This window comes from Tamlana sp. s12 (assembly GCF_016767215.1).
Lineage (GTDB): Bacteria > Bacteroidota > Bacteroidia > Flavobacteriales > Flavobacteriaceae > Pseudotamlana > Pseudotamlana agarivorans.
The window spans coordinates 807,400-865,070 of record NZ_CP068547.1; the positions used below are offsets into that span (position 1 = coordinate 807,400).

The window sequence follows — 57,671 nt, forward strand, 5'->3', positions numbered from 1 at the left end:
CAAAATTAAAAAGTTTACTTTCTTAACTCCTTAACTTCATATAAATTCATCTCTTCTGAACCCCAACCTAAACATCATCAAAATCAACGGCAATAGTTGCAGTCGTAGGGTGTGCTTGGCAGGTTAAAATTAAGCCTTCCGCAACTTCACTTTCTGTTAGAATATTGTTTTGTCTCATAGTAGCTTCACCTTCAGTAATTCGTGCTAAACAGCTGCTACAAATACCGCCTTGACAAGAGTATGGTGCGTCTAAATCTTCATCTAAAGCCGCTTCTAAAATGGTTTGTTTTTGAGACATCTCGAAGGTGGTTGTTTCATCATCAACCGTTACCGAAATTTTTGAAGTACCACTAGCAACGTCTTCAGTTTTAACTTCAACAGGTTTAGCCGCTTTAAAAAGCTCGTAATGGATACGAGAAGCTTCTGTGTTATGCTCGGTTAAAACATCTTTTACAGTATGAATCATGGCTTCTGGACCACATAGGTAATACGCATCGACATCGATGTGTTTGTGCTCATTTTTCATCACATAGTTCACCGTGCTTTTTTCTATACGACCAAAAATAGCATCTTCTTCGTCTTGTTGACTGAAAACAAATTGAATAGAAAAACGATCTTTATAAGCATGTTGTAACTCTAAAAGTTCGTTTAAAAACATAGTGTCTTTAGTTGTTTTGTTACCGTAAACCAGAATAACTTTACTTTGAACTTCTTCTTCTAAAGCACATTTTATAATGCTTAAAATAGGTGTAATACCACTTCCTGCGGCAAAAGCTGCGATATTCTTTGTTTTAGAGTCGTTTGGTTCAAAAACAAAACGACCTTTTGGAGGTGCCACTTCTAAAGTATCTCCAACTTTTAAAGTTGAATTTGCATAAGCCGAAAAGGTGCCGTCTTGAACTTCTTTAATGGCTACTTTTAATTCGCCACTTTTAGGCGATACACACAACGAGTAGTCACGACGTACTTCATTCCCATCAATTTCAGTTTTTAAAGTGATGTATTGTCCCGCTTTAAATTGAAAAGTTTCTTTAAGGTTTTCAGGGATATTAAAAGAAATACTTATAGCTTTTGAAGTTTCTCTTGTTATATTTTTTACTGAAAGTTTATGGAATGATGACATGTGCATTATTTTTTAGCAAAAATAGTGAAGCCTTTAAAATTTAAGATGTTTTTTAAGAAAATAATATGTAAGAATATTGTGTATATTTGATTGATTCGTAATTTAAATCTTAAATCGTATTGTAACATATATTAAAATACAAAAACCTAATAAATAACTGATATTAATTTAATCCCTTAACAAAATGAAAAATTTCCTTTTAGCATCCCTTTTACTTGTTGTGAGTTTTGTAAATGCTCAAACTAATGAAGAATTTAAAAATGAAGCCATTGAGTTTATGAAACTTACAGGCGCAACATCGGCTTTTGATGCTGCCATAGATCAATTAGGTACTTCGGTGCCTGCTGACAAAAAGGAGGCCTATACTATAGAAGCTCAAGAGACCTTAACGGGGCTATACAATCAGATGGCCGATTTGTACATGAGTGAATTTACTCATAAAGAAATAAAAGACTTAATAGCTTTTTATAATTCGCCATTAGGTAAAAAATTAGTCTCAAAACAATTATCAATAACTCAAAAAGCCATGAATCTTGGACAAAATTGGGCTGTAGAGGTGCGTGATGTAGCCAATAAGTACCAGTAATATGCTCAAACTTTTTTTAGGTTTAGAGTGGAAGTCTTTTTTTAGATCGGCAAGTTTTGGTAAAACCTTAGGGTTGAAAATAATAATGGGCTTTTTTGCATTATATTTTATTGTAATGTTTTTAAGCCTTGGTATTTCAGCTTTTTTTATTTTAAAAGAAACTTACCCTAACCAAGAGCCACTATTTGTTGTAAATAGCTATTTGTTTTACTGGTTTTTGGGCGATTTGGTTATGCGCTTCTTTTTTCAGAAACTTCCGGTTATGTCTGTGAAGCCTTTACTCACGGTGCCTATAAAACGCAATAAAATCGTTAATTATGTTTTATGGAAGTCAACCGTAGCATTTTTTAACTTTTTGCCTTTATTTGCCGTAATTCCGTTCGGACTGACTTTAATTTTTAACGGTTATCCAACTGGGAATGTCATCATCTGGATGTTAGCATTGCTGCTACTCACCTTAATAGTTAACTTATTAAATTTTATTATCGAAAGTCTTAGTGCTCAAAATGAACTGTCGGCCTTGCCTATAGTTGTCATTTGTTCTGTGTTATTTGGCTTAGATTATTTTCAAATTTTATCTATTTCAAACCTTTTCGGACAAGCGTTTTATGCGATTTATGAAAGCCCAATATTTATAGTAGTTCCTATTTTGGTTTTAGGGGTTTTATATCGGTTAAATTTTAAGATGCTTCGCCAAAAATTATACTTAGATAGTGGATTGAAAACCAGGGTCGAAGAGGTGAAGTCATCCAATTTAGAATGGACTAATTATTTTGGAGATATGGCGCCATTTATGCGGCTGGATTTAAAATTAATCTGGCGTAATAAACGCACAAAATCTTCCGTTTGGATGCTACTTCTAGGGTTATTTTATGGGTTGTTTTTTTATACGAATGAAAAGTATATTAATGCACCATGGATGTATATCTTTATAGGCGTTTTTTCTACAGGGAGTTTTTTAATCAATTTCGGACAATTCATTCCTGCTTGGGATAGCACGTATTACAAGCTTTTAATGAGTCAGAATATTAAATATGAAAAGTATTTAAAATCGAAATTTACCTTAATGGCACTTAGCGTGATTATCCTTTTCGTTTTAGGTATTCCTTACGTGTATTTTGGGTGGAAAATTCTATTGGCTCATTTTGCCTCAGCCATTTATAATGTTGGGGTGAATACCCATGTGATGCTTTATGGTGGTTCATATAATCGAAAAAAGATAGATCTTAACCAAAAGGCAGCTTTTAACTATCAAGGTACAGGCGCTATGCAGTGGTTAATAGGTATACCATTGCTTGTGGTACCTATGGTTATTTTCGGGCTACTTTATTACTTTTTAAATTTTGAGTATGCCTGTGCAATTATTGCTGGCTTAGGGGTTATTGGAATTGTTTTACACGACAAGTTATTGGGGATAATAACCTCGAAATATTTAAAATCAAAATACGAAATGATTCATGCTTTCGAGCAAGATAACTAATTGAAAATATGATTACGACTTCTAATTTAACTAAAAAATATGGAGGCACTCAGGTTTTAAGCATTGCGTCTCTAGAAATTCCTAAAGGTCAAAGTTTTGGCTTGGTAGGAAATAACGGCGCTGGAAAAACCACATATTTTAGTTTGTTACTCGATCTAATTAAGCCTTCAACAGGGTTTATAAATTCTAATGGCGTTCAAGTTAGTACGAGTGAAGACTGGAAGTCTTTTACGTCATCCTTTATAGATGAAAGTTTCTTAATCGGATATCTTACTCCCGAAGAATACTTTTATTTCGTAGGGGAATTGCGAGGGCAAAATAAAGCTGATGTAAATAAGGTTTTGCTTGAGTTTAAAGATTTTTTTCATGATGAAATATTAGGGAAAAGAAAATATTTACGTGATTTAAGTAAAGGCAATCAGAAGAAAGTAGGTATTGTAGCAGCTTTAATAGGGAGTCCTGAAGTGGTTATTTTAGATGAACCCTTTGCTAATTTAGATCCAACAACGCTAATTCGTTTAAAGTCTATAATCAAAGATATCGCCGAAAAACAAGGGGTTACCGTGCTTATTTCAAGTCATGACTTATTGCATATTACCGATGTTTGTGAGCGTATTGTTGTTCTAGAAAAAGGAGAAATTATAATGGATTTAGAAACCAATACAGAGACTTTAAAGGAATTGGAAGCGCATTTTGCAAATTAGTTTCCTTTTTAAAAGTGATTACATTATTTAGGTTAATTCAAAAAGATGCTTATTTTTACCCCTATATATAATAATTACAAGCCTTTGTAGTTATTATTAAGACTAAAAAAACCAGCGTTGAAAACATTTTTTAAAGTCTTAGTAACCTGTGTATTTTGTGCTTTATTCGCCTTAAGTTGCTCCAGGAAAAAAGACAAATTTATTAGTAGAAATTATCATGCCGTTACAGCCGAATACAATGTGCTTTTTAACGGTTATAATGCTTTAGAGGCTGGTAAATCTACTTTAAATGCTTCTTATTTTGATAATTATTGGGAGGTTCTCCCCGTAGAGCGCATGCAGATTTCTGAGGAAATTTTACTTCCTGGTCAATCTCGAAACGAAAATTTTACCATCGCTGAAGACAAAGCGGCAAAAGCCATTCAAAAGCATAGTATGCATATTGATGGTAAAGAAAAAAATCCGCAAATGGATGAGGCATACCTGTTATTAGGTAAGGCACGATATTTCGATCAGCGTTTTATTCCGGCTTTAGAAGCTTTCAATTACATTCTTTACAAATACGCGGCTAGCGATAAAATTAATCAGGCGAAAATTTGGCGTGAAAAAACCAATATGCGTCTCGATAATAATGAATTGGCTATTGAAAATCTAAAACGTTTATTACGATATGCCGATATTGAAGATCAAGATTTAGCCGATGCCAGCTCAACTTTAGCTCAGGCATACATTAATACCCAAGTTATAGACACTGCCATAACAAAATTAGGCGTCGCGGCGCAGGCTACTAAAAGTCATGATGAACGTGGTCGTTATCTTTTTATTCAGGGGCAGTTGTATAATGAATTGGGGAAAAAGGATAGTGCTAATATGGCTTTCGATAAGGTTATTGCTCTCAAACGTAAAACGCCAAGAGTATATTGGGTAGTAGCACATCTTGAGAAAATTAATAATTTCGATTTTGAAAATGGCGACAAACTTGCCATGAGCGAAATGCTTACCGAACTTGAGGAAAACAGAGAGAATCGTCCATATTTAGATAAGATCTACCATCAAATTGCAGTGTATCACTTAAGAAATGGTTCCGAGTCCATAGCTACTCGCTATTTCAATAAATCTTTGCGAACCAATACCCAGGACACTTATTTAAAGGCTAAAAACTACGAAATTCTAGGTGATATGAATTTTGATAATTCTGTTTATGCTAAAGCGGGACAGTATTACGATAGTACCATGATGAATATGACCGAAAATTCTAAACCTTTTCGCGTCATGAAAAGGAAGCGGGATAATTTAGCGGATGTCATATTGTATGAAGGTATTGCAAAGGTTGATGATAGCATTATTGGCTTAGTAAACATGTCAGAGGCCGATCGTCAACAGTATTTTACTGAATATGTTACCGAGCTAAAACTTAAAGACGAAGCACTTAAAGCTCAAGAGGAATCAGCGAAGCGTAATAGTGGACTAGTAACTGTGAACAATCCGGTTGGTGGGGTGCGTACGGGAAGTCCAGATCAGGCACCTTTGTTTTATTTTTATAACCCCACAACGGTCGCTTACGGAAAAAACGAGTTTGTTAAAGTTTGGGGCGATAGGGTTGTTGAAGATGATTGGCGTTTGTCGAGCAAAGGCATTGCGGTAGGTCCAACCGTTGCAGAACCTGTTGCTGTTGCAGAAACGGCTTCCGATGAAGAGCGATTTGATCCGGAATTCTATATTTCAAAAATTCCTTCAGATAAAAAGGTTATTGATAGCATTTCTAAAGAGCGCAATTATGCCTATTATCAGTTGGGATTAATCTATAAGGAGAAGTTTAAAGAATACGAATTGTCTAAAGATAAATTTCAGGATTTATTAGAAAGCGATCCAGAAGAGCGCTTAGTGTTGCCTTCAAAATATCATTTATATAAAATTTATGAATTGCTAGGCGAAACCGATGAAGCTGAAATTGCAAAAAAAGAGATCATTTCAAAGTATCCCGATTCTCGTTATGCTCATATTTTAGAACATCCGGAGTTGGTAACTGATGCAGATGAAAATAGTCCGCAGTATATTTATGAAAAATTATACGAACAATATGAAAATCAGCAATTCCAAACGGTAATTTCAAAATGTGAAGAGTATATTAACCGTTTTGATGGGGATCCCATTGTACCAAAACTTGAATTGTTAAAAGCATCGGCCTCAGGACGACTAAATGGGTTTGAAGCCTATAGTGAAGGTGTCAATCGAGTAGCTGTAGAATATGCCAATACCGAAGAAGGTAAACAAGCCAAGCACATCGCATCAAAAGTTTTGCCAAAACTGGCATCGAGGGAATTTGTTGCCGATGTAGATGGCGTTCCAGAACACTATAAAGTTGTTTTTAGTTTCACTGATGAGTCTGACGAAACCATTTCAAAATTTAAAACCACTTTAGATGAGGTGTTAAAAAACATCAGTAATTATTACGTGTTAAAATCCTCTATAGATGTTTACAATGCGAATACGTCATTTGTGGTCGTTCACGGTTTAAATACCAAACAACTTGCAGAAACATTTCACCAAATCCTACTTAGTAAAGATAAGAGTAAAATTAATGTCCCCTATTTTGTAGCATCGTCTACAAACTATCAAATTATTCAAATTCATAAAAATTTGGATGATTATATGAATCTCTACAATAAATAACTTAACCAGATTATGTTTTCAGATAATAAAAAAGAAAAAACCATGGCAGAAGGCGGATCAAGTCAGAATTTAATAGCACAAGGCACAAAAATAGTTGGTGATTTAGCCAGTGAAGGTGATTTTAGAATCGATGGTACGATTGAAGGTAATATAAAAACGACAGGAAAAGTAGTCGTTGGTAAATCAGGATTAATAAAAGGAACTCTAGATGGTACCGATGCGTACTTTGAAGGGAGCTTCTCAGGGAAATTAACCTTATCTGGTACATTAACACTAAAGTCTTCAGCACGTATTGATGGTGAAGTGGTTTCAGGAAAGTTAGCTGTCGAACCAGGCGCTACATTTAATGTAACGTGTTCTATGAACGGCACAGGAATAGCATCTCAACATGGACAACAAAAATCAAAAGCCGAAAAATCAGCTTAATAAATACGTTAGGTTTACTTCCATAGCATTACAAATGGGGTTAACCATATATTTAGGTAGTCTGTTAGGTGGTTGGGTCGATTCTAAATTAGGAAACACCAATCAATTGTATTATAAAATCATAACATTGCTAGCTGTTTTTCTAGCAATGTTTTCTGTTATTAGGCAAGTCCTTAATATCACAAATAACGATAAGAATGATTAAAAGAATTCTCGTTTTTGCATTATGTATACTGTTGCTTTTTGCGATTTCATTAAGTGTGCATAGTTACTTTATAACCCAACCGATGGCTTTTGAGCTTTGGGAGGTGTATCTATATCATGCCGTAGCGGCTTTTATAGTGTATGTGTGTATTGAGGGTGTGTCGCATACGTTACCTAATCAGGCAGGTTATGCTTACTTGGCTTTAATGCTTTTTAAAATCGGAATTTTTGTGTTTGTTTTTAAAAACTCGGTATTCGAAAATGAGGCTTTAACGCGTCCAGAACGCTTGGCTTTAGTGGTGCCGTTATTCCTTTTTTTAATAGCCGAAGCCATTGGTGTTGCACGATTGTTAAATAACCAAAAATAAGCACAATAAAGCTTAAAGTTGCTAATTCTAGATAACTATAAATACTAATTATAAAAAACCCCTTGCCTTTTTAAATTATTATGTACATTTGCACAAAATTTTAGAAAGCGTAATTTTTCATTAGTTTATAAAAATATGATGCTAGTAAAACAAACTACCAAGTTTATTGCAATTTTAGTTTTATTGATGACTTCAGTTTCGAGCTTTGCAAATACTCAAGAGCATGGCAATCAACATCATGAGCAGGGGGATAAAGTAGATTCTCCAGAAGAAATTAAAGATTATATTGCGCATCACTTAAAAGATTCACACGATTTTCATTTGTATACCAATAATGAAACGGGAAAACACGTTGGTTTTCCGTTGCCAGTTATTGTTTGGACTAGTGAAGGGTTAAAAACTTTTATGTCTTCAGAATTTCATCACGATGATAACGGTCAAGTTATCGTAGAAAAAGGTGGTGTTAAATTAACAAAAATTCACAGTAAAATATACGAGTTGGAAGCTGGGGCAGAAGCTGTAGCTTTTGATGATCATCATCATGCTGAAAATGCACATAAGGTTTTAGATTTTTCTATTACTAAAAGTGTCTTCGGGATGTTGTTAACAGGGGTGTTAATGCTTCTAATGTTTGTGTCTCTTGCTAGAGCATACAAAAAAGGACCTATACCAACTGGTGTTTCTAGAGCTTTAGAACCGTTGGTAATTTATGTGCGTGACGAAATTGCACGTCCGAATATTGGTGAGAAGAAATACAGAAAGTTTATGTCCTTTTTGTTAACCGTATTCTTTTTTATCTGGATATTGAATTTACTAGGCTTAACGCCATTTGGATTTAACGTAACAGGTCAAATTGCTGTAACAGCATGTTTAGCGATCTTTACCTTAGTTATATATATGTTTAGTGGTAGTAAAGATTTCTGGGCACACACCTTATGGATGCCAGGAGTACCAGTAATATTACGTCCGATATTAGCGGTAATAGAGCTTGTTGGTTTTATATTAATTAAACCATTCTCGCTTCTAGTACGTTTATTTGCCAACATTACAGCAGGACACTTCGTAGTTATGAGCTTAATTGCTTTAATGATTACGATGAAGCAAGCCTTTGGCCCTGTAGCTTCTACAGGAATGTCGTTGGTATTATCATTATTTATTATGGTCATTGAAATTTTAGTGGCCTTTTTACAAGCGTTTATTTTTACGATGTTATCATCGTTATTTATAGGTATGGCTGTTGAAGAACATGACCATCATTAATAAGAATTTGTTTAATTAATATTTTAAAAATCAATTAGTATGTACAATTTAATTGGAGCAGGTTTAATCGTTATCGGAGGTGGTATCGGTTTAGGTCAAATTGGTGGAAAAGCAATGGAAGGTATTGCTCGTCAACCAGAAGCAGCTGGAAAAATCCAAACTGCAATGATCATTATTGGAGCTTTATTAGAAGGTTTAGCATTTGGTGCGTTAATCTTAGGTAAATAATCCTGCAAGAAACAAAGTAGAAGCAGCATTCTGTAACGGTTGGTTACAGAAGCTGTTTTTAAAATTAAACAAAAAAAGAAGTTAAACTTATTATATAGTTACACATGGATCAGTTGTTAAATGATTTTTCTCCAGGATTGTTTTTTATGCAAGCCATCATCTTATTAATCTTAATTGTATTAATGAGAAAGTTTGCCTGGAAACCTATTTTAGATTCTTTACAAACTAGAGAAGACGGAATCAAAGATGCTTTAGATGCCGCTCAAAATGCAAAATTAGAATTAGAAAATCTTCAAGCCGATAACGAAAAGTTATTACAAGAGGCCAGAGTAGAGCGTGAAACTTTATTAAAAGATGCACGTGATATTAAAACTAAAATGATTGAAGACGCTAAAGGTGAAGCTGAATCTCAAGCTAACAAAATGATAGAGCAAGCGCAAGCTGCTATTGAAAGCGAAAAGAAAACTGCTATGGTAGAGCTTAAAAAGCAAGTAGCCGATTTATCTTTAGAAATCGCTGAAAAAATGGTGCGTAAAGAATTATCTAGCAATGACAAGCAATTAGAATTGGTGGAAACCATGCTGTCTGAAAAATCATTAAACTAATAGCATAATGGCAGGAGCAAGAGCAGCAATACGATATGCTAAAGCAGTATTAAATGTGGCATCAAATCAAGGTACAGCCGAGGTTGTAAATAATGATATGAAGCTTATCACTAATACGATTGCAGAAAGTAAAGACTTAAGAGACATGCTTCAAAGTCCTGTAGTACCGTCTTCAGTAAAAAAATCGGTTTTATTAGAAGTATTTAATACAGCAAGTAAAGATGTATTAAGCTTAATCGATGTTTTAATCAAAAATAACCGAATCAATATTTTCGATCAAGTGGCTTTAAAATACAGCCAGTTATTTGATGAATTAAACGGTATAGAACACGCTACAGTAACTACTGCAGTAGCTTTAACAGCAGATTTAGAACAGCAAGTTTTAGCAAAAGCTAAAGCGCTTTCTGGAAAAAATGTTGAAATTAAAAATATTATCGATGAAAGCATTATTGGTGGTTTCATCTTACGTGTAGGTGATTTGCAGTATAACGCAAGTATCGCAAATCAGTTAAACAAATTAAAAAGAGAATTTACATTAAATTAAAAAGTTTTTAGATACGTGGTAGACAACATCACCTATCTAAAGTCTAATACTAAATAACGATGGCAGAAGTAAAACCAGCTGAAATATCAGCAATCTTAGAAAAACAACTTTCAGGCTTTGAGGCAGGTGCTTCATTGGATGAAGTAGGAACTGTATTAACTGTAGGTGATGGTATTGTACGTGCTTACGGATTGTCTAACGCACAATATGGTGAGTTAGTTGAATTCGAAGGCGGATTAGAAGGTATCGTACTTAACCTTGAAGAAGATAACGTTGGTATTGTATTATTAGGAGGATCTGTAGGTGTTAAAGAAGGTTCTACTGTAAAACGTACAGGACGTATCGCTTCTATTAATGTAGGTGAAGGTATTGTTGGTCGTGTTGTTGATACTTTAGGTACTCCAATTGACGGTAAAGGTCCTATCTCTGGTCAAACTTACGAAATGCCTTTAGAGCGTAAAGCTCCTGGTGTTATTTATCGTGAGCCTGTTACCGAGCCATTACAAACTGGTATTAAATCTATCGATGCCATGATTCCTGTAGGACGTGGACAACGTGAGTTAGTTATTGGTGACCGTCAAACTGGTAAAACAACAGTTTGTATCGATACTATCTTAAATCAAAAAGAATTCTACGATGCAGGTGAGCCTGTTTATTGTATCTATGTTGCTGTAGGACAAAAAGCTTCTACAGTTGCAAATATTGCTAAAGTTTTAGAAGAAAAAGGAGCCCTTGCTTATACAACTATTGTGGCGGCAAATGCTTCCGATCCTGCTCCAATGCAAGTTTACGCGCCAATGGCGGGTGCTGCAATTGGTGAGTATTTTAGAGATACTGGTCGTCCAGCTTTAATTATCTATGATGATTTATCTAAACAAGCGGTAGCTTACCGTGAGGTATCTTTATTATTACGTCGTCCACCAGGACGTGAGGCGTATCCAGGTGACGTTTTCTACTTACACTCTCGTTTATTAGAGCGTGCGGCTAAAGTAATCAATAACGATGAAATCGCTAAAGATATGAACGATCTTCCAGATACCTTAAAACCTATCGTGAAAGGTGGTGGATCTTTAACAGCTTTACCAATTATTGAAACACAAGCTGGTGACGTATCAGCTTATATTCCAACAAACGTAATTTCGATTACCGACGGACAAATTTTCTTAGATGGTGATTTATTTAACTCTGGTGTACGTCCAGCGATTAACGTAGGTATTTCGGTATCTCGTGTTGGTGGTAACGCTCAGATTAAATCAATGAAAAAAGTATCAGGTACTTTAAAATTAGATCAAGCACAATTCCGTGAGTTAGAAGCTTTCGCGAAATTTGGTTCTGATTTAGATGCTGTAACTTTAAATGTAATTGAAAAAGGTAAACGTAACGTTGAAATCTTAAAACAAGCACAAAACGATCCGTTTACTGTAGAAGATCAAATTGCAATCATCTACGCAGGTTCTAAAAACCTGTTAAGAGATGTGCCAGTTGAAAAAGTTAAAGAATTTGAAAGAAACTTTTTAGAGTTATTACGTTCTAAGCACAGTGGTGTTTTAGCAACTTTAAAATCTGGAAAATTAACTGATGAAGTTACAGATACTTTAACAGCTGTAGCAAAAGATTTATCAGCACAATATAAAAAGTAATTCAGGATTTAGAATTCAGAATTATGAGTTTTAAGCCTACAGGTAACACTATAGGATATAAAAAATTCATAATTCATAATTCATCATTCATAATTTGACAAATGGCAAATTTAAAAGAAATACGTAACAGAATATCTTCAGTATCTTCAACCATGCAAATTACCAGTGCCATGAAAATGGTATCGGCTGCAAAGTTAAAGAAGGCTCAAGATGCTATTACTGGAATGCGTCCTTATTCAGATAAGCTAACTGAACTTTTACAAGGTTTAAGTGCGACTTTAGACGCTGATTCTGAAAGCAAATATTCTGAACAACGTGAGTTAAAAAAAGTGCTTATTGTAGCGATTACTTCTAACAGAGGTTTAGCAGGTGCTTTCAATTCAAATATTATTAAAGAGGTTAACCTTTTAACTTCTGAAAAATATGCGAACCAAGAAGTATCTTATGTTGCTGTTGGAAAGAAGGCGAATGACGCTTTCAAAAAAACCAATCGTGTTATAGCTAACGAAAGTGATGTTTACGACGATTTAACTTTCGAAAATGTAGCTGTTATAGCAGAGTCTTTAATGGAGAAATTTGTTGAAGGTGAGTTTGATAGAATTGAAATCGTTTATAACAAGTTTAAAAATGCCGCGACTCAAATCGTAACTACCGAACAATTTTTGCCAATTGTTCCTGTTGAAGGCGAAGTTGATAATGATACTTTTTACATTTTTGAACCTTCAAAAGAAGAGATCATTGAGCAATTAATACCAAAGTCTTTAAAAACTCAGTTATACGGAGGTATTAGAGATTCATTTGCTAGTGAGCACGGTGCTCGTATGACGGCTATGCATAAAGCAACCGACAATGCTACCGAGTTAAGAGATCAGCTTAAATTGACTTACAACAAAGCACGTCAGGCAGCAATTACTAACGAGATCCTTGAGATTGTTGGTGGTGCCGAAGCTTTAAATAACTAAATTCTAGAAACTAACATTAGTTTCAAATATATATTAAAAAACCTCACATTTTGTGAGGTTTTTTTGTTTTTGGTGTTACGAGTTATCTATTATTGAATCTTTAAAGCGTTTCAAAATTGTTTTTAAATCTGCTTAGCGTTTCAAACTAAAATGCCCAGTATAGGTGGTGTTGTTCACGATGATAACATACCAGTAATCATCAGAATGCATTAATTCTCCGTTATAAGTACCATCCCACGAAAATGAATCGCTTTTGCTGTGCTTTAAGAGTTTCCCAAAGCGATCAAAAATAGAGACTTCATTAATAAGGATATTGGTGCTACTTTTTAATTCGAAATTGTCATTATATCCATCGTTGTTAGGAGTAAAAAATTTGGGAATTTCAAAGTGTACATGTTCAAATGAACTAGTGGTATCGCAGGTATCATTTTTAACCACAATATTATAAACTCCAGAAGGCATGTTGTAAAAAATGTTTTGGCTTTGATAACTATGTCCGCCGTCTATGGAGTATAAATAATTGCCTGAATTAGACATGTAAATAGCAATATCACTTTTTTGCGACTCCACCTTATCAATTACAGGTGGATCGATTTTATTTACTGTAAAAGTAGCTTTTCTAGACAAGCATCCGCTTTCAGATATATCAACGCTATATTGGCCTTCTTGATTTACAGTGATGCTTTCTGTGGTTTCACCGGTACTCCATAAAAAGCTTGAACCACTTGCGTTGTTGTTTGTTGTTAAAATAACAGATTCGTTAATACATAAATCGAAGTCATAAGTTTCTGTTACGATAGTGCTTTCTATATCCCACGAACAAGTCGTGTTATTGAAAGTAGCCGTTTCCCAGCATTCTAGATTAGTAGGTTGTGCAGGTTGCGTACCAGTAACCTCCCATGCACAAGTAGTATTATTAAAGGTTGCCGTTTCCCAACATTCTAAATTAGTAGGTTGTGCAGGTTGCGTACCAGTAACATCCCACGCACATGTTGAGTTATTGAAAGTAGCCGTTTCCCAGCATTCTAAATTATTAGGTTGTGCAGGTTGCGTACCAGTAACCTCCCATGCACAAGTCGTGTTATTGAAAGTAGCCGTTTCCCAACATTCTAGGTTAGAAGGTTGCGTTGGTTTGGTTCCAGTAACGTCCCACGCACATGTTGAGTTATTGAAAGTAGCCGTTTCCCAACATTCTAAATTAGAAGGTTGCGTTGGTTTGGTTCCAGTAACGTCCCACGCACATGTTGAGTTATTGAAAGTAGCCGTTTCCCAACATTCTAAATTAGTAGGTTGCGCAGGTTGCGTTCCAGAAACGTCCCAAGAACATGTTGTATTATTGAAAGTAGCTGTTTCCCAACATTCTAAATTAGTAGGTTGCGCAGGATGAATACCTGTAACCTCCCACGCACAAGTAGCGTTATTGAAAGTAGCCGTTTCCCAGCATTCTAGGTTAGTGGGTTGCGCAGGCTGTGTTCCAGAAACCTCCCACGCACAAGTAGTTTTATTAAAGGTTGTCGTTTCCCAACATTCTAGGTTAGTAGGTTGCGCAGGTTGCGTTCCAGAAACATCCCACGAACAAGTAGTGTTATTGAAAGTAGCTGTTTCCCAACATTCTAAATTAGTAGGTTGAGCAGGCTGTGTTCCAGAAACCTCCCACGCACAAGTAGTTTTATTAAAGGTTGTCGTTTCCCAACATTCTAGGTTAGTAGGCTGTGCAGGTTGCGTTCCAGTAATCACCCATGTACATGTTGCTGGGTCAAGTGTGGCCGTTTCCCAACATTCTAATCCTGTAGGCGGTGTTGTGGTTTGTATGTTTATTTGAAAGGTGTCAGAATACGAAATACAATTTGAATTGTTTAAATTGTTAGCGTATTCTGCAACTTTGGCGCGGTAATACATAGCGGTAGTTATACCCGATACATTTAAATCTTCAGAGGTTGCGCCTGAGATATCTGTCCAGTTTGTACCATCATTACTTTCTTCCCATTGATAGAAATGAGTGTTGAAAACGGTATGATCTGGAACAGCTGTAATGGTGGTGCTATAAGGTAGATTAGCAGGGCATACATCGACTTGATCGCTTGTTCCATCGGTAATACTAATAGAATCCCCGCAACTTCTAAATACGATATCATCAATAGCTAAATCGTTTCCATAGCCTCCAATACCGTTGTTTACCATCTTTAAAACCACTTCGGTTTGTCCGGCTTGAGTTTGGAAAACGAGACCATATTGTTCCCATTTGCCAGGTTCTCCCAATAAGCTTCCATAAAAGTCCCCGGTATCTCCTGATTTAATTATGGTAGTTTCTGTACTATCCCATATTTCAAAACTAACGTTACAAGGGTTTGGATAGCTCCCTCCGTGCAAGTCATCACGTGGCGTTAAGTTAAGAACCCATGAGGAAAACTCGTAGGTGGTATTCTCACAAAGCCCAGTTACCCGTAAATTAAAAAATTCACCCTTTACAAAATCTGCATTTACGAGCAGCATGCGGCCATTGGTGTCCCCCGCTGTATGGTCTTCGGTATTAAACCAATTAAATTGTTGATAGTTCATATTAGTAACGGTATATTTCCCATCACCAAACGGAGTAGGTGGGTTACCTAAAAAGGTGTAATTGGTGGTTCCAGGAGGGGGTAAAGGAATGTGTTGTGTGGCAGATGATGGTGCTGTACCGAAATCTTCAATAAAAATTGGAGCGCCAGAGTTTCCTCCACAGAAGCCTAGTTGGGCATGTAAACTTAATATACTTATAAAAAAGAATAAAGAAGAACATAATGTTTTTCTCATTTTTAGAATTTGGGGCATGTCTAAATGTTTTAAAAAACGATATTAATTAAAAGCCTTAAAGGCAGCTGACTAAAATCTAACCTATACAGGTTTAATATTACCTTATTGATAAAATTTTGGTGAAAATTTTAAGACTTAATTAAGTAATCCGTCAAATTAATGGATAATTATAGATTTAATGAGGTTTCTCAACTAGACAAAAACTAACAGTTGGAAGAAAATTCGTTAATATGGTTTAAAAACCGCTTTTTTAATGAATGTATTTAAATGACGTATGCAGGATGAAAAACCATTTACCATCATGACTTTTTCCGCTTACATAATTCCTCAGAATTGATGATTTTGATTTAATTTGTGTACTTTTAGCCATCTAAATATAATCTGTTTGGGAGGACTCAAAAATTTATTCAAACAAACATTCATTTATGGTTTAGCTACGGTTTTACCTCGAATGCTCAGCTTTTTATTAGTGCCTTTATACACCACTAAGGGGGTGCTATCTTCTGTTGCCGAGTATGGTGAAGTATCGGTTATATTTTCATATTTCGTACTTTTTAATGTGGTTTTAGCTTATGGGATGGAAACCGCTTTCTTTAGGTTTTTTAATAAAGACCTCGATAAGTCTATCGTTACTAGTACCGTTTCCATATCACTCATACTTTCTTCATTCGGATTTTTCGCTATAGCGTTTCTATTCAAAGGTTATATTGCCGAATTTATAGAGATCAAGGAGCGCTATGTATCCTATGTGTTTTGGATTTTACTTTTAGATGCCCTAGTGATTATTCCATTCGCTTGGCTTAGAGCAAACGAGCAGCCTACCCGCTATGCTTTAATTAAGATTTTTAATGTGATTGTGAATATTGGATTGAATATATTCTTCTTATTGGCTTTAAAAAACTTGGCTGCTAAAGGTGTTATATTTAAAAGTTTATACATCCCTAATTTTGGCGTGAGCTATATTCTAATTGCTAACGTTATAGCAAGCGGCATCACCCTTTTAATCATGTTGCCTTTTTATGTACGGTTAAAATATAAATTCGATCTTACTTTATGGAAAAGTATGATGAAATATGCCGTCCCTGTATTAATTGCCGGTGTTGCTTTTTCGATTAATGAAACTTTCGATCGTATTTTATTAAATCATCTTTTGCCAGCCGATATCGCAAAAACTCAAATCGGACTGTATTCAGCATGTTATAAATTAGCCTTGTTTATGACTTTATTTGCTACGGCATATAGGTTGGGTATTGAGCCTTTTTTCTTTAGTCATGCAAAAGCCAAAAATCCGCAAAAAAATTATGCGCTCATTTTAGAGTTTTTTGTCATTTTTGGTTCTATCATTCTTTTAGGAGCTATTGTTTTTGTGGACCTTTTAAAAGTAATTATCGTTCGTGGCCAAGGTTACTGGGAAGCCATGTGGATTGTACCCTTAATACTCATTGCAAACTTTTGTTTAGGGATATACCATAACCTTTCGGTGTGGTACAAAATTACAGACCGTACCCGTTTTGGAGCTTATATTTCCATTTTCGGAGCTTTAGTGACTTTAATTTTAAATTTTTGGCTCATTCCTATTATTGGTTATCGCGGGTCGGCAATAGCCACATTAGCAGCCTATACTTCTATGATGTTTTTATCGTTTTACTTCGGAAGAAAATATTATCCCATACCGTATAATCTTAAAAAAATAGGTTTATATATGGGTAGTTCCATCGTTTTGTCACTATTATCGTTCTATGAATTTAGAGGTAATTATGTGATCGGAGTTTCAATGTTAATTGTATTTTTGGGTGTCGTATATTATTCAGAACAAAAAGTAATCAAGCAACTTTTAATAAGAAAGCATGAAGATTAAAATTATAAACAAATCCAATCATGAGATGCCAAACTACGAAACCTTGGCTTCCGCAGGGATGGATTTACGAGCAAATTTATCAGAATCAAGAGTTTTAAAACCTCTAGAGCGTAGTATTGTAGGAACCGGCTTATTTATTGAATTACCAGTAGGTTATGAAGCACAAGTGCGCCCAAGAAGTGGTTTAGCCGCTAAAAAAGGGGTTACCGTTTTAAATGCGCCAGGAACCATTGATGCCGATTACCGAGGTGAAATAGGGGTGATTTTAGTTAATCTTTCTCATGAAAATTTTACCATTCAAAATGGCGAGCGTATCGCACAATTAGTTATCGCGAAACACGAGCGTGCCGAATGGGAAGTTGTAGAAGCACTTACCGAAACCGATCGTGGTGAAGGTGGTTTTGGAAGTACCGGGGTGAAGTGATAAATTCCTGCGAAGGCAGGAATCTCATGATTTAAAAAAAATAGTCAATTCGCAAGAGCAGTATTTAATAGAAACGTATATTATTAGAAAATGCCATTTTGGTACGTATACATTATGACGAACAAACCCAACGGGGTATTATATATTGGAGTAACAAACAATATTGAAGAACGCGTAAAAGAACATCAATTAAAAATATATCCAAAGTCATTTACAGCAAGGTATAATTGTGATAAATTGGTTTATTTTGAAGAGTTTGAAGATGGAGCTGAAGCCGAAAAAAGAGAAAGACAATTCAAAAAATGGAAGCGGCAATGGAAAGTAGAGTTAATAGAAGATATGAATCCGAGTTGGACTGATATAAGTGTCAACTGGAATTTAAATTATAATACGTTAAGATCGTGAATACCTGCGAAGGCCGGATTATTAAAAATTAAAAAGTAGATTTTCAGGTCGTAACGATAAAAGAATATTAATATAATAAGATTCCTGCCTGCGCAGGAATATGTTTAACATTAAAAAGATACCCGCCTGCGCGGGCATTCGTATGAAAATAATAGTACCAATGGCGGGACGCGGATCTCGTTTAAGACCACACAGTTTAACCGTACCAAAACCATTAATTCCAGTTGCAGGACAACCTATTGTTCACCGGTTGGTAAAAGACATCGCTAAAGTTTTAAAACAACCCATAGAAGAAATTGCCTTTGTTTTAGGTGATCCAGCTTGGTTTGGTGACGATGTGGTGTCTAGTTTAGAAGATTTAGCTAAAAGTCTAGGAGCTAAAGCATCCATTTATCGTCAGGACAAACCCTTAGGAACGGGCCACGCTATTATGTGTGCTAAACCATCGCTTTCAGGGCCAGCCGTTATTGCTTATGCCGATACGTTGATTCGTGCGCAATTTGATTTAGATCCTAGTGCCGATAGTGTGATTTGGACTAAGCAAGTAGATAATCCAGAAGCTTATGGTGTCGTTAAATTAAACGACAATCAGGAAATCGTTGAATTGGTTGAAAAGCCAGAAACTTTTGTTAGCGATCAAGCGGTTATAGGAATTTATTATTTTAAGGATGTAGCTGTTTTAAAAGATAAATTACAAGAAATCCTAGATGAGAACGTTATGAACGGAGGCGAATACCAAATTAATGATGGTATTAAACGTATGATGGCCGATGGGAAAATTTTTAAAACAGGAACCGTTGATGAGTGGATGGACTGCGGAAATAAAGCCATTACCGTTGAAACGAATCAGCGTATGTTAGGATTTTTAAAAGCTGATGGTGACGAACAGTTAGTTGCTACTTCAGCCAAATTAGAAAATGCTAATATCATAGAGCCTTGTTTTATCGGTGAAAATGTTGTTATTAAAGATGCTACTGTTGGTCCGTTTGTATCTATTGGAAACGATAGTGTTATTGAAAACGCAACTATTAAAAACAGCTTAATACAAAGTCATACAAGTATTAAAAACGCGACTTTAGATGAGGCTATGATTGGTAATCATGTAAAATATAACGGGGAATTTACAAGCATTAGTATTGGTGATTATTCTGTTCTAGAATAATTCCTGCGAACGCAGGAATCTTATAGTGCTGAGTTGTGAATATCAATTTACCCCAAAAGTCTTGCTGAGCTTATTGACGCATCACTTTAAAAGGAATTAATTATTTACGCTATATGTATATTGTTATTTATAGGTTTAAAGTCAAACAAAATCTAGATCAAGATTTTATTAAATCCTGGAAAGGACTTACCGATTTAATCTATAAATATGAAGGCAGCCTTGGATCAAGGTTACATAAGGAGAAACCTAATCATTATATCGCCTATGCCCAATGGCCAAGTAAAACGGTGTTTGAAAACTCAGGCGGAAAATTACCAATTGAAGCGAATAAATATAGAGATTCCATGCGATTAGCATGTGACAAGATTGAAGTTAGTAACAAACTTGAAGTTGTGGAAGATTTACTAATGGATAAAATACATGTTGAAAAATAGCTTAAAGATATATTGAAACTAACTAATTTTGCCTTACTTATTGAAGCATCATAAAAAATGAAAAATAAAATCTACATCCTTTGTTTGCTTTTCGGAATGCTATGGTTTCCGCAGGTAAACTATGCCCAAGTAGATTTTAATAAAAAACCAGATGACGATTTAGGTAATAAGGAAGATGAATTTCAAGAACTCTTTTTTGAAGGTCTAAAGCAAAAGGGCATTGAAAACTACGATAAGGCTGCTGAAGCTTTTGAAAAATGTATTAAAATCGATAAATCGGTTCCTGTGATTTACTTTGAATTGGGTAAATGCTATAATCATCTTAAAAATTTTGGTGCCGCCGAAGATGCTTTAAAAAAGGCCGTCGATAAAGATCCTGATAATGAATGGTATTTAGATGAGTTGTACGGCTATTACGCTGCGCAAAACGAACATGATAAAGCCATTAAAACCGTTAAACAGCTGGTTAAATACCATCCCGATTATAAGGAAGATTTAGCTGCTCTTTATGCGCGAACAGAAAAATATGATGATGCTTTAGAAATATTGGATGAATTGGATGCCGAATTTGGCATTTCGATGAGTCGGGATATCATGCGAAATCGTATTTATGAAGCTTCAGGTAGAAAAAAGGATCAGATAGAAAATTTAGAAGCCCGTGTTGAAAATAACCCTGAAAAGGAATCCAATTATTTGGCTTTAATTTTCCGATACAGTGAAAGTAACGAAAAAGAAAAGGCCTTTGAAACGGCTAAGGAATTGTTGAAAATAAATCCGAATTCGCAATTAGTGCATTTGGCTTTATATAAATTTTATCTGGATGATAATGAAACAGATAAGGCGGTAGAGTCGATGAAAATTGTGGTTCAGAGCAATGAAATTAAACCCGATGCCAAAATGAAGGTGCTTACCGATTTTATGGCCTTTGTGCAAAATAATCCGGAGTATGAACCCGATTTAATTGAAGCGACTGCCTTGGTTAGCGATTCAAACAGCAGTAAAACGGTTATGGAATTGGGACAGTATTATTTGTCTAAAAATGAAAAAGAAAAGGCTTTAACGTATTTTGAAACTGCACTGCGTTTAGAACCTAATAATTTTAATACCCTACGTCATGTGATGCTTTTATATATCGATTTAAAAAAGTATGATTTGGCTAAGGAAAAAAGTGAGGAATCTTTACAAAAATACCCCGCACAACCCTTATTTTATTTGATAAATGGCGTGTCTTTAAATGCTTTAAATCAACCTAAAAAAGCCTTGTCGTCATTAGAAATGGGGCTGGATTTTATTATAGAAGATTCTCAAATGGAAATCGATTTTTATTCAGAAATGAGTAAAGCCTACACCATGTTAAACAATACAGCCAAAGCGAAAATATATAGTGATAAAGCCAAACAAATTCAATCCTCAAATTAATGCGTAAATCTGTATATATCAGTTTAAGTTTCATGCTTTTATTACTGTTTAATTGCAAGTCGGTAAAATCTATAAAACCGGGAGAAGAAAACTTAAAACTATCCACGAAGCAATTAATAAAAGTAAATAACGATCAGGAGGCTCAGTTTAAAACCTTGCAGTCCAAACTTCGAATTGGCTTTACCCAACAAGGAAAATCACAAACCTATACGGTGACATTACGCGCTAAAAAAGATGAAGTGATTTGGATCAATGCGCCTTTTTCGGTGATTAGAGCTATGATTACCCCCGACAGACTCAGTTTTTACAATAAATTAGATAACACGTATTTTGATGGTGATTATCAATATATCAGTAAGTTGTTGGGTACTGACTTTGATTTTCAGAAGGTTCAAAATCTGTTGTTTGGAGAAACGATTTTTGATTTAACCACCAATGATTATACAGCTTCTGTTGCCGATGGAGCTTACGTGGTTCAACCTAAACAGCAGCAAGCTTTGTTTGAGATTTTCTTTTTATTAAGTCCGAAAACCTTCAAAGTGACCTCACAACAAATTTCACAACCATCAGAATTTCGTCATTTGCAGGTCGATTACGAAGCTTATCAGTTGGTTGAAAATCAAAATCTTCCGCAGCGCATTAAGGTAATGGCTGTCGAGGCTAATGAAGAAACGATTATTGACTTAGAATTTAAAAATGTGACTTTAAATGAAGATTTTAGATTTCCGTTTAAAATACCTTCAGGATTTAAAAAAATTGAGCTATAAATGCTAAGATTACCTGCCACATATAAAACCCTTTTTCTAGGCCTTGTTTTGCTTTGCAATCTTGTTGGTTTTGCTCAAAATAATAAGCAGAAACAGTTGGAATCGCGTAGGCAAGAATTACGCCGAGAAATTCAGAAAATTAACGAATTGCGCATCGAGCATAAATCTAAGGAAAAATCGGAGCTATCGTTAATTGAAGATTTCAATTATAAAATCAATGTGCTTTCTAACCTGATTAAAGTCACCAATCAGCAGGCCAATTTGTTGTCTAGAGAAATTAATAACAATCAGAAACATATTTCCGAATTACGAGACGAATTAAAGCAGCTTAAAGCAGACTACGCTGCTATGATAGTGAAATCTTATAAAAGTAAAAATCAGCAAAGCCGTATCATGTTTTTATTGTCTTCGGAAGACTTTAAACAGGCTTATAAGCGTATTCAATATATTGAGCAATACTCGAATTACCAGAAGAAGCAGGGCGAGCTGATAAAAGATAAAACAAACGAACTTCAAGAAACGAATATGAAGTTGCTGAAACAGCAAGAGGAGAAAAAGGCTTTAATTGCTGAAAATAGAATTACCCAAAAATCATTAGAAAAAGAGCGTAAAGATCATCAAGTTTTGATGCAGTCTATTAAGAAAAACTTGTCGTTATACGCGTCTCAAATTAAAGAAAAGCAGCGTGAGGCGGATAGAATTGACCGAGAAATAGACCGTTTAATTAAGGAAGCCATTGCAAAATCGAATGCGAAAGCTGGTAAAACCACGAGTTCAAAAAGTTTTGCTTTAACAGCTGAAGAAAAGGTATTAGCTTCTAATTTTATGGCCAATCGTGGGAAATTGCCTTGGCCTGTAGAACGTGGTGTGGTACGTTTGGGTTATGGTACACAACGTCATCCTATTGATAATTCATTAACGATAAAAAGTAATGGTGTGCGTATTGAGACCTCTAAAGGGGCTAAAGTTCGTGCTGTTTTTAATGGTGAAGTGAGTGAGATTTTAAGGATGAAACACGTAAACCCTATCGTGATGATCCGTCATGGTAATTACCTAACCATCTATAAAAACTTGTCGAAAGTTTACGTTAAAAAAGGCGAAAAGGTCGTTACCAAGCAAGAAATAGGTGAGGTGGCAACCAACCCAAGCAATGGTGAAACCATTTTAAGTTTTATACTTTCCAAAGGTCGCGATACCGAAAATCCAGCGAGTTGGATTTATAAAATGTGATTTGTTTTTAGAGGGTTTTGACGATGTTTGATTAGTTTGTTTATGTTCGGTGATTAAATTAATAAACCCATTTACAGATAAGTAAAACCATGTCCGATTACAATTATCACAGTTTTAAGCCCTCCGATTACGATTTTAAACATTTTAAAGGGCCAAAAGCAGGCGAAAAATTCATCGATTTTAAGGCTTCAACTTTAGAAGGGAATGTAGTCTCTTTATCTGATTATTTGGATAAACCCATCGTTTTGGATACAGGAAGTATAACCTGTCCTATGTATGCAAATACCCAAAAGGACATGAATGCCTTACAAGCAGCATATCCCAATTTTCATTTTTTACTGCTTTATGTTCGTGAAGCACATCCTGGTGGCAGAACCAAAGCAATTAAAAGTATGGATGATAAATTTATTCATGCAAAAGCAACCTGTGAACTCTATCCAGAAACTAGAGAAATTTTAGTGGATTCATTAGATGGACATGCCCATTTACTTTACGGAGGCATGCCCAACATGACTTACGTAATTGGTACCGATGGCATTGTGAAGTTTAGAGCTAATTGGACGAATATAGAGGCTTTAAAAAAGGTTTTAAAAAACATTAATAAAGTGGAGCCTCAAGCCTTTTATCCTGTGGTTAAACCACCTTTAACTATAGCTTTAAGAACCTTGTTAATAGGGGGTGTAAGAGCCTTATTTGAATTCATGGTGAATTTACCAAATTTACTAAAGCAACATAAAGATGCAGGTTCTATGTGAATGGTATATTAAGTTTTAAATAATTTGTATTCTTTTATGTATTTTTATAAGAAAGAATAACCTTAACCCATGCCAAAATCCAGTACATCCATTAGAGAAATTACAAAATCGCCCCTTGATTTTGTGGAATTGAACCTTGATTCTAAACATTTAAAAGAGCTCAATCCTAAAATTAAAGCCTGCTTAAATTTAGAAATACTTTCGCTTCAAAATAATAAATTAACCGTTATTCCTGATTGGATCGGCGCATTATCTCATTTAAAAACATTACATGTAGGAGGCAATCAGTTAGAAAGTTTGCCAGAAGCATTGGGTACTTTAATTCAACTAAAAACAATGAGTTTAGGTGGTAACCCTATTAAAAAGCTTCCTGACGCTATTGGTAAGTTAAATCTTTTAGAACAACTTAAAGTAGATGACGGTCAATTAACCAACCTTCCAGAAGGATTAGGTGCCTTTTCGCATTTAAAGGAATTGGATTTATTTAGAAATCCTATTAAACATTTTTTAGAAGATGTTTCAGGCCTAACTAGTTTAACGTCCTTAAATGTATCACAAACCCAATTGAGCACGTTTCCGGTAAACATTTGTTCATTAAAAACATTGGAATATTTAGCTATAAGTTCGGATGGCATTACATCCATTCCAGAGGAAATTAAAAATCTAAGTCAATTAAAACAGCTTGTTTTGTCTGGATGTCCTATTACAGCGTTTCCAGAAAGTCTGAGTAAGCTTAATAATCTTGAAGAGCTCAGTCTATACGACACAAAAATACCTGTAGAAACTGCTAAGCAGCTTTTTGAAAACATGCCAAACCTCGTTAGACTAGAGCATCCAGATGCTTATCTTTCACGCTAAAATAGACTTTAAAATTCTTTTAGTTTTTATTCAAACAAAGCTTTGAGCTCCGTAGCGTCTTGAGGCTTTATTTTTCCAGCAAGAAGTAAACTAAGTTGTTTTCGGCGTAAGGCCGCTGCAAAGCGTTCTTTTTCCAGACCGGTTTCTGGAGCGACTTCTGGTACAGCTACTGGTCTTCCGGTTTCGTCTACAGCTACAAAAGTATAAATGGCTTCATTGGCTTTTGTTCGTGCACCCGATTCACGATCTTCAATCCATACATCAATAAAAACTTCCATAGAAGTTCTAAACGCTCTAGAAACTTTAGCTTCTACCGTTACTACACTACCTAAAGGCACAGCGCTATTAAAAGCGACATGGTTTACCGAAGCCGTTACTACAATTCTACGACTATGGCGTCTTGCCGAAATAGCAGCAGCACGATCCATTCTAGCCAATAACTCGCCTCCAAACAGGTTGTTTAAGGGGTTCGTTTCGCTGGGTAAAACCAAATCGGTCATTATCGTTCTGGATTCTTTAGGAGCTTTAGCTGTCATTATTTTTGAATTAAAGCTCAAAGGTACTGCGTTTTATGTGATTTTTGGAAGTTTTACTGTATTGAAGCCTCACTTTTAATAACATTTAATTGTTCGACCTCAATTGTTTAAATAATAGCTTGCTAGAAGTGTTAATTTTTTTGATATATAACAAAATATTGATTGATAGATTACATCTGTTAAAAGGCGTGACATCAAGTTGAAGGGTTAAATTAGCTTTTTAAGTAATGGGCAGGCCTTTACCTTGTTTTTTCATGATGCCTAGTAGTGTTTTCGCATCCAGATCAATTTTTTGAACCATTTGATTGTTTACTACGACAACTTCTCCTTCTAAATGATTTGTTGTGCTGGGAAAGAATACCACAGAACTTGTTTCTTTTTCATCAACTAAAAGGCCCGGTTTATTGCCTAAAGTTGTATTAACTAATACAGGAATACGCGTATCTGGTTTCGGACTTATTTTATTCTCTAAATCTGATTTATACTTTGAGTAGCCAGGTATAACGTCCAATAACATGGCTTCAAACCAATTGTAAAACTTCATAAATCTTGGAAAGGTTGCCAAGTAGCCAAAAATGTAAAAAATAATTAATATTAATATACCTGTGGTTAAGGTTATGGAATATTTACCAAGGAAAGCATCTAAATGTAAATTGTGAGCAACAAATTTACCTAAGTGTTTTATTTTGTACCATAGTTTTTCAATAACTATAAATAGTACAAATAGGGGTAATAAGTACATCATACCACTTACAATTTTATTTCGTGGTTTTTCTAAGCGTTTTTTATAATCTCTCATTTGTTTCAAGTTGGTTAATTTGTATTACAGTTTTAGATTATGTTTTTTGTGTTTCCTTATTCAAGTTTGATGAAGTAAAGTCTGATTAAAATGGTTTTTATTAAAGCTTTTTATTTGTTGATTATTATCGGTTTAGAGTTTTAAATTTACAAAGTATTTAAGGAACTTTGAAATAAAACATTAACAATATGAAGATTATTGGTATTAATATTTTTTAATCTGTCATTTTGAAATTAAATGTTTTTATAGTGTTTTAGTTTTCAATACGGAATAAAAAAAGCTGATTTTGAAAGATCAAAATCAGCTTTTAAAGTTATTAGTACTTTAATATGTATTTTAATTATTGCACCATCATAGCACGTCGTGCTTCAGCTTCTAAGTTAACATAAGGTTCGCCTTCAACAGTCACACCAACGCCTTGAATCTTTCCTCCTTTAAACGTGCCAGGAGCTTTATAAAGATTACTTACGTTATCACCACTATCGTAACCTATACATAAACCATCACCAGATAAGGTGAATTTAGCTGGTTGCGTACGCATTGGGCCTTCGGCAACAACGTCTTCGTTAATGTAGAGTTTCATGTTTCCTATAGACTCACCATATTCTCCAGCTTTTTCTCTATTAAATTCCATACCAAGTGTATATGTTCCTGGCTTTAAGGTTTTGTTAGAAACAAAAACTTGCTCTGGCTTAATGCCTAAGAAGTTATAGACGTAGTATAGCTTTTTATCTTTAATGAACAAAGAGTGACCGCCAAATCGCGAACCGTGAGCAAAAAGTACACCACTAGCATTAGAATCGGTAATCTCTACATTGGCTAGGATTTTATAATCACGTCCTCTAACATTTACAGCAACACCTTCTGGTACTGGAGCCGTATTTGGGTAGTATATGTAACGGTCTTTTGCTTTTTCTTGTGTTGGTCGCTCTATGGTTAATAATTCTGCAGGGCCTCTATCATCTAAAGGTAATACCTTGTTAATTTTGGCTTGATTAAACCACTCGTCTATAAGTTCTTGTAATTTTTCTGGGTGTTTTTCAGCAAGATTATAAGTTTCAGAACGATCTTCGGCAACGTTATAAAGTTCCCAAACATCTTTGTCAAAATGACCTTTACCACTAATAGGAGCGTGTACGGCAGCTGCTTTCCATCCGTCTTTCCAAATGCCTCTAGTTCCTAACATGGCATAATATTGTACTTCTTTTTTAGTTTTTGCGTCTGGTGCGGCATCAAAAGTGTAAGCCATAGATACACCCGATAATGGTGTTTGTTTTACGCCATTGTAAACCTCAGGGAATGTAATTCCACATACTTCTAATAAAGTTGGTACAATATCTACGGAGTGATGATATTGATGTCTAATTTCTCCTTTAGCTTTAATACCTTTTGGCCAATGAATAACTAGTGGATCGTTGGTTCCTCCAGCATATTGCGAGTAACGCTTAAACATTTTAAATGGTGCTGAGAACGCAGCAGCCCATCCGGTAGGGAAATGGTTATAGGTATCTGGACCTCCTAAAACATCTATGTATTTCATGTTTTCAGCAAGCTCATCTGGATAGCCATTAAAGAATTTGTTTTCGTTTACAGAACCATTAGGACTTCCTTCTCCTGAAGCACCGTTATCGGCAGCATAAAGGACTATGGTATTGTCTAATTGACCTGTTTCTTCTAAATAATCAATGATGCGTCCCACTTGAGCATCGGTATACTCAGAGAATCCAGCATATACTTCTGCCATTCTTGAAAACAGTTTCTTTTCGTTCGCGTTTAGTTTGTCCCATGGGCGTACAAAATCTCCTGGGTTAGCCATATCTTCAGGCATAGGGTTAAAGTCTGCCATGCCTGTGTTTTCAGGTAAGATGCCTTTTTCTTTCATACGGCCAACTACCCATGTACGATATGCCTCATAACCGTCGTCAAATTTACCTTTGTATTTAGCGGTATATTCGGCAGGTGAATGGTGTGGTGCGTGATTGGCTCCAGGGTTAAACCACATATAAAATGGTTTTGATGGGTTGGTTGCATTTTTATCACGTAACATGGTAATAGCTTGATTGGCTAAATCTTTAGATAAATGATAGCCTTCTTCTGGCGTTTCAGGAGCTTCAATAAAATGGTTGTCCATTACTAAGTCTGGATACCAGTTGTTAGTTTCACCTCCTAAGAATCCGTAAAAACGGTCAAAGCCCATTTGAGTAGGCCATTCACCACGGCTTGCTCCAGGAGCGATATCCTGTTCAGGGACATTATGGTTTTTACCAATCCAAAAGGTGCTATACCCATTATCGCGCATAATTTGTGCAAAAGGTGCACAATCGTCAGGTATATGACCGTTTGATCCTGGGTAACCATCGGCAGTTTCGGTAATAGAAGCCATTCCGTTTAGGTGATGGTTTCTTCCTGTAAGAATGGTAGAACGCGTTGGTGAACACAAAGCTGTAGTATGCCATTGCGTATATGTTAAACCATTGGCTGCTAGGCGGTCCATGGTTGGCATATTAATGCGTCCACCATATGGAGACCAAGCTCCTAGGCCTGTGTCGTCATATAAAATAAATAAGATGTTAGGTGCACCTTCTGGTGCCGATTTTGGTGTGTAAGCCGTCCAATCGGCCTTTGAATCACGAACATCTAAGGCGATCTTGCCTTTAAAATCGTTATCTGATGCGGTGGTTTGCTCAGTCTTCCCAGCATCATGGTTGGCATCCTTACATCCAACTAAAAGGAGGGCTGCAGTTGCTAATGTAATTGTAATTTTTTTCATAAAAAATTGGGTTAAGTTAGCTATAACTAACAAGGGATTAATAACTAAATCTCCATAAAGATAAAGTTTTTTATACAATGATTACAAATTTTTAAAATAATGATAAAATTTGAGTTCCTGCCTTTAACCTCTGTATATCAGATGTTTCTGAATATTTTTGGATAGAGTGCTATTAAAATATGGTGCAATGAAACCATTAGAATTGTAGAAGTTTAACTTCTAATATTCCAAGCCGATCCAAAAACAATATACCAGCCAAAATCATGATTTGACCAAGCAAGGTCCACGCCCGTTCTAAGTTTAAATTTTCTGGCGATTAAATATCTAAATCCTGTGCCATAGTTGTAAATGGTTTCAGCATTTTTGAAGGATATTTGTTCCGAAGGTGCCTTGGATGCTCCAACAAATCCTATGGCACTCCACCTAGGTGTGATGTCGTAACGTTGTTCGGTTTCTAGCATGTAGGTTTCATCACCTTGATATCTGGCCATGGGAACCCCACGGGCTTGAATAGAAGGTTTACTATAAAAAGGCGCATCTCCAAATTGAAAGGTACTTTGATATCTGAAACCACTTACCCATTTAGGGGTAAACTGAAAATATTTTGTTAAGAAGATATTTAAATTTTGAAACTCATAATCGCTTCCTGTCCAAGACGAATTTACCAAATACTCAATATTGGCAAGCCACCCGGTGTCTGGAGTGAAAATGGAATTACGTTTGTCAAATTCGGCCTGTAAGCCTAAACTGCCTAGCTGACTTTTTAAATCTTTTTCTAAAATATCATCTGGTCGGTTTTCAAAATTGAAATTAGGATCTATGTTATTATTAAGATACATGTATTCTAAACCCATATACAGTTCGGTTTTTCCTATTTGGCGTAGTACAGAACCGTACAATACGGTCGATTTAAAATTAAAACTAAAAGCTTGTTCTCCTACAATTGGAAGGGTTCTATAAAAGTCTAAGTTGGCATTGCCGTAGGCTGCAGCCACACGGTATTTTAAATGTAGTTTGGGTAAAGATGCGATACGCATACCGCCAATGCCCCAACTTTTATTTGCAGTATACCCAATAAAGCCTGCGGTAATATCGGGTGGAATGTTTTCGCCTTCTGTTTTGTATTTATTAGGTTTGATGAAAACAGGCGTGAGCAATAGACCAATATTGCCTAAAGCTGGTTCTGTAATAATTTGTGGTACGGGGATAAAGCCGTTGTAGTCAATCAATAAATTACTAACATCTAATTTGCCATCAATAGAATCTTTTAAAACTTTGAAAGACATTTTAGGTTTGTCCTGAGCAAAGGATAAAAAGGTGATGAGAAAGAAAAAAAGGATAAAAGACTTTGTTTTCATTGTGTTGAGGGATTTAAAGTAGTTAAGTTCTATTTTTTATTTCTCATGGAATTTCTAGGGTAATTATCTGAATTCTTTCTTTTTAACACCGAAACGGTATTGAATTCCTGTTAAAATAAAACGCTGTGCATCAGAAAGGCTGTATTCGCCTCTAAGCATCCACTTTTTATTAACTTGTAGGTTAAAGCCCATTTGAAAAGTAACGGTTTGAACCAGTTCTTTTTTAATGTTATAATCAATTTCTGTTGAAAACACACCACTGTCATTTACTTTGTCTTCAATAGTTTGTAAGGCTTGATTTTGGGCTTGTAGTTTTAGTTTTTCTGCAGCCGATGTACCAGGGTCGTCTATGATGTCTTGATTGCTAGCAATTTTACTATCCACTGTTTCGTTAAACTTGGTATCTATATCTGGGAAAACTTCGTTGAAGTTAATCTTTCCTGTGCTACCACGAGCACCAACAAAGTCTCTGTACATAACACCAACATAAGGGGCTATCATAAATTCTTTATTCTTTTTTGAGAGTCCGAAACGATGTCCGAATCTTCCAGAAACGGTCGCATAACCTATTTGGTTATCAAGCAAGGCCGTACTGGTTCTTGAGTAATTAAAATCGATACTAGAAAAATAGCCCTTCCATCCAAATACAAGGGTACTTCCCAGGCCATAAGTCATGGCGTCAAAATCTACATGAGATGAGAATTCAGGAAGCTGTAAGATGATTTCACCTTCAGAATTTTTCCAAGTTGGTTGAAGTTGTACCTCGGTACCGCCCGTTACAGTTGAAACTAGTGCGTAAACATTTAGAAAAGGTAATATCCAAGCATCAGCTCTAAAATTTAAACCATTAGTTGTAGCGCTTACTTGTTTGAAATTTAAGGTTTCAACGTTTACAATGTTTGTGAGGTCATGACCAGCAATCGATAATCCAAATTCAGTAATCTCTAAATCCATGAAAGTGTTCACGTAATTTATATTTAATCCAAAAGGGAGCTGAAGCTGGTCAGCCATGCCACGTTCGGCAACTTTATCACCCCAAATAGGTAAAACATAGGGAAATGCTATGGAGTCTTGAGTTTGCGCTAAGGATTTAACAGGTAAGTATAATGTAATAAGAAAAAGAATTATAAATCGCTTCATATTAAATACGCGGTTTGAGTCATGGTTTTACAGGCCCTAAAGTAATTAAAACTTTTGAACTTTCACCTAATGTACGGTTTATCAATCTATGTTAATCGTATGGGAAGTAACAAAAGCATACAGGTTTTGAGTTGTAAAATTTAGATGCTTAAGCATAAAAAAAGGTTAGTTTTTCGAGAAACTAACCTTTTTTTATGTGTTAAATAATATTTTGTAATTAATCTAATTGCTTCGTTAAAAGCCAAGCCGTAGAATTGTGAGATTTTTTAATGTTGCGCAGTGCTTTTAAAGCCTCTAGACGGTTTTCGTAACTGGCATAAACCACTTGGTGTAAACCGTATTTGTTAACCCCAATTTTTCTTGCACTAAAACCTTCAGATTTTAGTTCGTTAACTTTTTTGTCGCAATTTTCTTCTACACGAAAAGCTCCTGCAATAATATGGTAGTTCCCTGTTTGTTTGGTTACATTTAAAGTAACAGCAGGAAGCGGATTTAAGTTAAAAGTAGCTTGTTGAATTTGGGTATCCAATTGTTTTGCAGCCTCCTCTTGGGCTAATTGGTTATGCGTTTCCACTTGGTCAACATAATATTTTGAAGCTCCTAAACCACCTAAAGTCAAGGCAATTAAAGCTACTGCCGCATATTTTAAATATGATTTTGTTTCACGCTTTTCAGGAGTGATGGCAATAGGAACAACTTTTTCGATTTTTGCAACTTCTTTTTTGTACACTTCACGTGTGATAACAGGAGTTGACAATTGAGATAACCCAAAGGCATCAGGTAAGTAATTTAATTGATACGTAGGTTCAAATAAAATTTTACCCTCTTTATTAAAAACAATATCACCAATGTTTTTAAAGGTTAAAGTTTCACCTTGTGTTAAATATGATTTTATTAGTCGAACACGTTTCTCGATTTTTTTGTTGGCAATCTCGAACGGGATTTTTTCAATTTCAGCAATATAGTTGGCTAACAAGCCATCATTTTTCTGAATTTGCTCATTAAAAGACAATACTTTTTTGGGTGCATGGAACGTATTTGTGTCGGTATTAATCGTTGCCGAGACAGATTGTGTTAAAAACGCACCAAAGCCAGGAATGGTAACGCACTCATATCTATAGAGTAAATCGCTAATGTATGTTTCTAGTTGCATAAGTTCAAAGTTATAAAATAATGGGGATAGATAAAATTTAAGCTTAACTTTTTATTAACAGTAGGAAAATTCTTTTAATTTAGTTTGAGATTTAATCAGATACCATGACAGAAAACGATTTGCTTTACACGCTTGCCCTCCAGCATGTACCCAATATTGGTGATATTACAGCCAAAAAGCTCATGGCACATTGTGGTTCTGCGGAAGGGGTTTTTAAAGAAAAGCAACATAATTTACTTAAAATTGACGGTGTCGGACAAGTGATTTTAAACAGCCTCTTTAAGCCACACCATTTAAATGAAGCTGAAAAGGAAATTGAATTTATTTATGCCAATGAGATTAAAGTGTCGTTTTTTGAAGATGACGACTATCCAGATAAATTGAAACACTGCATCGACGGTCCTATTTTACTGTTTGAATCGGGGCAAATCAATTTGAAAAAACAAAACATCATAAGCATAGTAGGTACTCGGAAAATAACAACGAGTGGTGTTGCTTTTTGTGAAGAACTGGTAGAACATTTGGCCCCTTACGATCCTATTATTGTTTCGGGGTTTGCTTATGGTACCGATATTACAGCACATAAAGCGGCCATGAAAAACGAATTGCAAACGGTGGCCTGTTTGGCGCATGGTTTAAATCAGATTTACCCTAAAGTACATAAAAAGTATATGGTTGATATGGAGAAAAATGGTGGTTTTATTACCGATTTTTGGAGTAATTCAACCTTTGATCGTAACAACTTTTTAAAACGAAATCGTGTTATTGCTGGGTTAAGTGAAGCGACTATTGTTATTGAATCTGCTGAAAAGGGCGGAAGCCTCGTTACTGCTGATATCGCTAATTCTTATAACCGCGATGTTTTTGCCGTTCCCGGAAGAACCACCGATAGCCAAAGTATAGGTTGTAATAATTTGATAAAGCAACAAAGGGCGCACATGCTTACTACCCCTTTAGATGTGCCATATATTTTAAATTGGGCGTTAGAGGATGTAAAAAAACCAGCCATTCAAAAGCAACTTTTTGTGGAATTAGACCCTTCCGAAAAATCGATTTATAGTTACCTAAAAGACAATCAAAAACAGCTATTAGATGTCATTGCTTTAGAATGCCAGTTGCCCATTTTTAAGGTAGCGAGTATTCTTTTAAATATGGAGCTAAAGGGGGTTGTTAGGCCTTTACCAGGGAAGTTGTTTGAGGTGATTTAATTCCTGCGAAGGCAGGAATCTAATTAAGGAAAGGTAGTTACACTGAGATACACTGAGATACACAGAGAAGTCGCAGAGGTTCACGGAGGCATTCTTCGTATAATACATAATGAATTGATGTTATTCAGAGGAAGAATTTGTTCGGGTGACTATTGCAAAAGTAGTTTCACGGAGATACACAGAGACGTCACAGAGGTTCACGGAGGCATTTTTTGTATGGAACATAATGAATTGATGTTATTCAGAAGAAGAAGCTGTTCGTGTAAATATTGCAAAAGTAGTTTCGCTGAGATACCCAGAGAAGTCGCAGAGGATCACGGAGTCATTTTTCAGTAAAAAACATTATGGAAAACAAAAACGCTCAAAATCAACAAAAAGTAATTTTATTGAAGTTGAACGTTTTATTATTTTGAAATCTCGTATTTAAATCATAAGATTCCTGCCTTCGCAGGAATTAGTAACCAACTTTAGCGCGCACTCGGGCTAAAACATCATTTGCAACCAGTCTGGCTTTTTCTGCACCAATGGCTAGGGCTTTATCAATTTCTTCTATGTTATTCATATAGTAGCTATAGCGTTCGCGTTGTATGGCGAATTTTTCTACCACCAATTCAAATAGGGCTTGTTTGGCATGACCATAACCATAGTTGCCATTTTCGTAATTGGCCTTCATAGTTTCTATTTGAGCTTCATCGGCTAATAATTTATAAATGGCGAAACAGTTACAGCTTTCCCAGTCTTTTGGATCTTCAAGAGCTGTACTATCCGTTTGAATGGCCATAATTTGCTTGCGCAATTTTTTATCGGTTTCAAAGATGTTAATCGTGTTGTTTCTACTTTTACTCATCTTTTCACCATCTATTCCAGGAATAAGCATGGTGTTTTCTTGTATTTTTCCTTCTGGTAATACAAATGTTTCACCCATTTTCGCATGGAAGCGAGAGGCTACATCACGAGTCATTTCAATATGTTGCAATTGATCCTTTCCTACAGGAATAATATTGGCGTCATAAAGTAAAATATCGGCAGCCATTAGCATAGGATAAGTAAAAAGCCCTGTATTAACATCTTCTAGTCTGTCGGCTTTATCTTTAAAACTATGTGCTAAGGTTAAACGTTGGTATGGAAAGAAACAACTTAAATACCAAGACAATTCTGTGGTTTGTGGCACATCACTTTGTCTATAAAACACGGTTTTTTCAATATCTAAGCCAAAAGCAAGCCAAGTAGCAGCAACGGAGTAGGTGTTTGATTTTAAGGTCTCTGCATCTTTAATTTGTGTAAGTGTATGCAGGTTTGCAATAAATAAAAAGGATTCATTTTTTGGGTCGTTTGCCATTTCAATGGCTGGAATTAGTGCGCCTAAAATGTTTCCTAAATGTGGTGTTCCTGTACTTTGAATGCCTGTGAGTATACGTGCCATAAATTTTTTGTAAAGCGCAAATTTAAAGATAAGTTGGACAATAAAAAAAGTGGTAGAGGCCACTTTTAAAAATAAGCTGAAATATATCTATTTTATATAATTAGTATGCTTTAGAGATAATCAAATTATAATACTATTTTTGAAGCTTATGAAAATTCTGAAATACATATTTTGGACCTTTTACCGTATTTGGTTTTACATTTTAGTGTGTTTGCCCATACTGATATTGTTTCCGTTTTTAATACTATCTATTTTAAAGGAATCTTGGTACCCATTCTTTTTTAGGTTAGCTCGAATTTGGGCTAAATTTATTTTAATGGGTATGGGGTTTGTTCCTTTAATAAAACGCGAAGAAGCTTTAGACAAAAGCAAAAGCTATATGTTTATTGCGAACCATACCTCTATGGCCGATATCATGCTCATGTTGGTTACGGTTAAAAATCCGTTTGTTTTTGTAGGGAAAGCCGAGTTGGCTAAAATTCCGTTATTCGGATTTTTTTACAAGCGTACTTGTATTTTGGTAGATCGCAGTTCGGCTAAAAGCAGGCATGCTGTTTTTTTAAGGGCTCAAAAGCGCTTAAAATCGGGTTTAAGTATTTGTATTTTTCCTGAAGGCGGTGTGCCCGAAGAACATATTGAATTAGATACCTTTAAAGATGGGGCTTTTCGACTGGCCATTAATCATCAAATTCCAGTGGTGCCTTTAACATTTGCCGATAATAAGAAACGATTTTCTTTTACTTTTTTTAGCGGAAGTCCTGGTTGTATGCGTGTGAAGGTACATAAACTTATTCCAACCAGTGGCTTAACTATTGATGATACTAAAGACTTAAATACTAGGGCTCGTGAGGTTATTTTGAAGCAGTTAGATGTTTTTCGAAAAAATTAAAAAAGTTATATTTCATATATAAATTACAGTTTTAATATGAAGGGGTGATTTTTGTAAAAAGAAAAACAATATATTTAATCCTTAATTTAATTACATACGGTTGCAAACTTCAGTAAAATCAATGATTTTTTGTGTTAGAAGCCAATGGTGTTTTAGCATAAAATATATTTTTTAATATGATTATAACCAAATTATCTATCATAATACCTGTCTATAATGAAGCGAATACAATTCATAGAATTTTAGATAAGATAAAAGATGTTCAACTTATAAATGAAATCACCAAGGAATTAATTATTGTAAACGATTGTTCTTCAGACGACACTAAAGGCGCAATTTCTCGTTACATAGAAAATAATCCTGATTTACTAATTTCATATAATGAACACGAAGTAAACAAAGGAAAAGGAGCTGCCTTACATACAGGAATAAGTATGGCCTCTGGAGAAATTCTTGTTATACAAGACGCCGATTTAGAGTATGACCCGCAAGAGTATAATGATTTACTAAAGCCTATTGTTATGGGTTTTGCCGATGTTGTTTATGGGTCGAGATTTAAAGGGAGTAAGCCACACAGGATTTTATTTTTCTGGCATACTATTGGGAATAGATTTCTTACTTTTTTATCAAATATGTTTACAAATTTGAATTTATCAGATATGGAAACTTGTTACAAAATGTTTCGAACTGACATAATTCAAGGTCTTAATCTGAAAGAAAAAAGATTTGGTTTTGAACCTGAAGTTACTGCCAAAATTTCTAAAATAAAGGGAATAAGAATTTATGAAATTGGAATCAGTTATTACGGGAGAACTTATGATGAGGGTAAGAAAATAGGTTGGAAAGATGGTTTTAGAGCAATTTGGTGCATTCTTAAGTATAAATTTAATTTTTAAGAATGAAACTTTTTAAACAGTATTCAGTTTTATACCTATTACCACTATTATTCATTTATATCGCGATATCAATTGTTGTTGTTAATAACGAATTAGGTGGAGACCAAGAGAGGTATCTCATTTTTGCGAAAAACCTGTTAAATGGTAGTTATGCTATGGATGGACCGCTTTTTTTATGGAATGGACCAGGCTATCCTATTATAATTTCTCTTTTTTTATTTCTAAGTGAATCAGTTGAAGTAATTAAAGGTTTAAATGTTATTTTTCTTTTTCTAGGAATAGTCTTTTTTTACAAAACATGTTGCCAGTTTTTTAATAAAAGGCTTGCTTTATTATTTTCTTATTTGTTAGGGTTTTATTATCCAAATGTGCTTTTTTCTATTAGATATGTACTTACAGAGGCTTTTGCTTTTTTTTTAGCATGTGGTTTGTTGTATTATTTGAATTCATGTTTACTTAAGCCTTCAAAAGTAAAATTAGGATTAGCTTCATTTTTTTTAGCTTTTTTAATATTAACTAAGGTCGTGTTTGCTTATGTCGTATTTGCTGTAATTGGTGTTTTAATCCTTTTTGCAGTTTTTAAAAAATATAGAAGAGAAGTTTATAGGTTGCTTATTATATGTCTTCTCGCTAATATAATAACATTGCCTTATTTGTTTTATACTTATAATTTAACTGGAAAATTCCCTTATTATTCTAATTCAGGAGGTCAGTGTGTTTACTGGTTAAGTACGCCTTACGAAGATGAATTGGGTGAATGGGTTTTAGCAGGTGGAAATACTTTTGAAAAAAGGCCACAATATAAAACGCATAATGAATATTTAAACTCAATTAATCAATTGGGGCCAGTTGAGAAAGATGCTGCCCTAAAAGAAAAAGCTTTAGAAAATATAAAAAATAATCCTAAAAAATTTCTGAAGAATTATATTTCTAATGTTAGTCGATTGTTTCTAAATATTCCTAACAGTTATACGTATCAGGAGTTTTCCTTTATTTTGATTGCTGTCCCTAATAGTTTTGTTTTTGTTTTCTTGTGTATCAGTATTTTGTTAACACTTTTTTTAAGAAAAAGAATAACCATAGATATTATATTTTCAGCCTCTTTTGCAGTAATATATCTTTTTGGTAGTTCGTTGTTATGTGCGTACCCTAGGATGCTTTTTCCTATACTACCGTTTATGTTTTTATGGTTTTTTTATGTGATTAATTTATGGAAGACTTCTGAAACTTAAACACTAAAAAGCGTAAAAAGCAACGGCTTTTTACGCTTTTTAATGATTTAGAAGGAATTAATGAACTATAAATTTCTTAATCATATTCTGATTGGTTGCATCAGTGAAATAAGCTAAATACAGGCCTTTGCTAATACCGTTTAGGGGAATTATATGCTGCGTATTAAAGGCTATATTTTTAGATGTTATTTGGCGTCCAGAAATGGTGTAAATCGACACTTTTATTTCATCACGAGTTGATGATTTTGGTGTATTAATTTTAAGGCCCAGTCCTGGAATGTATGCTGCGTTAATAGTTTCAAAGTTTTGTTGGTTTATATTCAAGGTGTAATTGCAACCATTAAAAACATCATAAGTGTTTTCTCCAGAATTTGTTAAGGTTATTACTCGATTGGATCCAGAGACCGTAGCGCATCCAGAGGCAGGTGTTTCTTCAGTACCCCAAGCATCTCCATTAAGGTATTTGTATTCTATAGTTACTGGGTAATTGGCTGGAGAGGCAAGCCTAACCGATTTGCTGTAAATATCTCCTGAAGTATTAGAAAGCATTAAATCATCAGTAGTCCAACCATTTATATCGCCAACAATATGTAAGCCAGATGCCGCTATAGTAGCTTCGGAAGACGCATCGACATTAAATGTTAGATCGAATCCTGTGCCATCAGCATTACAACCTCCAAAAGGAACGGTTTCTAAAACTAAATCTGTTCCAGAGTCGTTAACATAAACCATCCTGTTGCCATTGTCTGTAGCACATGGCGCTGTAGGTGACTCTTCGGTACCCCAGGTGTTTCCATTTAGAAATTTATAAGTATACCAGCCTTTAGTTAGCGGTATTACCGTAGAATAAATGGTAGAACTTCCTTCTTGTGTCAATGTGGTTATGCTTGGATCCCATCCGTTTAATGAACCTACAATGTGGATGCCATTCGGACTAATCGTTCCAGAGCCTAAGTCTACGCGAAATATAACGTCTACTTGAGCAAATAATGGAAATGATAGTAGTAGTGTTAATACAATAGTACTAAGCATGTAGTTGTTTTTCATAATATATAAAATTAAAGGGTTAATAGACTATGGATTGTATGGCATGGGCAGGGATATTTAGTGATACTTCTTGGTTTTCAACAATAAATTTATAGGCAATCGCCTCATCTGTTTTATTCATAACTACGGTTACAAATTCATCATTCTCATTTTTAAACGTTGTGCTTTCAATGGTGCTTCTGCTTGTAGTTGTGCTTATTCTAAGGGCATTTGGTTTAATAAATTTTGAAAAATGACCTATGTAATAATAAGACGGTGTATAGATTAATTCGTTGGTTCGAGTATCGGCATGGATAGGAGCGAAACATAAATTCTGAACATGATTAGGTCCGCCAGTTTCATCAAGCAAAATATTCCAATCTGTCCAGCCTACAGTACCGTTGTTGAAATCGTTAATCATGGAATTGCCATAGCGTTCGGCATTAGACCATCTGAAATAATGTTCTGCACTAAAAGCTTCTTGGCAGCCTTCGGTAAATAGTAGGTTTTTAGTAGGAAAGGATTCTTTAATGTTTGCTAAATTTTCATACTTAGGTTCGCCACCTGTCCATGTTTCATACCAGTGAAAACCAATACCCCAAGCATATTTTGCAGCTTCTGGATCTTCAAAAATAGTATTGGCTCGTTGCGAAATTAAGTCTCTGTTATGGTCCCAAACCACAATGTTTTTATCGCTAAAACCAGCCTTTTCAAATGTTGGACCTAAGTTGTTTTTTAAAAAGTCGCGTTCTTCTTCTGCTGTATAGATACAAGATTCCCAGCGTTGTTTCGCCATAGGTTCGTTTTGAATGGTTACCCCCCAAACAGGAATACCTTCAGCTTCATAAGCTTTAATGAATTTAACAAAGTAATCGGCCCAAGTTTGATAGTATTCTGGGCGTAGTTTTCCGCCTTGTAACATATCATTATTGGTTTTCATAAATGGAGGAGGACTCCATGGTGTTGCATAAAAAACCAAATCATCTTTAATTAAAGCCATGGCTTTTTTAATCATTGGGATTCTAAATTGTTTGTCTTTTTCAATAGAAAAAGTTTTTAATTCAGTATCACCTTCTTCAATATAGGTATAGCTTTTTGAGCTAAAATCACAGCTGTGAATACTAGTTCTAATAATGTTATAATTGATACCGTTTTTGCCGTAATAAGCCTGTAAGAGCTCTTCTTGTTTATCGGCGCTTAATTTTGCAAACACTTCTGCTGAAGCATCGGTTATAGCACCACCAATACCTAAAAATTTCTGGAAACTCTTTTTTGGGTTTACAAACACCGAAATATCCGTTTCTAGGGGCTGTTTTGCAGGTTTAAAGGAAGCTTCATCAGTTAAACTCAATTTTAAATTGGTGTTTTCGGCTGTGGTGTAAACCTTTAAAGAGGTAATGTTGTAGTTTATTTCAGGAGCTTTTTCATCTACTATTTCTGTCGATTTGGTTTTTGTATCTGTACAAGAAGCCAAAATAATAGCAGCAAGAACGAGGAGGTTGTATTTTGAAAAAATCATAGTCGCTAAGTTTTAAATTACCAAATAAATGTTCCTAGAGCACCAGCGTCAAGTGACGTTGTAACAGGTTCGTCTGAAGCATTTATATTGAAAGTTTTTTTAGTGTCTGTATTATTTAAAACAATGACAACTATTTTGCCATCTGGCGTTTTAAAAGCTACGTTAGGCAGATCGGAAGCATAATTAGATTCAATTCTTTTCGATCCTGGTCTAACAAATTTTGAAGCATGAGCAATAATATAATAGGCTACGTTTTTCTTAACCGTATTGCCATCAATGGTTAAGGCGCCTAAACATTCTGTGCAACCACCGTCGGTGTGTGGTTCTAAATTAGAATCTGCTGCAAGGTTCCATTCCAAAACCGTTTTACACCAATTTCTTGTTGCACCAATTATGAGTTCTCTGGCGTGCCATTTTAAGTTGTTGTCAAAGGTTTCATTAATACCAACCCACTGCTCGGTAAAATATAAGTTTTTGTCTGGGTGGGCATTGTGCACTAAACTCAATTTATCGATACTCCCGCCGTATAAATGAAAGGCAGAACCGTCAATATATTTTTTGGCATCTGGATCATTTAGGATAGAAATTGGATAATCGGTTCTATCGGCATTATGATCATAAATAATAATTTTTGTAGCTATTCCTGCTGTTTCAAACGCTGGTCCTAAATGGTTTTTAACAAAAACGGCCTGATCGGCAGCTTCCATTAATAAACTCGGGTTATTGCCAGGGTGTAAAGGTTCATTTTGTACGGTAACGGCATCAATAGTAATACCTTCGGCAGCCATAGCTTCAACATATTTCACAAAATATAAGGCATAGGCATCGTAGTATTCTGGTTTTAAACTGCCTCCTTTAGAGTTTTGATTGGTTTTCATCCAAGTTGGAGGCGACCAAGGCGATCCCATAATTTTAATGTTAGGGTTGATGGCTAAAATCGCTTTAAGTACCGGGATTAAATTTTCTTTGTCTTTTGCTATTGAAAATTTGGTCATAGCAACATCAGTTTCGCCTGCTGGCAAATCGTTGTATGAAAATGGTGCGGCATCTAAATCTGATGCCCCTATGCTTATTCTTAAATAGCTAACACCAATATTTTCGCCATCCCATTTAAAAAGATCGTTTAATAAGTTGCTTTTATTGGCTGAAGACAAGTTGTTAATGTGTAATGCACTTCCGCCAGTTAATGAGTAGCCAAATCCATCGATTTCTTGATACGTATTACTGCTAGATACGTTAATGGTGAAGTTTGAATTTTCCTTATAGGCTGAAACTCCAGCATCCTGCTTTTTGAATAAAACGGATTGATCTGCTTTTGTAAGATAAAAATCTACATCTACAGTTTCTGGTGTTGTTGGTGGCGTAATTTGGTCGGAAACATCGTCATCTTTTTGACAACTTTGACAACCAAAAAATGATGCTATTAATGCTGCTGAAATGAAGCTTTTTTTTAAGATTTTTAAATTCATTTTTTTTTAGTGTATTGAATTCACGAAACCCTAGCGTGTAGGATTTCGTGAATATAATTGTTTAGGGTTGAGTGAATTCGTAGGTTCCTGTGGCGTAGTTGTTTGTAACTTCAACGTTAACTAGGTAATTGCCGTCTGTTACAATGTTTCTAATATTAGAGCCACCTCCGTTAGTCATGCCTCCAGATAGAGCTGAAGGGTCGTCGCCTCCAAAATCGTTATCCCAAGGTGAGAAAAACTTCATATCGAAATTTGCTTTTAATGCTACGGTACTTGTAAACTTAAAAGGGTGTTCATAAGTTAATAAATACTCGTTTCTGCCATCCCAATCTTGATTGATTTCATCCCAGTGAAATAAGAAAAGATTGTAGTAACTCCATTGAAATTTAGCATTAGCAAAATCTATAGCAAAGGCATAGGCTTGATCTCTTTCGACTGAAATATCTCCTGCTTCTTCACTTAAATCTGAACTTATCATAACTTTGGCGTCATCGGGAGCATCGGTAGCACCAATATTGGCAAACATGGTATAGCTGGTTCCTGAGCCATCGGCTGAGGTGTTTAAAGCAACCATATCCCCGTTTTGTAGGGCGAAATGCGCGTCGGTTTTAAATACATCGCCATCTTTGGTTAACTCGGTAGTCATACTGCCGTTTACAAACAAAAACAAGCTGTCGGGCGTATCAATTGGTTCTGATGCATTAGGATCTTTTTCAATGTTGTAGGTATAGGCACTCGCTGATAAATCTAGAGTAACTATAACACTGCCTTTAATTTCTCCAGGCACATCTTCATAAGTTAACCCTTGACTTGCGGCATCAGATTCCATAATAACTTGGTTGGTAGTTCCAGTAACACGTTTCATTAGGTAATCCCAGTAGCCACCGTCGTTAACATCGGCACGGAATAAAAATCCGCCTGTGTCTACAAAGTCCATGGTCGCTTGCCATACGCCGCCTCCTATGTATTCCAGAGGTTCATCGCTACCCCATCCACCAACAATTGGGCTACCTTTCACATTCCAACGTTCTATTTTAAGCATGGTGTAGGTGTTGTTGTCTAAATCTACTCGAATTCGATATGCGCCATCTTCGCTTACCGAGATAGCTGTTCCAGATTTTACCAGTTCACCGTCGTTAGCGCCGCCTCCGTAAACATGAGCAGGTAAAGATTGTTCACTGTATAATTTAAAAGTATTACCGGCTGTTAAACTGGTGTAAATTTCATGTATATTTGAAGGATCTCCATCGGCATTATTAAGTCTTTTTAGAGGAATAGCTTCAGCGATATTATTATTGTTTTCTGCAGCAGTACCCGATAAAAATAATTGATCAGGAATAATTTCATTCTCAAACCTTTTAACGGTTATTTTTTGAATGTCATTAGATTGTTTATTAATGCTGCTTGCTTGAACAGCCCAAGATAGTTCGGCATTACTATCCGCAGGAAAGCCTGCCATAGATAAAGCTTCGTCTAAAGTTTCATAAGAAACGGAGGCAGATAAATCTTTACCTCCATTTCCTGAAACAAAAATTAACAAAGGGCTATCAAACTCAGTTGTTCCTAATGTGTCAATAAGTACCTTATAAGTAACAATGTATCCTTCTGATGATTCGGCCGCATCCCAATTAAAAGTAACCGTTTCATTAGGCGTACTTTGATTTAAAATAATTGTGGCTTCATTTTCGGGTGAAGTAATGGTAGGGTTACTTAACTCCCATTGTCCTTCAGGTTGTAAGTTGTCTTCTGTTTCACAAGCTGCTAAAGTAACAGCTGCTAAAAAAAAGCAAATAATGTTTTTATATAGTGTTTTCATAATGGTTGTTTTATAATGGAGGAAGCGTTAATGATGGGTTTCTATCTAATTCTTGTTGTGGAATAGGTAGAAATATTTTGTCTTCGGTCATATTATAATTCACGGTGCTACCATCTCTTAAATCAATTTCTACTAGATTATTTATGGTTGAAACCAATTGATTATAACGTGCTAAATCGTCCCATCGCTGACCTTCTTGTACAAGTTCCAAACGGCGCTCATTGAGTATGGTTTGTTTCAATACATCTTTTGAACTTTTTTGCGCGTCTGTAAGATCCGGTAGGTTTACTCTATTTCGAATTCTGTTCACCTCTGTTGCAGCGGCTTCCAATTGATTTAATTCATTTAGTGCTTCAGCCTTTAAAAGCACAATATCACCGTATCTTAGTATGTACTGTCTGTTAGAGCTGGCCCAACCGCTAGCTTGTTTCCATTTGTAACTAAAAGGAACAGAGCTACCTGCGGCATTGCCCCAATACTCATCAACCCACTGTACTTCTTCAAATAAAACAGAGGCATTTTTTCTAATAACATCGCCTTGAGCATCAAAGGCATTTATTAAATCGTGCGAAGGCGTTACAAATTTTCTCCAAGAATCACCAGAGATTGATGGTGGTAAAAGAAGTTGTGGTCCAAAATTACCTTCGTTTCCTCCTAAATATTGAATTTCAATAATAGATTCGGCATTGTTGTAATTATTGCCGTCAAATAAATTTTCAAAGGCAATAAGCGTATAGTTTGCTGCACTAGATTCTACTTTTTGAATGTGGCTTAATACCTTGTCATAATCTGGGTTAGGTTGTTGTGCATAAGCTTTTGCGGCTAATGCATACGCAGCTCCAGCGGTTGCTCTTGCTTTGTTTACGCTAGAATCTTCACCATAAACGTCTGGTAAAAGTGTAGCCGCCAGCTCTAGATCTGAAGTGATTTGCTCATAAATTTTTTCTATGGATGTTCTAGGGATTTGAACACTTTCTGGCGACGTCGATTTTATAGTGCTTGTAATTAATGGTACCGCACCCCATGATTTAACAAGGGTAAAATAGTGGTATGACCTTAAGAAATAGGCTTCCCCTTTTATTTCTCTTTTTCTAGCTTCTGTTAATAGAGGGTCTGTAACATCATCAACACGTTCTAAAACAATATTAGCTTTAGAAATGGCATTGTAAATATTAGACCAGTTTTTATATAGCCTAGAATGTGTAGGCGTGATTTCTAAAAAATCGATAGCGAAAATTTCAGGATTATCACCTCCCGCATAATTATTATCTGAACGAACGTCTTGGAAAAGAATATTATCCCAAACATAGTATTCAGCCGATTGAAAAGATTCGTAAGCACCAATTAGCGCTGATTCAATTTGACTTGCAGTCTCGTAAGCGTTTTCACTAGTTTCTTCCGAAATGGGCGTTAAATCCAAATAGTCCTCACAAGATGCTAAAACTAATAGACTTAGTAATAGTGTTATTATTTTATTTGTTTTCATGATTGTTTTTTTTGATTAAAAAGTAACGTTTAAACCAAAAATGGCTGTTCGTGTTTGTGGGTATGTACCATAGTCTATACCTCTTACGGTATTACTTCCTCCAAAAGCATTCACTTCGGGATCGAAACCAGAATAATCTGTGAATGTTAAAAGGTTTTCTCCGGTTACATATAGTTTTAAAGCACTCATTTTTAATTTGTTTAAAATGCTGCTTGGAAACGCATAACTTAATGTAACAGCCTTAACTCTTAAATACGAAGCATCTTCGATAAAGCGTGTTGAAATTCTAGAGTTATCAGCATTACCAAAACTAGAAGCAGGGATATCTGTAACATCTCCAGGTTGGCGCCATCTATCTAATACTGCTAAAGATTGATTTTTAGGATCTGTCATCCCTTCAGTTTCAATTCTTGTGGCATTTAGCATGTCGTTACCTTGAGAACCTTGTAAGAAAACCAATAAACTTAAATTCTTATAAGTGAATGTGTTTGTAAATCCGTAAGTAAAGTCGGGATTAGCATCACCAATAATGGTACGGTCGTCTGCAGATGGTGTAAATGTAGAATCACCATTATTATCTAAATAGAATGCAGCACCTGTTTGAGGATCTACACCACCATATCTATAGCCATAAAGAATTCCTAAAGGCTCACCTTCTCTAATTAAACTAGCTTCGCCTCGTCCTCCAGAAATGGTGCCCTGAAAAACATCGGCATCCACGAGTTTTGTAATTTTATTTCTATTGAAGGCCATATTGAAACTAGACTCCCATGAAAAGTTTTTATGATCTATATTTATGGTGTTTATGCTAAATTCAACACCTTTATTTTCTAACTCTCCAATATTTTGTATAGCGCTTTCAAAACCTGTAGCTGTAGGTAGTGGTGCGTTATACAGTAAATCTTTTGTTTTTTTAATGTAGGCATCGGCAGTAATATTTACGCGGTGCTGAAATAAAGAAAGATCGATACCAATATTGGTTTGGTTAGACTCCTCCCATTTTAAGTTTAAATTTTCTATAGATGAAGGGAAAGTACCTGGTTGGGTAACGCCTCCAATAGGGTAGTTGGCACCACTACCAGCACGTCCTAAATACGAGTAAGGGGCAATTTGATCATTACCAACAATACCCCATCCAGCTCTAAGCTTTAAATCACTTAAAGCGTTAGCGTTGTTTAGAAATCCTTCTTCTGAAACTCTCCAACCTGCAGAGAAAGAAGGGAAATAGCCCCATCGTTGTTCTGGGCCAAAAACACTAGAACCATCTGCTCTAAAGTTAGCTGTAATCAAGTATTTATCGGCATAGCTATAATTTAATCGGCTAATGAACGATGCATTTGATTTTTCATCTTTTCTAGCAGTACCCTTTATTACTTCCGAGCCTCCGTTTGGTGTGGTAACCGAAGCACTTGCAAAATTTCTAGTTTCAATTTCACTAGTTTCCCAAGTGTTTTTTTGATTAACAGAACCAATAAGTGCTTCTATTTTGTGATTGTTGATTAGCTTGTCGTATCTTAAAGTATTCTCAATAATGTAATAAGAATCTTTATTGGTATTGTTTATAGCTTGTCCTTTTAATGATCTACCATAACCTGTTCTAAAAGGATCTAAAAACGAATCGTAAACACCATGGCTATTATCTATACCCAGATTTGTTTTGAAAGTAAAATCGTTTAAGAATCTAAACTCAAAGTATAAGTTTCCTAATAATCTTTGGTTTTTGTATTCTCGATCTAAACCATCTGTTGAGGCAAGAGGATTTTCCCAGTTTTGAAAAGGGTTGCTCGTAAAAGAGCCATCAGGATTATAAATATCAATAATTGAAGGGGTTGATAATGCCCCTAGTAAAACACCTCCAGAGTTTACATTCGTATTGTCTTTAACATCTACATCGCGGTATTGCGTGTAGGCTATTCTAGAGCCAATAGTTAACCAACCAGTTACTTTTTGGTCTAAATTTATTTTGAAGTTATAGCGCTCCATTTCAGAACTTCTAACAGCCCCTTCTTGAGTTAAATACCCCGCTGAAACGTAATAGTTGGTACCTTCAGTTTTACCAGATAAGGCTAATTGGTAGTTGTTTGTATAACCATTTTGGAAAATTTCCTGTTGCCAATCTGTAGTACTTGTGTATAAATCCCAATTGGTATTTTGGCCCATTTCGGTCATTAAATCGCGGTATTGTTCGCCATTTAAAACAGGTAAAGTATTCCATACTTGAGATACACCTGTGTAAGTGTCAAAAGATATTTTTGGTTTTTCTGTAGTACCTCTTTTAGTTGTAATGATAACAACACCATTAGCACCTTGTGCACCATAAATGGCTGCAGAAGAGGCATCCTTTAATACAGAAATGGCATCAATATCTGAAGGGTTTATAGAGCGTGTATCGGTGGTAGGTACGCCGTCAACAACATAAAGTGGCTCGCTACCAGAAGTAATCGAGTTTGTTCCTCTAATTCGTATACGCATGCCTTCGGATGGTTTTCCAGAGTTTGCCAATACCTCGACACCTGCGGCCTGACCTTGTAGTAAGGATCCTAATTGCGCATTGGATCTTTCTTCGAACGACTCCGAATTTACAAGTGCAACTGCACCAGTTACATCTTTCTTTTCTTGTGCGCCATATCCAATAACAATCACCTCGTCAAGGGATTGTGTGTTCTCTTGCAGCGTTACGTTAATCGTTGTTCTATTATTAACGGCTTCTTCAACGCTTGTCATGCCAACATAACTGAATACGAGTATGGATTCAGGACTTATATTGGCGTGTAGTTCATAAATACCATCAAAATCTGATGAGGTTCCGCTAGTTGTTCCTTTTAATATTATTGTGGCTCCAGGAATCGGGTGACCATTAATGTCGGATATTTTTCCTTTAATAGTCTTTTCCTGTGAAAAAGCGCAAAACGATAATAATAAGAGTAACAGGGAAAATCTTCTTCTGTGTTTAGTTTTTACATTCATTATTGTTTAGTTTTTTGGTAAAATTTGAAACATGTTTAGTTTTTAGTGTTATTGGAACAAATTAACCCCTATGGGTCTGAAAAAACAACCCAGAGTATTTAAAATGTGGATTTTTTGTGGCGTGTAAAAACTGTAAGTAGCTTAAGGTAAGATGGTTGTGTATTTTATCCTTACTATATTAAGTGGATTTAATGTAGGTGTTGAATAGTAATTTTTTCTGTATTTGTGTTAAATACGTAAAAAAACACGGGTAATATTGCTATATATATGGTTTTAGGAGATTTTTTTAACCATATTCTCGAACTCATCTCTGTTTATAGCGTTGTTTTTTACTTTAACACGATAGTTGTAAATGGTATTTACAGAGTATCTAAGAATTTTTGAGATTTTCGAGCTGTTGGTAATGCCTAATCTTATTAAGGCAAATATTCGTAGCTCTGTATTTAAACTTTCACCTTTTTTAAGGACAATTCTTTTATCCTCATGCAAGAGTTGGTTTAATTCCTCGACAAAATTAGGGTAGATATGTAAAAAGGATTTGTCGAAGTTATCATAGAAAAGATTTAGCTCGTTTTCTATAACTTGTTTTGATTTTGTTAATTCAAGTAATGAATTTGTTCTGTTTGAAACAATATAGGTTCTTACCATTTTACGGTAGGTGTCTAGTTTGTTTATGTAGTCAGAGTATAGGTTTAAAAATGTGCCAATATATTGCTCTTTTATTCTGTCGGAATCCGATAGTTCGTTGTAAAGTCTATTAAGGTCTTCATTAGAAAAACTTAATTGTTCGTTTAAGTCTTTTAATTGATTGTTGGCATTTTTTAAGCTTTTTCGAGCTGCAGAAAGTTTTTTAATTTGTTTGTATATGTAAAAAATCGTTATCAGTAAAAACAAGACCAAAACACTAATAAATAAGAGCATTTTTTTGAGTTCTTCTTTTTGCTCTATACTTCGAGCTTCGTATGCTTTTGATATGACTGATAATTTATTAGATATGTTAATATAACGAAGTCTGGAGTTGTATAATTCGGCATCTTCAACAGAAAAATCGATGTAATTATGTGCGCGATCTATATCACCTTCTTTAAAAAACACCATAGCTAATTCGGTTAGAGAAGCGTTGTCTTTAACTGAAGATTGAATATCTGATATAGCCGATAAGATTAAGTATTTTTTTTGCTGATCGTGGTGGTTATTTAAGTCGTATAACAACGCTCTTTCAAAAGTAATTAACGAATATAACGGTGTGCCCAGTTTTACTTGGGACAATCGTTTAGAGTTTATTTGAAGAGCCTCATTAATTTTTCTTTGATCTCGTAAGTTTTTTTCTTTTAAAGCTAACGATTCATCCGAGTTAGCGCCTAATCTCTGCATTAATGAATCTTGATAAGCTTGGTATAATGACGAATAATTTTTTTTACTTTTTTGAACGCTGGTATAGAAGCTGAGTCCTGAATATCCCTCTTTATAGTTGTAATAATATTTATTGAGTAATTTTTCAGGTAGTTCTTTTCTGTTTAACTCATTTAAAGCATCAATAGATTCTTTATATCTACCAGACTGCACAAGCAATTTAGCTAGTTTTAGAATAGATTCTTTTTCTAAATAAATATTATTTATGGCTTTAGCTGTGGCTATATTTTGCTCAATGTAAAACAGGGTGCTGTCAAAACTGTATTTTTCGTATTCTTCAATTATTTTGGTGGTAAGAAAATATTTGTTTTCTAGCGTTGTTGATGGTTCATCTAGGAGTTTTTTTAATGCTTCAATGCGCGTTTCTTTTGCGATGTCATATGTTTTACGCATAGACATACTTTTCTCCAGACGCGTTAAAAGAGAGTCTATCTCATTAACAGAAAAAGTAGAATTAGAAAAGATAAAAAACAAAAGAAGAGTGAAAATGTATTTCAAGGCTCAAGAATTTATGATAGGTCTGAATAACAAATTTAATGGTTTTTATGCTAATACAATACACATGTAATTTAAGCCTTTTACGATTCAAATCTAGCGTTGGCTAATTTCTATTATTAAAATAAAAAAAAACTGCCCTCTCGTGAGAAAGGGCAGTTGTCTCTATAACTTTTTTAATAAAAGGTATAAGGCTTATGTAAAAATGGTTCTAAAACTTAAATGAGAACCCTGTGTAAACGCCAATAAAGAATGGTGTGAAATTCCCAGAAGTGTTATCAAACGTATTGAATTGATATTTGAACATCGGCTCTAAATTCAAGTCAAATTTCTTCGAAAACTTGTAATTTAAGCCCAGACCCACGTTGGCACTATAACTTGTGTTATTGATGTTGTTGGCTTCCCCTAAATAAGTATTTGAACCGTCTTCGCCTTCAGAATAAATACCATTATCACTTAAAAAGAATGAACTAAAACCACCAATCACATTAACTCCAAAGCGTTTTTGTGAAATGGCGTATTGAATTTCTAAAGGTATTTCTATATAATCGAATGTTTGATGTATGGAAACATTAGAAGATGATATGGATTGTGGGAAACCCTGAGTGTTTTCTGCACTGGCAACCGATAGGTTTGATGACGAACTTTTTACATTTTGTAAAGCACTCACACCTGATCCTCTGGATTCATAAACCACAACATTATTGGTGTTGTAGCCTAAATTCACTTTATTGATTCCAGATCGAATTTTTATACGGTTATTAACTGCATAGCTCGTAGAAATCCCGTAACTCATGTTTACATCACCCGTTTTTTGGTTGTTGTTAAACTGTTGATCAATAGACGAGCCTTCACCTAAGCTGTTAAAATAAACCGGAGCTACATTTGGCGTAACACTCCATTTGCTTTCAGGTTTTGCATGAGCTACTTTTCCTTTGCTTTCAGCCATAGCTTGTTCGATAGTAAGCTCATTTTGCTTGGTAGGTTTATTTACTTCAGCAATTGTACTGTTGTTTTTTGACACATTAGATATATGTGTTTTAGCTGCTTCTTTATCTATTAAAACCGGCTCTTGGTTTTCCGTTTTAACTGATGCAGCTATTGTGGAATTGGTAGTGGTGTTATCCGAAGTTGTTTTTTCAATATGTTGTTCTTCGGAAGGCTTCGTGTTATCGGATTTGCTTGCAGCTAAGCTTGTTGCTGTCTTTTTAGGTGTATGGTTTTGTTCTTCTGATTTACTTGAAGCTACTGCAGCTGAGGTGTTATTATTTGTGTTCGATTTCTTTTCGATAATTACAGTACTGTCATTTTCAGCATTTGAATTTACCACGGATGGTGCTTGTTCAAACGTATTATTAATCGTGTTTTTTAATACTTCTGAAGCATTTTCAATCATGTCATCGTTGGTGTCTACCACTTGAATTGTTGAGCTGTTGTTGTCATTTAATAAAAAGTTACCAATGCCAACAAAAAGTAAAAGTAGGGCAGCCACACCAGCATAGCGCCACCAAATTGGGATGATTCGACGTTTTTCTTCTTCGGTATTCAGTTTAGCCGCGATGTTTTCCCATACGGCTTCGCTTGGAGTCGCTTCAAAATCTTTAAAGCGCTCTTGGAATAACCGGTCTATGTGTTTCTTTTCAGCCATTATAATGAATGTAAATGTTCTGTATTGTGATAATCTTCAATGGTCGATTTTAAAATCATCCTTGCTCTGGCCAGGTTCGATTTTGAGGTTCCAACGTTTATGTTTAGCATTTCTGCAATTTCTTTATGTGAATAGCCATCCAATACGTAAAGGTTAAAAACCAGACGGTATCGGTCGGGTAATTCTTGAATAATTCCGAGTAGATAATCGATAGAAACCAAATCTTCATCAATCTCTATCTCAACATCTTCAATAGCGCTTTCGTTTACAAGCTCGAACACTTTTTCGGTGCGGTAGCGTTGTAAAACGGTGTTTACTGTAATACGTTTTAACCAACCTTCAAAGGAGCCTTTATTTTTGTACTGTTCTATTTTATTAAAAATGGTTAAAAAGGCATCTTGCAGATTATCTTCCGCTTCTGCACGATTCCTCGAATACTTTAAGCTTACGGCGAATAACTTGCTGGAAAACAGCTTATATAATTCGCCTTGGGCTTTAGTATTTTGGGCTTTACAATTTTCTATGAGCAATTCTAAACTCAAATGGAACAGGTTTTAAAAGAGTACTTAAAGTTACAAAATAGTTATGGTGTTTCTACTACTGGAACTTCAATGACTAGATATTGATCTTCGCCATCTTCGTCTTTTCCTTGCCAAAATTTAAAAACATACGAACCATTCCCTGTAACTACAAAATTGAAAGTGTTACTCACTAAAATGTCTTCTGTCGATTCGCAATCATCAAGGTCAAAGACTAAATTGCTAGGTGCTACAGTGCGTTCGTTGTTGTGTTTTTTATAATAGAAATTGTAAAAATCATAACATGTTGTAGGTTGATAATAGAATACTTCAATAGGATAGGTTTCTCCCATTTCAAATTCGTCTGGAATATTTACGCTATCAACAGGTAAAATTTCTGAGCGGTAGGCTGTGCCTTCATCTACACTACATGATGTAAATAAGGCGATTGTTAAAAAAAGTGCTATTAATCTTTTCATCACAAATAAATTAGGGGTATTATACATAGTTTATATGTAGATACATTTATCTTATGAAGGTTGCGTTAAAAGCAAAAAAAAATCCCGAACTAACGGGATTTTAAATTTTATTTTTCTGAAATGATTTGTCGAACTTTAGCTTCGAGTTCATCCATGAGTTCTGGATTGTCTTTAATTAATGCTTTTACAGCATCACGACCTTGACCCAATTTAGTTTCTTCGTAGCTAAACCAAGAACCACTCTTTTTAACGATTTCAAGTTCTACAGCTAAATCTAAAATTTCACCAACTTTAGAAACACCTTCGCCGTACATGATATCAAATTCGGCCGTTTTAAATGGTGGTGCCACTTTATTTTTAACCACTTTTACACGGGTTTTATTACCTGCAATATCGCCGTTTGTTTCTTTAGTTTGAGTAGAACGTCTAATATCTAAACGTACAGATGCGTAGAATTTTAAGGCGTTACGCAGCAGCAAAATAATAAGCTTAATATCGCTTTTTAGAATACTAAATCGTCTAGAACATTTTTGCTTTAGGCGATTTTTTGTTTTATTTTAAGTTAAAGATTTTCTAGTTAAGAGGTTTTTTTTTGAAAAAACCTAAATGGTTTTAGCATTTTTATTTTATTTATGATTTTTCTTTCATAAACACAAGGAAAAATCTTGTCACGTTGTTTTTTTTATTTCATTTGCCACGAAAACAATTTTAGTGCTATTATTGATTTTCTCTCTCTCTTAATTTTTGGGGTTATTTGACGGTGATTTGTTGTGTGCAATTTAAACCAACTAAGACTGATAAATTGAATAAAATGAATTATTCTGTAGAGCTTTGAGTGGAATTAAAACTGTTCAGAGAATTTTTTAACCTAAAAAAAATGAAATGCCAGAAAAATTAGAAAAATTTCAGTTTGAAGAACTGGAACAACGGTTTGAAATGGGATGGGGTCCCAAAAAAGTGCATGCCAAAGGAACAATTGACGGAAAACCTGTTGAAGTAAAATCGCTAAAGAAGAAATAGCACAGTAATTTGTATAAATAAAATCGAAAAAGACTAACCATATGAAAGTTTATAAATATCAAATTTTAGTAATTATCTTAGCATCTTGTCAAAAGGAAGATTTTGATTTAGAAGAATCTAAAAACAGTATTCCATCATCGTCAAAAATTGAAGCAAATGTTCAAAACGGTAGATTTGTTTTCTCATCTAGAGAATCTTTTAAATCTAGTATAGAACAATTAAAACAGAAAACGGTTGAAGAAATTGGAAATAATTTTGAACATCATTATGAAGGGGGGTTTCGGTCGCATAAACCTATTGTTAATCCTAAAAATGAATTACTGAAAGTAAAACTTTCAAAGGAAATTATTCAAAAGGTAGAAATGGGAGAAACTACTTCACTTTACAAGAAAGGGAAAGGCAAAAACAACGGTGTAGAAGAAGAAGATTTTATATCAGACCCTTTATTAGGGGCTTTATTAAATGAAAAGGATGAAATTATAGTGAATGACACTATTTATAAATTTTCAAGAAGAAAAGGAATATTTTTTTCTCATGTAAAGGATTCAGCTTCATTATTTAAAGCCTATGATAAAATGATGAAAAAGGATAATAAAAATTCTTCACTTTTAAAAGCAGCTCCAGTTGAATTGGAATATCAATATTGTCAAGAAAGAAGTGTTAATGGGGGTGTTAGACGTATTTCTGATGAAGCTTTTGTGTATGTTGCTCCTGCTGAACTTGATGCATGTGAGTCAAATAATTTATATGTAAAACCAGTAACTACTCCGACAACGCCACAACTTTCAGATGAAGAAAAACTATATAATTTAGTTAATAATATGACTGCATGCGATGAAAGCACGCCTTTTATGCAAAATATATTAGGAAGAACATTTGTTTGTAGAAATTATTTTGATAACAGACGTCGTATCAAAACAGAGTTTTGGAGTCAGGATTATTTCTTTTATCAATCTGTTGGGGTTCAGGCTAAAACACAAACTAAAACACTGGGGGTATGGTGGGCTTCTGAATCAGATGAATTAGTGTTAGGAATCAATCGTATTTTATTACGGTATAATTTACCTCAACCCGAAATAAATTCTTATTCGCATCCAAATTTATTTCCTCCTAATTCATATCAAAGTCCAATTTATATGTGGGATGGGAGGTTTAAAGTTGATGTTTCAACATCAACTGGTGGCACATATTTCGTGGATACTAAACTGAATCTTCCTGATGGGGCACTACCTTTTTTTAAATTCGGAGAAAAAGAAATTTTAAATATTTATATTCCACGTCTTAATCAAATATCAGGGTTAGAAAATGGAGTGTCACTAAGTTCAAAAGATATTATTAATAATAGGACTATAAAACAACTGTATAAAATGGGAATCGATTTTTTAAATTCACCCAATGTTGCAAATAGCGGTGGTGCGAAAAAAGAATTTTATGTAATATATCAGTATGATTATAACCGAATAGAAGTTATTTATTTTGGGGAAGTATATAGAAAATCTAATTCAAACTATATTAAAAAAACACTTTATAATAGTGGTATTAATTTTGAGATTTCGGCTGCGTGGGGAGATGTGAGTGGGTGGAGTTATAATCTTAAGCCTGTAACAAAATATTTTAGAAATTATACTTATTTTGATTTGGATTTTTACGCTGTTGCAAGACGTGGGAGCACTTGGAAAGGTAGTAGAATAGTCGTTAAAGAATAAATAACAAATAAATTTATATATGAAAAAGATAATTGCAATTACAATAGTATCTCTATTTTATATCAACAGTTATTCGCAAGAAAAATGGTATTCAAGTGCTGCAATAGAATTTTCTGTGCCAAGTAAAATAGAATATCATTACAATTTTAATAATAGTTCTACAGTTATTAATTTGGACTCCAAAACAGCTCTTGGAGCACAATACTCCATAAACTACTTGGTTTTTAATAAACTAAGTGTTGGGGCTTTAACAGGTATACAAAACCAATTTGGTGCAGATTTTTTTGCGTTCCGTATAGGAGGAAATTTAAAGTATTATTTTGTTGATGATGATAATGTTTATGCATACTTGCGTTATGCAAGAAACTTTACTGTAGATAAAGATAAATTTAAAAATGGAGATAATTTAAGGGGTGGAATAGGGTTTCCTTTTTTAAAGACAGATGATTTTAATTTAAACCTTAATGTGTTTTATGATATAAATTATTTCAATCTTGAAGACGCAGAACCTTTAATATTTGGAAATGAAAGGTCTAAAAATATTTTCTTTAGGTCTTTTGGTATAAGCGTAGGTATAAAATTTTAGGATCGTTTGAGACACTAGAAAGGCGTCTTAAACGGTTTATAATAACTAAAAAGCATTCTTTAATCGGAATGCTTTTTTTATCGCTATGCATATTACAAAAGATTTCAAGGGATTGTGAGAACTGAAGGTTAAACTTTTGTTAGTTAACCAGTTTCAGTAAATATTCCTCTTAGGTCCAGATATTCAGATCTCAATTCGCGTATAAGTAGTTCCGTAAATAGCAAAAAAAATCCCGAATTAACGGGATTTTAAATTTTATTTTTCTGAAATGATTTGTCGAACTTTAGCTTCGAGTTCATCCATGAGTTCTGGATTGTCTTTAATTAATGCTTTCACAGCATCACGACCTTGACCCAATTTAGTTTCTTCGTAGCTAAACCAAGAACCACTCTTTTTAACGATTTCAAGTTCTACAGCTAAATCTAAAATTTCACCAACTTTAGAAACACCTTCACCGTACATGATATCAAATTCGGCCGTTTTAAATGGTGGAGCTACTTTATTTTTAACCACTTTTACACGGGTTTTATTACCTGCAATATCCCCGTTGGTTTCTTTAATTTGTGTAGAGCGTCTAATATCTAAACGTACAGATGCGTAGAATTTTAAGGCATTACCACCAGTTGTAGTTTCAGGGTTTCCAAACATCACACCAATTTTTTCACGTAATTGGTTAATAAAGATTACCGTACACTTGGTTTTACTAATAGAAGCTGTAAGTTTTCTTAATGCTTGAGACATTAAACGAGCGTGAAGTCCCATTTTAGAGTCACCCATTTCACCTTCAATCTCACTTTTTGGTGTTAATGCGGCAACCGAATCGACAACCACAATATCAATAGCCCCCGAACGAATTAAGTTATCGGCAATTTCTAAAGCTTGCTCACCATTATCTGGTTGAGAAATAATTAAATTGTCAATATCAACGCCTAATTTTTCAGCATAAAAACGATCAAAAGCATGCTCGGCATCAATAAATGCTGCAATACCTCCAGCTTTTTGAGCTTCCGCAATAGCGTGCAACGTTAAAGTGGTTTTACCCGACGATTCCGGACCGTAAATTTCAATAACTCTACCGCGAGGATATCCGCCAACGCCTAAAGCAATATCTAAACCTAAGGATCCTGAAGGAATGGCTTCTACGTCTACAATGGCAGAATCGCTCATTTTCATTACGGTTCCCTTTCCGTAGGCTTTATCTAGTTTATCTA

Annotated in this window: 51 protein-coding genes and 1 pseudogene (2 of these 52 only partly in view); 31 read left to right on the forward strand and 21 right to left on the reverse strand. The window is 35.0% G+C overall.

From position 1 onward, the window contains the following. Window positions 1-26, forward strand: the final stretch of a protein-coding gene (locus JJL45_RS03415) for a glycosyltransferase family 9 protein (protein WP_317191989.1). 955 nt of this gene lie to the left of the window's left edge; the window shows 26 of its 981 coding nt (coding positions 956-981); the start codon falls outside the window, past its left edge; it ends in the stop codon at window positions 24-26. A 41-nt stretch (window positions 27-67) separates the two neighbouring features. Here the strand turns inward: JJL45_RS03415 and JJL45_RS03420 are convergent, their stop codons facing one another. Further along, window positions 68-1,123 (reverse strand): ferredoxin--NADP reductase, encoded by a 1,056-nt coding sequence (locus JJL45_RS03420; RefSeq protein WP_068603218.1) that lies wholly within the window; start codon window positions 1,121-1,123, stop codon window positions 68-70. Between the two features lie 184 nt (window positions 1,124-1,307). Here JJL45_RS03420 and JJL45_RS03425 point away from each other — a divergent pair, with 184 nt between their 5' ends. The 13 genes from JJL45_RS03425 to atpG all read left to right on the forward strand — a co-directional run bounded on the left by JJL45_RS03425 (window position 1,308) and on the right by atpG (window position 12,803). Then, on the forward strand, window positions 1,308-1,709 hold the full coding sequence (locus tag JJL45_RS03425; RefSeq protein WP_068603221.1) for a DUF2059 domain-containing protein: 402 nt from the start codon (window positions 1,308-1,310) through the stop codon (window positions 1,707-1,709). Between the two features lies 1 nt (window position 1,710). After that, window positions 1,711-3,189 (forward strand): DUF5687 family protein, encoded by a 1,479-nt coding sequence (locus JJL45_RS03430; RefSeq protein ID WP_068603223.1) that lies wholly within the window; start codon window positions 1,711-1,713, stop codon window positions 3,187-3,189. Between the two features lie 8 nt (window positions 3,190-3,197). After that, window positions 3,198-3,893, forward strand: a complete 696-nt coding sequence (locus tag JJL45_RS03435; protein ID WP_068603225.1) for an ABC transporter ATP-binding protein — start codon at window positions 3,198-3,200, stop codon at window positions 3,891-3,893. A 117-nt stretch (window positions 3,894-4,010) separates the two neighbouring features. Further along, entirely contained in the window at window positions 4,011-6,566 is a 2,556-nt protein-coding gene (locus tag JJL45_RS03440; RefSeq protein WP_068603230.1) for a tetratricopeptide repeat protein, read from the forward strand. 12 nt (window positions 6,567-6,578) lie between these two features. Then, window positions 6,579-6,992, forward strand: a complete 414-nt coding sequence (locus JJL45_RS03445) for a polymer-forming cytoskeletal protein (RefSeq protein ID WP_068603235.1) — start codon at window positions 6,579-6,581, stop codon at window positions 6,990-6,992. Beyond that, window positions 6,955-7,197 (forward strand): AtpZ/AtpI family protein, encoded by a 243-nt coding sequence (locus tag JJL45_RS03450; RefSeq protein WP_067146698.1) that lies wholly within the window; start codon window positions 6,955-6,957, stop codon window positions 7,195-7,197. Before JJL45_RS03445 ends, JJL45_RS03450 begins: the two co-directional genes overlap by 38 nt. Further along, the gene (locus tag JJL45_RS03455) at window positions 7,190-7,564 is read left to right on the forward strand and encodes a DUF6168 family protein (protein ID WP_082935931.1); all 375 of its coding nucleotides are present in this window, start codon (window positions 7,190-7,192) and stop codon (window positions 7,562-7,564) included. The genes JJL45_RS03450 and JJL45_RS03455 overlap by 8 nt, the downstream gene beginning before the upstream one ends. Before the next feature lie 138 nt (window positions 7,565-7,702). Beyond that, the gene (gene atpB, locus JJL45_RS03460) at window positions 7,703-8,824 is read left to right on the forward strand and encodes a F0F1 ATP synthase subunit A (protein ID WP_410529950.1); all 1,122 of its coding nucleotides are present in this window, start codon (window positions 7,703-7,705) and stop codon (window positions 8,822-8,824) included. Window positions 8,825-8,863: 39 nt separating this feature from the next. Next, window positions 8,864-9,052: an ATP synthase F0 subunit C gene (gene atpE, locus JJL45_RS03465; protein ID WP_004569351.1), complete on the forward strand. Its 189-nt coding sequence runs from the start codon at window positions 8,864-8,866 to the stop codon at window positions 9,050-9,052. Window positions 9,053-9,156: 104 nt separating this feature from the next. Next, a complete protein-coding gene (locus tag JJL45_RS03470) occupies window positions 9,157-9,657 on the forward strand; it encodes a F0F1 ATP synthase subunit B (protein ID WP_067146702.1) in 501 nt (166 codons plus the stop codon). Window positions 9,658-9,664: 7 nt separating this feature from the next. Beyond that, the gene (gene atpH / locus JJL45_RS03475; RefSeq protein ID WP_068603237.1) at window positions 9,665-10,201 is read left to right on the forward strand and encodes an ATP synthase F1 subunit delta; all 537 of its coding nucleotides are present in this window, start codon (window positions 9,665-9,667) and stop codon (window positions 10,199-10,201) included. 59 nt (window positions 10,202-10,260) lie between these two features. Further along, window positions 10,261-11,841, forward strand: coding sequence for a F0F1 ATP synthase subunit alpha (atpA, locus tag JJL45_RS03480; protein WP_067146705.1), 1,581 nt, complete (start codon window positions 10,261-10,263; stop codon window positions 11,839-11,841). A 101-nt stretch (window positions 11,842-11,942) separates the two neighbouring features. After that, window positions 11,943-12,803, forward strand: a complete 861-nt coding sequence (atpG, locus tag JJL45_RS03485) for an ATP synthase F1 subunit gamma (protein ID WP_068603239.1) — start codon at window positions 11,943-11,945, stop codon at window positions 12,801-12,803. A gap of 132 nt (window positions 12,804-12,935) precedes the next feature. On the opposite strand, the gene JJL45_RS03490 is transcribed toward atpG, so the two are convergent. Next, window positions 12,936-15,596 (reverse strand): T9SS type B sorting domain-containing protein, encoded by a 2,661-nt coding sequence (locus JJL45_RS03490; RefSeq protein WP_202664249.1) that lies wholly within the window; start codon window positions 15,594-15,596, stop codon window positions 12,936-12,938. Window positions 15,597-15,981: 385 nt separating this feature from the next. On the opposite strand from JJL45_RS03490, the gene JJL45_RS03495 reads away from it, so the two are divergent. The 10 genes from JJL45_RS03495 (at window position 15,982) to JJL45_RS03540 (ending at window position 24,908) form a co-directional block, all read left to right on the forward strand. Next, a complete protein-coding gene (locus JJL45_RS03495) occupies window positions 15,982-17,454 on the forward strand; it encodes a polysaccharide biosynthesis C-terminal domain-containing protein (protein ID WP_068603243.1) in 1,473 nt (490 codons plus the stop codon). Continuing rightward, window positions 17,444-17,878, forward strand: a complete 435-nt coding sequence (gene dut / locus JJL45_RS03500) for a dUTP diphosphatase (protein WP_068603246.1) — start codon at window positions 17,444-17,446, stop codon at window positions 17,876-17,878. Before JJL45_RS03495 ends, dut begins: the two co-directional genes overlap by 11 nt. Before the next feature lie 90 nt (window positions 17,879-17,968). After that, window positions 17,969-18,283, forward strand: coding sequence for a GIY-YIG nuclease family protein (locus JJL45_RS03505; RefSeq protein ID WP_068603247.1), 315 nt, complete (start codon window positions 17,969-17,971; stop codon window positions 18,281-18,283). A 142-nt stretch (window positions 18,284-18,425) separates the two neighbouring features. Further along, window positions 18,426-19,445, forward strand: a complete 1,020-nt coding sequence (locus tag JJL45_RS03510) for a sugar phosphate nucleotidyltransferase (protein ID WP_068603248.1) — start codon at window positions 18,426-18,428, stop codon at window positions 19,443-19,445. Between the two features lie 113 nt (window positions 19,446-19,558). Continuing rightward, window positions 19,559-19,879, forward strand: coding sequence for an antibiotic biosynthesis monooxygenase family protein (locus JJL45_RS03515; protein WP_068603253.1), 321 nt, complete (start codon window positions 19,559-19,561; stop codon window positions 19,877-19,879). A gap of 57 nt (window positions 19,880-19,936) precedes the next feature. Continuing rightward, complete coding sequence (locus tag JJL45_RS03520; protein WP_068603256.1) at window positions 19,937-21,298, forward strand: tetratricopeptide repeat protein; 1,362 nt, start codon at window positions 19,937-19,939, stop codon at window positions 21,296-21,298. Continuing rightward, on the forward strand, window positions 21,298-22,065 hold the full coding sequence (locus tag JJL45_RS03525; RefSeq protein WP_068603259.1) for a DUF4292 domain-containing protein: 768 nt from the start codon (window positions 21,298-21,300) through the stop codon (window positions 22,063-22,065). Before JJL45_RS03520 ends, JJL45_RS03525 begins: the two co-directional genes overlap by 1 nt. Further along, window positions 22,066-23,295, forward strand: a complete 1,230-nt coding sequence (locus JJL45_RS03530; RefSeq protein ID WP_068603261.1) for a murein hydrolase activator EnvC family protein — start codon at window positions 22,066-22,068, stop codon at window positions 23,293-23,295. 89 nt (window positions 23,296-23,384) lie between these two features. Next, window positions 23,385-24,050 carry a peroxiredoxin family protein gene (locus JJL45_RS03535; protein ID WP_068603263.1) on the forward strand — a complete coding sequence of 222 codons (666 nt, stop codon included), beginning with the start codon at window positions 23,385-23,387 and terminating at the stop codon, window positions 24,048-24,050. A gap of 69 nt (window positions 24,051-24,119) precedes the next feature. Continuing rightward, window positions 24,120-24,908 carry a leucine-rich repeat domain-containing protein gene (locus tag JJL45_RS03540; protein WP_068603265.1) on the forward strand — a complete coding sequence of 263 codons (789 nt, stop codon included), beginning with the start codon at window positions 24,120-24,122 and terminating at the stop codon, window positions 24,906-24,908. Window positions 24,909-24,934: 26 nt separating this feature from the next. On the opposite strand, the gene JJL45_RS03545 is transcribed toward JJL45_RS03540, so the two are convergent. The 6 genes from JJL45_RS03545 to JJL45_RS03570 all read right to left on the reverse strand — a co-directional run bounded on the left by JJL45_RS03545 (window position 24,935) and on the right by JJL45_RS03570 (window position 32,664). Further along, window positions 24,935-25,444, reverse strand: a complete 510-nt coding sequence (locus JJL45_RS03545) for an acyl-CoA thioesterase (protein ID WP_068603266.1) — start codon at window positions 25,442-25,444, stop codon at window positions 24,935-24,937. A 220-nt stretch (window positions 25,445-25,664) separates the two neighbouring features. Next, window positions 25,665-26,243 carry a hypothetical protein gene (locus JJL45_RS03550; protein ID WP_068603267.1) on the reverse strand — a complete coding sequence of 193 codons (579 nt, stop codon included), beginning with the start codon at window positions 26,241-26,243 and terminating at the stop codon, window positions 25,665-25,667. Window positions 26,244-26,583: 340 nt separating this feature from the next. Continuing rightward, entirely contained in the window at window positions 26,584-29,013 is a 2,430-nt protein-coding gene (locus JJL45_RS03555; RefSeq protein ID WP_082935942.1) for an arylsulfatase, read from the reverse strand. A 212-nt stretch (window positions 29,014-29,225) separates the two neighbouring features. Then, window positions 29,226-30,371, reverse strand: a complete 1,146-nt coding sequence (locus JJL45_RS03560) for a BamA/TamA family outer membrane protein (RefSeq protein WP_068603269.1) — start codon at window positions 30,369-30,371, stop codon at window positions 29,226-29,228. Between the two features lie 63 nt (window positions 30,372-30,434). Continuing rightward, window positions 30,435-31,511: a hypothetical protein gene (locus tag JJL45_RS03565; RefSeq protein ID WP_068603270.1), complete on the reverse strand. Its 1,077-nt coding sequence runs from the start codon at window positions 31,509-31,511 to the stop codon at window positions 30,435-30,437. Window positions 31,512-31,728: 217 nt separating this feature from the next. Next, window positions 31,729-32,664: an SPOR domain-containing protein gene (locus JJL45_RS03570; RefSeq protein ID WP_068603271.1), complete on the reverse strand. Its 936-nt coding sequence runs from the start codon at window positions 32,662-32,664 to the stop codon at window positions 31,729-31,731. A gap of 104 nt (window positions 32,665-32,768) precedes the next feature. On the opposite strand from JJL45_RS03570, the gene dprA reads away from it, so the two are divergent. Next, on the forward strand, window positions 32,769-33,872 hold the full coding sequence (gene dprA, locus JJL45_RS03575; RefSeq protein ID WP_068603276.1) for a DNA-processing protein DprA: 1,104 nt from the start codon (window positions 32,769-32,771) through the stop codon (window positions 33,870-33,872). Between the two features lie 454 nt (window positions 33,873-34,326). Here the strand turns inward: dprA and trpS are convergent, their stop codons facing one another. After that, window positions 34,327-35,295 carry a tryptophan--tRNA ligase gene (gene trpS, locus JJL45_RS03580; protein WP_068603278.1) on the reverse strand — a complete coding sequence of 323 codons (969 nt, stop codon included), beginning with the start codon at window positions 35,293-35,295 and terminating at the stop codon, window positions 34,327-34,329. 148 nt (window positions 35,296-35,443) lie between these two features. On the opposite strand from trpS, the gene JJL45_RS03585 reads away from it, so the two are divergent. From JJL45_RS03585 to JJL45_RS03595, 3 genes are all read left to right on the forward strand, one after another. Continuing rightward, window positions 35,444-36,184, forward strand: a complete 741-nt coding sequence (locus JJL45_RS03585) for a lysophospholipid acyltransferase family protein (protein WP_068603281.1) — start codon at window positions 35,444-35,446, stop codon at window positions 36,182-36,184. Between the two features lie 176 nt (window positions 36,185-36,360). Beyond that, window positions 36,361-37,080: a glycosyltransferase family 2 protein gene (locus JJL45_RS03590; RefSeq protein WP_068603285.1), complete on the forward strand. Its 720-nt coding sequence runs from the start codon at window positions 36,361-36,363 to the stop codon at window positions 37,078-37,080. Between the two features lie 2 nt (window positions 37,081-37,082). Continuing rightward, complete coding sequence (locus JJL45_RS03595; RefSeq protein WP_068603289.1) at window positions 37,083-38,312, forward strand: glycosyltransferase family 39 protein; 1,230 nt, start codon at window positions 37,083-37,085, stop codon at window positions 38,310-38,312. A gap of 57 nt (window positions 38,313-38,369) precedes the next feature. Here JJL45_RS03595 and JJL45_RS03600 read toward each other — a convergent pair whose 3' ends face one another. The 11 genes and pseudogenes from JJL45_RS03600 to JJL45_RS03650 form a co-directional block, all read right to left on the reverse strand. Further along, complete coding sequence (locus tag JJL45_RS03600) at window positions 38,370-39,359, reverse strand: T9SS type A sorting domain-containing protein (protein ID WP_068603291.1); 990 nt, start codon at window positions 39,357-39,359, stop codon at window positions 38,370-38,372. A 19-nt stretch (window positions 39,360-39,378) separates the two neighbouring features. Continuing rightward, a complete protein-coding gene (locus JJL45_RS03605) occupies window positions 39,379-40,857 on the reverse strand; it encodes a glycoside hydrolase family 30 protein (RefSeq protein ID WP_068603292.1) in 1,479 nt (492 codons plus the stop codon). A gap of 17 nt (window positions 40,858-40,874) precedes the next feature. Next, entirely contained in the window at window positions 40,875-42,326 is a 1,452-nt protein-coding gene (locus tag JJL45_RS03610; protein WP_068603294.1) for a glycoside hydrolase family 30 protein, read from the reverse strand. A 61-nt stretch (window positions 42,327-42,387) separates the two neighbouring features. Beyond that, window positions 42,388-44,142 (reverse strand): SusE domain-containing protein, encoded by a 1,755-nt coding sequence (locus tag JJL45_RS03615; RefSeq protein ID WP_068603296.1) that lies wholly within the window; start codon window positions 44,140-44,142, stop codon window positions 42,388-42,390. A gap of 10 nt (window positions 44,143-44,152) precedes the next feature. Then, entirely contained in the window at window positions 44,153-45,628 is a 1,476-nt protein-coding gene (locus JJL45_RS03620; RefSeq protein ID WP_068603299.1) for a RagB/SusD family nutrient uptake outer membrane protein, read from the reverse strand. A gap of 15 nt (window positions 45,629-45,643) precedes the next feature. After that, window positions 45,644-48,595 (reverse strand): SusC/RagA family TonB-linked outer membrane protein, encoded by a 2,952-nt coding sequence (locus JJL45_RS03625; protein WP_068603301.1) that lies wholly within the window; start codon window positions 48,593-48,595, stop codon window positions 45,644-45,646. A gap of 273 nt (window positions 48,596-48,868) precedes the next feature. Next, window positions 48,869-50,401 carry a DUF6377 domain-containing protein gene (locus JJL45_RS03630; protein WP_082935933.1) on the reverse strand — a complete coding sequence of 511 codons (1,533 nt, stop codon included), beginning with the start codon at window positions 50,399-50,401 and terminating at the stop codon, window positions 48,869-48,871. Window positions 50,402-50,714: 313 nt separating this feature from the next. Further along, complete coding sequence (locus tag JJL45_RS03635; protein WP_068603305.1) at window positions 50,715-52,151, reverse strand: outer membrane beta-barrel protein; 1,437 nt, start codon at window positions 52,149-52,151, stop codon at window positions 50,715-50,717. Continuing rightward, entirely contained in the window at window positions 52,151-52,693 is a 543-nt protein-coding gene (locus JJL45_RS03640; protein WP_068603307.1) for an RNA polymerase sigma factor, read from the reverse strand. Before JJL45_RS03640 ends, JJL45_RS03635 begins: the two co-directional genes overlap by 1 nt. Before the next feature lie 41 nt (window positions 52,694-52,734). After that, window positions 52,735-53,148 carry a hypothetical protein gene (locus JJL45_RS03645; protein ID WP_068603309.1) on the reverse strand — a complete coding sequence of 138 codons (414 nt, stop codon included), beginning with the start codon at window positions 53,146-53,148 and terminating at the stop codon, window positions 52,735-52,737. Between the two features lie 107 nt (window positions 53,149-53,255). Further along, window positions 53,256-53,615, reverse strand: a pseudogene (locus JJL45_RS03650) (DNA recombination/repair protein RecA); the annotation flags it as partial. A 415-nt stretch (window positions 53,616-54,030) separates the two neighbouring features. On the opposite strand from JJL45_RS03650, the gene JJL45_RS03655 reads away from it, so the two are divergent. From JJL45_RS03655 to JJL45_RS03665, 3 genes are read left to right on the forward strand one after another with little or no spacing between them, the layout of a single operon-like run. Then, window positions 54,031-54,168 (forward strand): hypothetical protein, encoded by a 138-nt coding sequence (locus JJL45_RS03655; RefSeq protein ID WP_158651314.1) that lies wholly within the window; start codon window positions 54,031-54,033, stop codon window positions 54,166-54,168. A gap of 41 nt (window positions 54,169-54,209) precedes the next feature. Further along, window positions 54,210-55,874: a hypothetical protein gene (locus JJL45_RS03660; RefSeq protein ID WP_068603311.1), complete on the forward strand. Its 1,665-nt coding sequence runs from the start codon at window positions 54,210-54,212 to the stop codon at window positions 55,872-55,874. Between the two features lie 19 nt (window positions 55,875-55,893). Next, window positions 55,894-56,460 (forward strand): hypothetical protein, encoded by a 567-nt coding sequence (locus tag JJL45_RS03665; protein WP_068603313.1) that lies wholly within the window; start codon window positions 55,894-55,896, stop codon window positions 56,458-56,460. Window positions 56,461-56,715: 255 nt separating this feature from the next. Here the strand turns inward: JJL45_RS03665 and recA are convergent, their stop codons facing one another. Continuing rightward, window positions 56,716-57,671, reverse strand: the 3' portion of a protein-coding gene (gene recA, locus JJL45_RS03670; RefSeq protein WP_067146759.1) for a recombinase RecA. Its footprint extends 46 nt past the window's final position; only the last 956 of its 1,002 coding nucleotides appear in the window; its start codon lies off the right edge, out of view; its stop codon occupies window positions 56,716-56,718.

Coding starts and splice junctions, on each gene's coding strand:
- JJL45_RS03420 (WP_068603218.1), bottom strand. CDS start 1,123: ATGTCATCATTCCATAAACTTTCAGTAAAAAATATAACAAGAGAAACT.
- JJL45_RS03425 (WP_068603221.1), top strand. CDS start 1,308: ATGAAAAATTTCCTTTTAGCATCCCTTTTACTTGTTGTGAGTTTTGTA.
- JJL45_RS03430 (WP_068603223.1), top strand. CDS start 1,711: ATGCTCAAACTTTTTTTAGGTTTAGAGTGGAAGTCTTTTTTTAGATCG.
- JJL45_RS03435 (WP_068603225.1), top strand. CDS start 3,198: ATGATTACGACTTCTAATTTAACTAAAAAATATGGAGGCACTCAGGTT.
- JJL45_RS03445 (WP_068603235.1), top strand. CDS start 6,579: ATGTTTTCAGATAATAAAAAAGAAAAAACCATGGCAGAAGGCGGATCA.
- JJL45_RS03450 (WP_067146698.1), top strand. CDS start 6,955: ATGGACAACAAAAATCAAAAGCCGAAAAATCAGCTTAATAAATACGTT.
- JJL45_RS03455 (WP_082935931.1), top strand. CDS start 7,190: ATGATTAAAAGAATTCTCGTTTTTGCATTATGTATACTGTTGCTTTTT.
- atpB (WP_410529950.1), top strand. CDS start 7,703: ATGCTAGTAAAACAAACTACCAAGTTTATTGCAATTTTAGTTTTATTG.
- atpE (WP_004569351.1), top strand. CDS start 8,864: ATGTACAATTTAATTGGAGCAGGTTTAATCGTTATCGGAGGTGGTATC.
- JJL45_RS03470 (WP_067146702.1), top strand. CDS start 9,157: ATGGATCAGTTGTTAAATGATTTTTCTCCAGGATTGTTTTTTATGCAA.
- atpH (WP_068603237.1), top strand. CDS start 9,665: ATGGCAGGAGCAAGAGCAGCAATACGATATGCTAAAGCAGTATTAAAT.
- atpA (WP_067146705.1), top strand. CDS start 10,261: ATGGCAGAAGTAAAACCAGCTGAAATATCAGCAATCTTAGAAAAACAA.
- atpG (WP_068603239.1), top strand. CDS start 11,943: ATGGCAAATTTAAAAGAAATACGTAACAGAATATCTTCAGTATCTTCA.
- JJL45_RS03490 (WP_202664249.1), bottom strand. CDS start 15,596: ATGAGAAAAACATTATGTTCTTCTTTATTCTTTTTTATAAGTATATTA.
- dut (WP_068603246.1), top strand. CDS start 17,444: ATGAAGATTAAAATTATAAACAAATCCAATCATGAGATGCCAAACTAC.
- JJL45_RS03505 (WP_068603247.1), top strand. CDS start 17,969: ATGCCATTTTGGTACGTATACATTATGACGAACAAACCCAACGGGGTA.
- JJL45_RS03510 (WP_068603248.1), top strand. CDS start 18,426: ATGAAAATAATAGTACCAATGGCGGGACGCGGATCTCGTTTAAGACCA.
- JJL45_RS03515 (WP_068603253.1), top strand. CDS start 19,559: ATGTATATTGTTATTTATAGGTTTAAAGTCAAACAAAATCTAGATCAA.
- JJL45_RS03520 (WP_068603256.1), top strand. CDS start 19,937: ATGAAAAATAAAATCTACATCCTTTGTTTGCTTTTCGGAATGCTATGG.
- JJL45_RS03525 (WP_068603259.1), top strand. CDS start 21,298: ATGCGTAAATCTGTATATATCAGTTTAAGTTTCATGCTTTTATTACTG.
- JJL45_RS03530 (WP_068603261.1), top strand. CDS start 22,066: ATGCTAAGATTACCTGCCACATATAAAACCCTTTTTCTAGGCCTTGTT.
- JJL45_RS03535 (WP_068603263.1), top strand. CDS start 23,385: ATGTCCGATTACAATTATCACAGTTTTAAGCCCTCCGATTACGATTTT.
- JJL45_RS03540 (WP_068603265.1), top strand. CDS start 24,120: ATGCCAAAATCCAGTACATCCATTAGAGAAATTACAAAATCGCCCCTT.
- JJL45_RS03545 (WP_068603266.1), bottom strand. CDS start 25,444: ATGACAGCTAAAGCTCCTAAAGAATCCAGAACGATAATGACCGATTTG.
- JJL45_RS03550 (WP_068603267.1), bottom strand. CDS start 26,243: ATGAGAGATTATAAAAAACGCTTAGAAAAACCACGAAATAAAATTGTA.
- JJL45_RS03555 (WP_082935942.1), bottom strand. CDS start 29,013: ATGAAAAAAATTACAATTACATTAGCAACTGCAGCCCTCCTTTTAGTT.
- JJL45_RS03560 (WP_068603269.1), bottom strand. CDS start 30,371: ATGAAAACAAAGTCTTTTATCCTTTTTTTCTTTCTCATCACCTTTTTA.
- JJL45_RS03565 (WP_068603270.1), bottom strand. CDS start 31,511: ATGAAGCGATTTATAATTCTTTTTCTTATTACATTATACTTACCTGTT.
- JJL45_RS03570 (WP_068603271.1), bottom strand. CDS start 32,664: ATGCAACTAGAAACATACATTAGCGATTTACTCTATAGATATGAGTGC.
- dprA (WP_068603276.1), top strand. CDS start 32,769: ATGACAGAAAACGATTTGCTTTACACGCTTGCCCTCCAGCATGTACCC.
- trpS (WP_068603278.1), bottom strand. CDS start 35,295: ATGGCACGTATACTCACAGGCATTCAAAGTACAGGAACACCACATTTA.
- JJL45_RS03585 (WP_068603281.1), top strand. CDS start 35,444: ATGAAAATTCTGAAATACATATTTTGGACCTTTTACCGTATTTGGTTT.
- JJL45_RS03590 (WP_068603285.1), top strand. CDS start 36,361: ATGATTATAACCAAATTATCTATCATAATACCTGTCTATAATGAAGCG.
- JJL45_RS03595 (WP_068603289.1), top strand. CDS start 37,083: ATGAAACTTTTTAAACAGTATTCAGTTTTATACCTATTACCACTATTA.
- JJL45_RS03600 (WP_068603291.1), bottom strand. CDS start 39,359: ATGAAAAACAACTACATGCTTAGTACTATTGTATTAACACTACTACTA.
- JJL45_RS03605 (WP_068603292.1), bottom strand. CDS start 40,857: ATGATTTTTTCAAAATACAACCTCCTCGTTCTTGCTGCTATTATTTTG.
- JJL45_RS03610 (WP_068603294.1), bottom strand. CDS start 42,326: ATGAATTTAAAAATCTTAAAAAAAAGCTTCATTTCAGCAGCATTAATA.
- JJL45_RS03615 (WP_068603296.1), bottom strand. CDS start 44,142: ATGAAAACACTATATAAAAACATTATTTGCTTTTTTTTAGCAGCTGTT.
- JJL45_RS03620 (WP_068603299.1), bottom strand. CDS start 45,628: ATGAAAACAAATAAAATAATAACACTATTACTAAGTCTATTAGTTTTA.
- JJL45_RS03625 (WP_068603301.1), bottom strand. CDS start 48,595: ATGAATGTAAAAACTAAACACAGAAGAAGATTTTCCCTGTTACTCTTA.
- JJL45_RS03630 (WP_082935933.1), bottom strand. CDS start 50,401: ATGCGTAAAACATATGACATCGCAAAAGAAACGCGCATTGAAGCATTA.
- JJL45_RS03635 (WP_068603305.1), bottom strand. CDS start 52,151: ATGGCTGAAAAGAAACACATAGACCGGTTATTCCAAGAGCGCTTTAAA.
- JJL45_RS03645 (WP_068603309.1), bottom strand. CDS start 53,148: ATGAAAAGATTAATAGCACTTTTTTTAACAATCGCCTTATTTACATCA.
- JJL45_RS03655 (WP_158651314.1), top strand. CDS start 54,031: ATGCCAGAAAAATTAGAAAAATTTCAGTTTGAAGAACTGGAACAACGG.
- JJL45_RS03660 (WP_068603311.1), top strand. CDS start 54,210: ATGAAAGTTTATAAATATCAAATTTTAGTAATTATCTTAGCATCTTGT.
- JJL45_RS03665 (WP_068603313.1), top strand. CDS start 55,894: ATGAAAAAGATAATTGCAATTACAATAGTATCTCTATTTTATATCAAC.